This window comes from Candidatus Thermoplasmatota archaeon, assembly GCA_018814355.1.
GTDB lineage: Archaea > Thermoplasmatota > Thermoplasmata > UBA10834 > UBA10834 > COMBO-56-21.
Genome location: JAHIZT010000033.1, coordinates 1 through 57,671 on the forward strand (window position 1 = coordinate 1; position 57,671 = coordinate 57,671).

49 protein-coding genes and 1 pseudogene (1 of these 50 running past the window's edge) are annotated in these 57,671 nt (G+C 57.3%); 30 read left to right on the forward strand and 20 right to left on the reverse strand.

The features are described 5' to 3' along the window. From KJ653_01550 to KJ653_01585, 8 genes are all read left to right on the forward strand, one after another. Positions 1-1,128: anthranilate synthase component I family protein (locus KJ653_01550; protein MBU0684521.1), on the forward strand; the 1,128-nt coding region annotated here is incomplete at its 5' end. After that, a complete protein-coding gene (locus KJ653_01555) occupies positions 1,125-1,700 on the forward strand; it encodes an aminodeoxychorismate/anthranilate synthase component II (protein ID MBU0684522.1) in 576 nt (191 codons plus the stop codon). The genes KJ653_01550 and KJ653_01555, both read left to right, overlap by 4 nt. After that, positions 1,697-3,667, forward strand: coding sequence for an anthranilate phosphoribosyltransferase (trpD, locus tag KJ653_01560; protein ID MBU0684523.1), 1,971 nt, complete (start codon positions 1,697-1,699; stop codon positions 3,665-3,667). The genes KJ653_01555 and trpD overlap by 4 nt, the downstream gene beginning before the upstream one ends. Beyond that, entirely contained in the window at positions 3,664-4,251 is a 588-nt protein-coding gene (locus tag KJ653_01565) for a phosphoribosylanthranilate isomerase (protein MBU0684524.1), read from the forward strand. Before trpD ends, KJ653_01565 begins: the two co-directional genes overlap by 4 nt. Beyond that, on the forward strand, positions 4,248-5,426 hold the full coding sequence (gene trpB, locus KJ653_01570) for a tryptophan synthase subunit beta (GenBank protein MBU0684525.1): 1,179 nt from the start codon (positions 4,248-4,250) through the stop codon (positions 5,424-5,426). Before KJ653_01565 ends, trpB begins: the two co-directional genes overlap by 4 nt. Continuing rightward, positions 5,423-6,247: a tryptophan synthase subunit alpha gene (gene trpA / locus KJ653_01575; GenBank protein ID MBU0684526.1), complete on the forward strand. Its 825-nt coding sequence runs from the start codon at positions 5,423-5,425 to the stop codon at positions 6,245-6,247. The genes trpB and trpA overlap by 4 nt, the downstream gene beginning before the upstream one ends. 42 nt (positions 6,248-6,289) lie before the next feature. After that, positions 6,290-7,474, forward strand: a complete 1,185-nt coding sequence (locus KJ653_01580) for a 4Fe-4S dicluster domain-containing protein (GenBank protein MBU0684527.1) — start codon at positions 6,290-6,292, stop codon at positions 7,472-7,474. A gap of 72 nt (positions 7,475-7,546) precedes the next feature. Then, a complete protein-coding gene (locus KJ653_01585; protein ID MBU0684528.1) occupies positions 7,547-8,581 on the forward strand; it encodes an FtsX-like permease family protein in 1,035 nt (344 codons plus the stop codon). Here KJ653_01585 and KJ653_01590 read toward each other — a convergent pair. Further along, positions 8,556-8,747, reverse strand: coding sequence for a hypothetical protein (locus KJ653_01590; protein MBU0684529.1), 192 nt, complete (start codon positions 8,745-8,747; stop codon positions 8,556-8,558). The genes KJ653_01585 and KJ653_01590 overlap by 26 nt on opposite strands. Between KJ653_01590 and KJ653_01595 the strand changes: the two genes are divergently transcribed. Then, positions 8,746-10,593: an FtsX-like permease family protein gene (locus tag KJ653_01595; protein ID MBU0684530.1), complete on the forward strand. Its 1,848-nt coding sequence runs from the start codon at positions 8,746-8,748 to the stop codon at positions 10,591-10,593. The two genes, KJ653_01590 and KJ653_01595, sit on opposite strands and share 2 nt — an antisense overlap. Here the strand turns inward: KJ653_01595 and KJ653_01600 are convergent. Together KJ653_01600 and KJ653_01605 are read right to left on the reverse strand one after the other, a co-directional pair. After that, positions 10,579-11,001 carry a DUF1616 domain-containing protein gene (locus KJ653_01600; protein ID MBU0684531.1) on the reverse strand — a complete coding sequence of 141 codons (423 nt, stop codon included), beginning with the start codon at positions 10,999-11,001 and terminating at the stop codon, positions 10,579-10,581. The two genes, KJ653_01595 and KJ653_01600, sit on opposite strands and share 15 nt — an antisense overlap. A gap of 63 nt (positions 11,002-11,064) precedes the next feature. Continuing rightward, positions 11,065-11,469, reverse strand: a complete 405-nt coding sequence (locus tag KJ653_01605) for a DUF1616 domain-containing protein (GenBank protein MBU0684532.1) — start codon at positions 11,467-11,469, stop codon at positions 11,065-11,067. Between the two features lie 228 nt (positions 11,470-11,697). Between KJ653_01605 and KJ653_01610 the strand changes: the two genes are divergently transcribed. From KJ653_01610 to KJ653_01635, 6 genes are all read left to right on the forward strand, one after another. Further along, positions 11,698-12,549: a zinc ribbon domain-containing protein gene (locus KJ653_01610; protein ID MBU0684533.1), complete on the forward strand. Its 852-nt coding sequence runs from the start codon at positions 11,698-11,700 to the stop codon at positions 12,547-12,549. Positions 12,550-13,124: 575 nt separating this feature from the next. Then, positions 13,125-13,658 carry a hypothetical protein gene (locus KJ653_01615; GenBank protein ID MBU0684534.1) on the forward strand — a complete coding sequence of 178 codons (534 nt, stop codon included), beginning with the start codon at positions 13,125-13,127 and terminating at the stop codon, positions 13,656-13,658. Between the two features lie 764 nt (positions 13,659-14,422). Continuing rightward, a complete protein-coding gene (locus tag KJ653_01620; GenBank protein ID MBU0684535.1) occupies positions 14,423-16,666 on the forward strand; it encodes a lamin tail domain-containing protein in 2,244 nt (747 codons plus the stop codon). Between the two features lie 13 nt (positions 16,667-16,679). Beyond that, positions 16,680-18,926: a hypothetical protein gene (locus KJ653_01625; protein ID MBU0684536.1), complete on the forward strand. Its 2,247-nt coding sequence runs from the start codon at positions 16,680-16,682 to the stop codon at positions 18,924-18,926. A gap of 64 nt (positions 18,927-18,990) precedes the next feature. Next, entirely contained in the window at positions 18,991-21,912 is a 2,922-nt protein-coding gene (locus KJ653_01630) for an ABC transporter permease (protein MBU0684537.1), read from the forward strand. Position 21,913: 1 nt separating this feature from the next. Then, positions 21,914-22,645, forward strand: coding sequence for an ABC transporter ATP-binding protein (locus tag KJ653_01635; GenBank protein ID MBU0684538.1), 732 nt, complete (start codon positions 21,914-21,916; stop codon positions 22,643-22,645). Here KJ653_01635 and KJ653_01640 read toward each other — a convergent pair. Then, on the reverse strand, positions 22,617-23,480 hold the full coding sequence (locus tag KJ653_01640) for a hypothetical protein (protein ID MBU0684539.1): 864 nt from the start codon (positions 23,478-23,480) through the stop codon (positions 22,617-22,619). The genes KJ653_01635 and KJ653_01640 overlap by 29 nt on opposite strands. Before the next feature lie 131 nt (positions 23,481-23,611). Here KJ653_01640 and KJ653_01645 point away from each other — a divergent pair, with 131 nt between their 5' ends. Continuing rightward, positions 23,612-24,364 (forward strand): nucleoside phosphorylase, encoded by a 753-nt coding sequence (locus KJ653_01645; protein MBU0684540.1) that lies wholly within the window; start codon positions 23,612-23,614, stop codon positions 24,362-24,364. On the opposite strand, the gene KJ653_01650 is transcribed toward KJ653_01645, so the two are convergent. Both KJ653_01650 and KJ653_01655 read right to left on the reverse strand, forming a co-directional pair. Then, positions 24,361-25,419 carry a dipeptide epimerase gene (locus KJ653_01650; GenBank protein ID MBU0684541.1) on the reverse strand — a complete coding sequence of 353 codons (1,059 nt, stop codon included), beginning with the start codon at positions 25,417-25,419 and terminating at the stop codon, positions 24,361-24,363. The genes KJ653_01645 and KJ653_01650 overlap by 4 nt on opposite strands. Then, the gene (locus KJ653_01655; GenBank protein ID MBU0684542.1) at positions 25,416-26,297 is read right to left on the reverse strand and encodes a DUF89 family protein; all 882 of its coding nucleotides are present in this window, start codon (positions 26,295-26,297) and stop codon (positions 25,416-25,418) included. The genes KJ653_01650 and KJ653_01655 overlap by 4 nt, the downstream gene beginning before the upstream one ends. 169 nt (positions 26,298-26,466) lie before the next feature. On the opposite strand from KJ653_01655, the pseudogene KJ653_01660 reads away from it, so the two are divergent. Both KJ653_01660 and KJ653_01665 read left to right on the forward strand, forming a co-directional pair. Next, positions 26,467-27,597, forward strand: a pseudogene (locus KJ653_01660) (transposase). Positions 27,598-27,782: 185 nt separating this feature from the next. Next, on the forward strand, positions 27,783-28,742 hold the full coding sequence (locus KJ653_01665) for a GNAT family N-acetyltransferase (protein MBU0684543.1): 960 nt from the start codon (positions 27,783-27,785) through the stop codon (positions 28,740-28,742). Between the two features lie 2 nt (positions 28,743-28,744). On the opposite strand, the gene KJ653_01670 is transcribed toward KJ653_01665, so the two are convergent. The 3 genes from KJ653_01670 to KJ653_01680 all read right to left on the reverse strand — a co-directional run bounded on the left by KJ653_01670 (position 28,745) and on the right by KJ653_01680 (position 32,956). Further along, complete coding sequence (locus tag KJ653_01670; protein MBU0684544.1) at positions 28,745-29,845, reverse strand: DNA topoisomerase IV subunit A; 1,101 nt, start codon at positions 29,843-29,845, stop codon at positions 28,745-28,747. Continuing rightward, entirely contained in the window at positions 29,835-31,823 is a 1,989-nt protein-coding gene (locus KJ653_01675) for a DNA topoisomerase VI subunit B (protein MBU0684545.1), read from the reverse strand. Before KJ653_01675 ends, KJ653_01670 begins: the two co-directional genes overlap by 11 nt. A 143-nt stretch (positions 31,824-31,966) precedes the next feature. Continuing rightward, a complete protein-coding gene (locus KJ653_01680) occupies positions 31,967-32,956 on the reverse strand; it encodes a zinc ribbon domain-containing protein (protein ID MBU0684546.1) in 990 nt (329 codons plus the stop codon). 115 nt (positions 32,957-33,071) lie between these two features. On the opposite strand from KJ653_01680, the gene arcC reads away from it, so the two are divergent. Together arcC and KJ653_01690 are read left to right on the forward strand one after the other, a co-directional pair. Then, positions 33,072-34,037 carry a carbamate kinase gene (arcC, locus tag KJ653_01685; protein ID MBU0684547.1) on the forward strand — a complete coding sequence of 322 codons (966 nt, stop codon included), beginning with the start codon at positions 33,072-33,074 and terminating at the stop codon, positions 34,035-34,037. A 4-nt stretch (positions 34,038-34,041) separates the two neighbouring features. Continuing rightward, a complete protein-coding gene (locus KJ653_01690; protein MBU0684548.1) occupies positions 34,042-35,142 on the forward strand; it encodes a GTP-binding protein in 1,101 nt (366 codons plus the stop codon). A 51-nt stretch (positions 35,143-35,193) separates the two neighbouring features. On the opposite strand, the gene KJ653_01695 is transcribed toward KJ653_01690, so the two are convergent. Both KJ653_01695 and KJ653_01700 read right to left on the reverse strand, forming a co-directional pair. Further along, positions 35,194-35,409 (reverse strand): hypothetical protein, encoded by a 216-nt coding sequence (locus KJ653_01695; protein ID MBU0684549.1) that lies wholly within the window; start codon positions 35,407-35,409, stop codon positions 35,194-35,196. Between the two features lie 133 nt (positions 35,410-35,542). Next, positions 35,543-36,868 (reverse strand): anion transporter, encoded by a 1,326-nt coding sequence (locus tag KJ653_01700; GenBank protein ID MBU0684550.1) that lies wholly within the window; start codon positions 36,866-36,868, stop codon positions 35,543-35,545. Positions 36,869-36,959: 91 nt separating this feature from the next. Here KJ653_01700 and hisS point away from each other — a divergent pair, with 91 nt between their 5' ends. After that, complete coding sequence (gene hisS / locus KJ653_01705; GenBank protein ID MBU0684551.1) at positions 36,960-38,216, forward strand: histidine--tRNA ligase; 1,257 nt, start codon at positions 36,960-36,962, stop codon at positions 38,214-38,216. 39 nt (positions 38,217-38,255) lie between these two features. Here hisS and KJ653_01710 read toward each other — a convergent pair whose 3' ends face one another. The 6 genes from KJ653_01710 to tnpA form a co-directional block, all read right to left on the reverse strand. After that, on the reverse strand, positions 38,256-38,597 hold the full coding sequence (locus KJ653_01710) for a hypothetical protein (GenBank protein MBU0684552.1): 342 nt from the start codon (positions 38,595-38,597) through the stop codon (positions 38,256-38,258). A 245-nt stretch (positions 38,598-38,842) separates the two neighbouring features. Next, positions 38,843-40,096 carry a Glu/Leu/Phe/Val dehydrogenase gene (locus tag KJ653_01715; protein ID MBU0684553.1) on the reverse strand — a complete coding sequence of 418 codons (1,254 nt, stop codon included), beginning with the start codon at positions 40,094-40,096 and terminating at the stop codon, positions 38,843-38,845. Positions 40,097-40,375: 279 nt separating this feature from the next. Beyond that, on the reverse strand, positions 40,376-40,945 hold the full coding sequence (locus tag KJ653_01720) for a hypothetical protein (protein ID MBU0684554.1): 570 nt from the start codon (positions 40,943-40,945) through the stop codon (positions 40,376-40,378). 28 nt (positions 40,946-40,973) lie between these two features. Further along, positions 40,974-41,642, reverse strand: coding sequence for a thioredoxin family protein (locus KJ653_01725; GenBank protein MBU0684555.1), 669 nt, complete (start codon positions 41,640-41,642; stop codon positions 40,974-40,976). A gap of 21 nt (positions 41,643-41,663) precedes the next feature. Further along, positions 41,664-42,092, reverse strand: coding sequence for an OsmC family protein (locus KJ653_01730; GenBank protein MBU0684556.1), 429 nt, complete (start codon positions 42,090-42,092; stop codon positions 41,664-41,666). 58 nt (positions 42,093-42,150) lie between these two features. Next, positions 42,151-42,429 carry an IS200/IS605 family transposase gene (gene tnpA / locus KJ653_01735; GenBank protein MBU0684557.1) on the reverse strand — a complete coding sequence of 93 codons (279 nt, stop codon included), beginning with the start codon at positions 42,427-42,429 and terminating at the stop codon, positions 42,151-42,153. Between the two features lie 98 nt (positions 42,430-42,527). Between tnpA and lsrF the strand changes: the two genes are divergently transcribed. Both lsrF and KJ653_01745 read left to right on the forward strand, forming a co-directional pair. Further along, a complete protein-coding gene (gene lsrF, locus KJ653_01740) occupies positions 42,528-43,319 on the forward strand; it encodes a 3-hydroxy-5-phosphonooxypentane-2,4-dione thiolase (GenBank protein ID MBU0684558.1) in 792 nt (263 codons plus the stop codon). Positions 43,320-43,350: 31 nt separating this feature from the next. Beyond that, positions 43,351-44,376: an alcohol dehydrogenase catalytic domain-containing protein gene (locus KJ653_01745; GenBank protein MBU0684559.1), complete on the forward strand. Its 1,026-nt coding sequence runs from the start codon at positions 43,351-43,353 to the stop codon at positions 44,374-44,376. A 26-nt stretch (positions 44,377-44,402) separates the two neighbouring features. Here the strand turns inward: KJ653_01745 and KJ653_01750 are convergent, their stop codons facing one another. Next, complete coding sequence (locus KJ653_01750) at positions 44,403-45,026, reverse strand: hypothetical protein (GenBank protein ID MBU0684560.1); 624 nt, start codon at positions 45,024-45,026, stop codon at positions 44,403-44,405. A 273-nt stretch (positions 45,027-45,299) separates the two neighbouring features. On the opposite strand from KJ653_01750, the gene KJ653_01755 reads away from it, so the two are divergent. Both KJ653_01755 and KJ653_01760 read left to right on the forward strand, forming a co-directional pair. Beyond that, positions 45,300-46,649, forward strand: a complete 1,350-nt coding sequence (locus tag KJ653_01755) for a glutamate-1-semialdehyde 2,1-aminomutase (GenBank protein MBU0684561.1) — start codon at positions 45,300-45,302, stop codon at positions 46,647-46,649. 98 nt (positions 46,650-46,747) lie between these two features. Continuing rightward, entirely contained in the window at positions 46,748-47,230 is a 483-nt protein-coding gene (locus tag KJ653_01760) for a hypothetical protein (protein ID MBU0684562.1), read from the forward strand. Between the two features lie 18 nt (positions 47,231-47,248). Here the strand turns inward: KJ653_01760 and KJ653_01765 are convergent, their stop codons facing one another. After that, positions 47,249-48,685, reverse strand: coding sequence for a trimethylamine methyltransferase family protein (locus KJ653_01765; GenBank protein ID MBU0684563.1), 1,437 nt, complete (start codon positions 48,683-48,685; stop codon positions 47,249-47,251). Positions 48,686-48,804: 119 nt separating this feature from the next. Between KJ653_01765 and KJ653_01770 the strand changes: the two genes are divergently transcribed. Then, complete coding sequence (locus KJ653_01770) at positions 48,805-50,055, forward strand: MFS transporter (protein ID MBU0684564.1); 1,251 nt, start codon at positions 48,805-48,807, stop codon at positions 50,053-50,055. A 75-nt stretch (positions 50,056-50,130) separates the two neighbouring features. Here the strand turns inward: KJ653_01770 and KJ653_01775 are convergent, their stop codons facing one another. Further along, positions 50,131-50,700: a single-stranded DNA-binding protein gene (locus tag KJ653_01775; protein MBU0684565.1), complete on the reverse strand. Its 570-nt coding sequence runs from the start codon at positions 50,698-50,700 to the stop codon at positions 50,131-50,133. Between the two features lie 425 nt (positions 50,701-51,125). Here KJ653_01775 and KJ653_01780 point away from each other — a divergent pair, with 425 nt between their 5' ends. The 4 genes in view from KJ653_01780 to KJ653_01795 are tightly spaced (each overlapping or abutting the next) and all read left to right on the forward strand, a layout consistent with a single transcriptional unit that may run on beyond the window. Next, positions 51,126-53,120, forward strand: a complete 1,995-nt coding sequence (locus KJ653_01780) for an FAD-binding protein (protein MBU0684566.1) — start codon at positions 51,126-51,128, stop codon at positions 53,118-53,120. Next, on the forward strand, positions 53,113-54,501 hold the full coding sequence (locus KJ653_01785) for a hypothetical protein (GenBank protein MBU0684567.1): 1,389 nt from the start codon (positions 53,113-53,115) through the stop codon (positions 54,499-54,501). Before KJ653_01780 ends, KJ653_01785 begins: the two co-directional genes overlap by 8 nt. Beyond that, positions 54,494-56,005: an FMN-binding glutamate synthase family protein gene (locus KJ653_01790; GenBank protein ID MBU0684568.1), complete on the forward strand. Its 1,512-nt coding sequence runs from the start codon at positions 54,494-54,496 to the stop codon at positions 56,003-56,005. Before KJ653_01785 ends, KJ653_01790 begins: the two co-directional genes overlap by 8 nt. After that, positions 56,002-57,671, forward strand: partial view of a glutamate synthase gene (locus tag KJ653_01795; GenBank protein MBU0684569.1) — the 5' portion only. It continues 964 nt past the right edge of the window; 1,670 of the gene's 2,634 nt are visible here — the first part of the coding sequence; the start codon lies at positions 56,002-56,004; the stop codon falls past the right edge of the window. Before KJ653_01790 ends, KJ653_01795 begins: the two co-directional genes overlap by 4 nt.

The window sequence follows — 57,671 nt, forward strand, 5'->3', positions numbered from 1 at the left end:
GCTCTGAGGAACCATTTCAGGTCCTTCGGGTGCGGCGCGTCCGACCTTGCGCCTTTCTCGGGAGGCATCGTGGGCTATGTCGGCTACGGCATGGTCAGCCACTTCGACGGCGTGCGCGAGCCGGAGACAGTAGACGGTGGAGCACCAGACCTCTACTTCGTCCTCCCGAAGCACCTCGTGTGCGTGGACCATTTGAACTCCCGCACTTTCCTCATCTCCCACGGCCAGCTAAACGACATCAGAGAGGCCTTGGTCAAAGCTCGCCCGATCGGTCCTCCGACCCTCGAAGTCGGTGATGGCCGATCGAACACCTCTGAAGCGGCTTACTGCAGAATGGTCCTCGAGGCGAAGGAGCACATCCTGGATGGAGACATTTTTCAGGTGGTCCTCTCCCGCAAGACCGATTTCAAGGTCACCGGGGATCCACTAGGGATGTACTCGGTCCTCAGGTCGATAAACCCCTCCCCCTACATGTTCTTCCTTGACTTCGATCGCCTGCAGTTCCTGGGCTCCTCTCCCGAGATGCTCGTCCGCCTGGAGGGGACGAAGCTCACGACGCGGCCTCTTGCTGGTACAAGACCTCGTTCCCCTGACATCGAGGAGGACGAGAAGCTCAAGGTCGAGCTGCTATTGGACGAGAAGGAGAGGGCGGAGCATCTGATGCTCGTGGACCTTCACAGGAACGACATGGGCAGGGTGTCCAGGTTCGGCAGCGTCAAGGTCACCGAGCTGATGTCCGTTGAGAAGTATTCCCACGTCCAGCACATAGTGAGCAATATCGAGAGCGTCATCAAGCCCGACAGCGACTCTTTCGACGCCCTCAGGGCTTGTTTCCCTGCGGGCACCGTTACGGGGGCCCCGAAGATTCGCGCGATGGAGATCATCGGCGAGCTAGAGCAGGTTCCTAGAGGACCCTACGGCGGAGCCGTAGGCTACTTTGATTTCACGGGGAACATGGACTTTGCCATCGCCATCAGGTCGATTGTCGTCTCAGGCAGCAAGGCGAGCATCCAGGCAGGCGCGGGCATAGTTGCGGATTCCGTGCCAGAGAAGGAGTTCATGGAGACAGAGCACAAGATGGGGGCGATGCTCCGCGCGTTGTCTGGCGGCAGAGGAGGCAGCCGATGACCAAGATACTCGTCATAGACAACTACGACTCATTCGTGTACAATATCGCCCAGTACCTCGGCGAGCTCGGTTCCGAGGTCCACGTCGTGAGGAACGATTCGCCCGCGCTGGACCAGCACATCGGCAAGGTGGATGGCTATGTCGTATCGCCTGGTCCAGGGCACCCAAAGGACTCGAAGCGGAGCCTCGAGATTCTGTCGAACAACGGCTTCGGCAGGCCCGTGCTCGGGGTCTGCCTGGGACACCAGGCGATCGCCCTGGTCAATGGCGGCTCGGTGATCAGATCCGGCCAGGTCGTCCACGGCAAGGTCAGCAAGATATCGCACAACGGTGACCCTTTGTTCGAGGGAATCCCTTCGCCGTTCACGGCGACTCGCTATCATTCTCTCTTGGTGAGCCGAGAACGTCTTCCAGGTTCTATCGAAATCCTTGCCACGACCGAAGGTGGCGAGATCATGGCGCTCAAGGTGAGGGGCATGGAAGTGTACGGCGTCCAGTTCCATCCTGAGTCCGTCATGACGTCCCACGGCAAGGTCCTCCTGTCTAACTTCCTCAGGATGTGTGGGCGATGATCCAGGACGCCATAAGGAAGGCGGTTGACGGCGGCGACCTGACCGTCGAAGAATCAAGGTCCGTGATGACGGACTTGATATCCGGCGTTGCGACGCAGGCTCAGATAGCATCGTTTGCCACGGCTATGCGGATGAAGGGTGAGACAGAGCAGGAACTCTTGGGGTTCGCGCTCGCAATGCGTGAGAGGGCAGAGAGGATAGAGGCTCCTGAAGGAGCGGTGGACCTCTGCGGGACCGGAGGAGATGGCTTCAATACTTTCAATATCAGCACTGTCTCATCGTTCGTGGTGGCCGCGGCGGGGGTTCCCGTCGCAAAGCACGGGAACAGGGCTGTCTCAAGCAGATCGGGTTCGGCGGACGTCCTCTCGGCTCTCGGAGTGGTCGTGGACATGGAACCCGTGCATGTTCGGAGATGCCTCGACGAAGTGGGTCTGTGTTTCATGTTCGCTCCGATCTTCCACCCTTCTATGAAGCAAGTCTCCGCTGCAAGGAGGGAGATGGGCCTGAGGACTTTCTTCAACATTCTGGGTCCGATGACCAATCCCGCGGGTGTGCGGAACCAGTTGATTGGAGTGTACGATCCGGAGTTGGCTCCGACGATGGCGAAGGTCCTCCTCGACTTGGGGACATCTCACGCGATGCTCGTCAACGGATCGGGAATGGACGAGATCACCACTCTCGGAACTACGCGGGTGGTCGAAGCGACGGGCGGAGACAACCATACCATTGTGGAATACGAGCTTTCTCCGGAGATGTTCGGCTTGGATGTCGCATGTCCCGAGGACATCAAGGGTGGGGATCCTCAGGAGAATGCCAGGATGATGTTGTCAGTCCTCAAGGGAAAGCCGTCACCAAGGTCGGACATAGTCGCCCTCAACGCTGGTGCCGCGCTATACGTCTCGGGGAGAGCCCACACAATCCACGCAGGCCTGGACATCGCTCGCGATATCCTTCGGAACGGCAGGGCGATGACCAAGCTAGAGGACTTCGCCCGAACGATGCGCAACCTCGAGCTCGAAAGACAGATGAGCCAGAACGCTGACGGACTATGCGAGAGAAGGCTTCTCCCAGAGACCGTCGCTGGCAGGGCGGGCGAGATTGCTTCTGCTCTCACGAGGCGCATAATCAGCCAAGACGGCGGAGCGGGAGCGCTCGCCGTTCTCGACAAGGATGTCATCGAACGACCGAACATGCTCTCGGTGATACTGCTCAGGAGGACGCTGGCCCTCCTCACGAGCGGAGTGTCCGAGGTCCAGATAGTTCCCCACGAACCCAAGTCGTTGTCCCAGGCGATAACGTCATCTGAGGGCCTAGCATTGATTGCGGAATACAAACCATCTTCCCCGTCAGCTCCGCCATTGCTCATTCCACCGGACCCCGAGCGCATGTTGCACGTCTACGATGCGTCAGGAGTCCGCGGGCTATCAGTCCTGGTCGAGCCGGACTACTTCTCAGGCAGTCCGGAACTGTTCTCCTTCTTCAGAGCTAGGTCTTCCCTTCCGATGCTCTTCAAGGACTTCGTGGTGCGCCCTGAGCAGATCGAGTTGGCATCTCGGATAGGTGCGGACGCCGTGCTTCTGATCGCCAAAGCCTTGACGCCCGAAGCGCTCGGGGAGTTCGCAGATGCCTGCATATCCAGCAGCATTGAACCGTTGGTGGAGCTCCATGACGAGCAAGACCTCGCGAAGCTGGTCTCATCGGGATGCATGGATTCAGTCAAGATGGTGGGAGTCAACAGCAGAGACCTGAGATCTCTCAAGACTAATCTTGGTGCCTTGGAGGCTCTGAGGAGGGCAATACCCGACGACAAGGTGACGATAGCCGAGAGCGGGCTGCGGTCGCATGAAGACATTTCCCTGGTCCGTGGATTCGACGCCGTCCTTGTGGGTTCCGCGTTCATGCAGACGGAAGATCTGGAGCGCAAGGTCTCGGAGATCGCAGGAGCGTGCAGAGGGGTGACCAGGTGAAGGTCAAGATATGCGGCGTGACGAACCTCTCTGATGCGGTCATGTGCGAAGACATGGGAGCAGATGCGGTTGGGTTCGTTCACTTCCCAGGAAGGCTCCGGAGCATCCCTCTTGGGTTGATCTCTGAGATATGCTCGACCATGGGTCCTCTGACCACAAAGGTCCTGGTCTGTGCTCCTTCCGGGCAGGATCATGCCGTTGAGTTGGCAAGCAGTTGCGGGGTCGACGCCATCCAGCTTTACACCATGAGCCCCGAGCAGCTGAACGATATCCGGGAGACCGGTGTGAAGGTATTGCGCGTGATCAGGCCCGATAGATCTCTAGCACTTGAGTTCGTTGATTCCGTGGATGCGCTTGTGTTCGAGGGTGGAGAGCCTGGCATGGGGACACCCTACGACTACTCCAGTATTCCAGTGGACTGTTGTCCTAGGGCAATCATTGCGGGCGGCCTCAATCCAACGAACCTCAGTTTGGCAAAGGCCCTGCGCCCCTATGCCCTGGATGTGTCGAGCGGCGTCGAGCGCTCTCCTGGCAAGAAAGATCCCAATATGGTCTCCGAATTCGTGAGGAGGTGCAAGGAATGAGACGCAAAGGTTACTTCGGCCTCTACGGTGGATTCTACGTCCCTGAGATACTCGTGACCGCCTTGGACCAGCTGGCGAACGAATACACGCGTCTTCGAAGAGACGGGGCATTCAATGATGAACTCAGCCATCTTCTGAGGACATATGCCGGCCGCCCGACCCCTCTCTACGAGTGCAAGAGGTTGAGTGAGAGAGCGGGTGGAGCAAGGCTGTTCCTCAAGAGGGAGGATCTTGCGCACACGGGTTCCCACAAGATCAACAATGCGCTCGGCCAGGTCCTGCTGGCCAGGTCGATGGGCAAGAAAAGGGTGATCGCTGAGACCGGTGCGGGACAGCATGGCGTCGCGACTGCCACTGCATGCGCCCTTCTCGGAATCGAGTGCGAGATATTCATGGGAGAGGTCGACGTCGCCAGGCAGAAACTGAACTGCTATCGAATGGAACTCCTGGGCGCAAAGGTCAACCCTGTGAAGACCGGGTCGAGGACCCTGAAGGATGCGATAAACGAAGCGCTGAGAGACTACGCGGCGACCAGCGATCATACGCACTACGTCATTGGGAGCGTCGTGGGCCCTCACCCGTATCCAACGATCGTTAGGGACTTCCAGTCAATCATCGGGCGCGAGGCGAAATCACAGATACGCCGAGCAATCGGCAAGCTTCCGGACGCGTTGGTGGCCTGCGTCGGGGGAGGGAGCAACTCGATCGGCTTGTTCCATCCGTTCGTTAGGGACAAGCGGGTCGCGATGTACGGGGTCGAAGCTGGTGGGGAAGGCATCGATAGCGGCAAGCACTCGGCCAGCTTGGTTGCCGGCTCTGATGGTGTGCTGCACGGCTTCAGGACACTTGTTCTTCAGGATCCGGAGGGGCAGATCTCAGAGACTCATTCCATCGCTGCAGGGCTCGACTACCCGGCTGTGGGTCCAGAACACGCCTTCTTCAAGGACAAAGGCCGCATCAAGTACGCGGCAGTCAACGATCAGGCCGCTCTTTCGGCGTTCCATTTGCTCTCCGAAACAGAAGGAATCATACCAGCGCTAGAGAGCGCTCATGCAGTCGCCTACACCGTCCGCCTTGCCAAGACCATGGACAAGGACCAGACAATCATCGTCAATTTGTCGGGCAGGGGAGACAAGGACGTGAACCAGGTAGCCGAGCTGGAGGGGCGATTATGAGCAGGGTATCGGAGAGGTTCGAACGCCTTCGGCGGGAAGGTTCCGGAGCGTTCATACCGTATGTTTGCGCTGGAGATCCAGATTTCGATTTCACCCTTCGACAGATTGAGAGGCTCGCCAAGTCGGGTGCTGACATCTTCGAGATAGGGCTGCCGTTCTCGGATCCTATTGCCGACGGCCCAGTCATCCAAGGGGCGATGAACAGGTCTCTTTCATCGGGTTTCAGGACGAAGGATGTGTTCGACTTGATATCGTTCTCTAGGATGCGGGGGGTCGATCAGCCCATGATTGTTATGACTTACTACAATCCGTTGCTGCGATTCGGAGTCGCGTCATTCTGCGAGAAACTGGCGGAAGCCGGTGGCGACGGTCTGCTCGTCGTGGACCTGCCACCGGAGGAATCGAAGGAGCTGGATGGCGCTGCACGGACCAACGCCCTCGACGTTGTCAGACTGGTTGCGCCTTCGACTGCAGATTCCAGGCTCGACTTCATTCTGTCAAGAACCTCAGGGTTCGTTTACGCGGTGTCGGTCGCCGGGACCACGGGCGCAAGGATTCAGTTACCCGCATCGGCAGAAAGGCTCTTGGATAGGGTCACGGCCAGAAGCGGGATTCCCGTGGTTCTCGGATTCGGGGTATCGAGTCCAAGCCATGTCAGAGCTGCTCTATCCATGGGCGCTTCCGGGATCGTGGAGGGATCGAGATTGATATCGATCTATTCGGACAGTCTCAATGACAAGGACAAAGCCCTCGACCTGATCGAGAGCCATGCCAAGGAGATGAAGACCGCCACTCTGCTCACCGAACGGCACAACGGTTAAGTTTTCAGAGCGTGTGGAAGGTGCCAGGGTTGGAGAGGACTCATGCCAATCGAGCGCTTGCCCGCTGAGGTCGAGAAGGATGTGCACGCGTGCCTTCAGTGCGGGTACTGTAACTTCGTGTGCCCTATCCAGCTGAACCCAGACAGAGGCTGGGAGTCTTGGCGCGTGCGCGGGAAGATGTATCATCTGAAGAGATACGCTCACCCGGGCACGTTCGGCAGGCTCACGGGCGATCGTCCGAGGATGACTCCGGAGTTCGTCGAGAGGATCTACAACTGCACTGCCTGCGGCTATTGCCAGCACGTCTGTCATGCGGGCATCAAGTTCAACGACCGCTGGGAGCAGGTCAAGGAGTGGTTCGTCAAGACGGGCGTTGGTCCTATGGACAGGCACAAGGCCTTGAGGACGAGGGTGATCGCGAAGCACAACCCGTACGACGAACCGCACGAGAACAGGGAGAGCTGGATCCCGAAGACGGCGAAGCGGTCGAAGAACCCCGAGGTGCTGTATTTCACGGGCTGCACGGCGAGCTACAGGCAGCAGAAGATCGCTCAGGACGCCACGAGGGTACTAGACGCCGCCGGGATCGAGTACGATATGCTGGGCAAGGACGAATGGTGTTGCGGGTCCCCTTTGATTAGGACGGGACAGACGGACATAGTCACAGACGAGAAGGACGGCCTCGTGAAGCACAACCTGAGGGAGTTCGAGAAGAGGAACATCAGCACGGTCGTCACCGCGTGCGCCGGCTGCTTCATGACGCTCAAGCACAACTACCCCATCTATGCTGGCAAACTCGATTTCAAGCTGTTCCATCTTACGCAGTTCATAGACCAGCTCATCTCCGACAAGAAGCTCGCGCTCAAGAAACCACTGCCGAAGAAGGTGGCGTATCACGATCCTTGCCATATAGGCCGCCACCATGGAATATTCGAGGAGCCCAGGCGGATACTCAAGGCGTTCCCGAAGTCCAAGTACATGGAACTCCCGCACAACAGGAACGACTCGCAATGCTGCGGCGCGGGCGGAGGTTTCAAGATTCAGTTCAACGACCGCGCGGAGTACATCGCGTCCCTTAGGGTCAAGGAGGCCCACGATGTCGGTGCCGAGATGCTCGTCTCTGCGTGTCCGTTCTGCGTGACCAACCTTACGGGAGGGGCGAAGGTGTCCGGGCTCAAGATGGAGATCGCGGAGCTCGTCTCTCTCGTGGCAGATTCGGTGAGCTGAGGACCCCCCGCTGGGAACCTATATATCGTGCACCTGCCCTTTTTCCGACCGTTCCAAATGCGTTCTCTGCCGTTGTTCAAGTTCGGGTCCAGGGCGAGGTCCACTAGCTGGGGCATCGCCGTGTGCACCATGTTCATAGTCGCCAGCTTCTCTGTAGCGGGCGGTCTCAGAACCTCGATGGACACGCTGAAGGACAACTTCACTGAGGGCACCTTCCTGGCGACGAAGCCCGGAGCCTCGGGGCCTGAGTTCTTCAGCGAGATGTCGGTCTACGAGGTAGCACGGAATTCAGCAGTGGGCATACTCGCCGATGTCGTCGTCGCTCCATACGGGACGCAAGTCATGGCGTTCGCCGTATCCGGCAATCCGAACGCGCTGCCAGAGCAGTTCTACGTCACGGGGACAGACGCCATGAGGGGAGACGGGTTCCCGTTCGTGGGCAACATAACTTTGCAGGACCAGACCAGCATCGATGTCAGCATAGTCGGCGGATATTCTTCCACCGTGTTCCCGTCCAACTGGCTCCTTTGCAGTGTCGGGACGCTCCAGACGCTCACCGGCCACGCGGACATGTTCAACTTCATGGTGGTCAAGGAGCCATCTCCAGCCGACCGGGCCTATCTCGAGGACCGCGGTTTCTCGCTCCAGCCACTGACCAGCATCGTGGAATTCCTGGACTCAGGCGTCCGCGAGATCGAGTCCGATGCGTTCTGGGTCCTCATCCCTTCCTCGTTCGTGATAGCCGTCCTTGCGTACGCGTTCATCGGGATTGAGACCTCCGACAGAAGGCACGATATCGGGATCATCAAGACCGTTGGAGCCGGCAGGCGGCGAGTGCTGTCATACCTGCTTCTGAACGCTTTGGTGATCAGCGCCTGGGGAGGCCTTGTCGGGATCGCGCTCGGCGTCGTGCTGTCTTACGGCATCTCTACCGTCGCGTCGTCTCTCTTCACATCGGTCTTCGTGGTCAAGGCGAGCGGGTCCGTCATCCTGATCTCATTTGTTGCAACCGCGGGGGCAGGCCTCGTCGGCGCCCTCGGCCCTGCAGTCAAGATGACTCTGACATCGCCTGTAGACGACCTCAAGGAGGTGACACGATCATCCTGATACGACCGAGGGCGATGATCGTCGTTGCCCTTTCCATGCTGATCTTCACCTCGACGGCTTCCATCTTGGCGGGGCTGCAGTCTGCTCCGTCGTCCTTCGCCGCTGGTGATAGTGTGGTCATATCTGAGTCGTCGGCCCCGACCATCTTCTCAAGCCAAGTCGACATGGACATAATCTCGGCGCTCGATTCATGGTCCCATCCGGTCAATCTCAGCCCGGAGGTCTTTGCGTTCTCCTCATGGGACGGCAAATCGTTCGTCCTTAGGGGCGTCGATTTGGACCGGTTCAACTCGACGGGCCCGGCCTTCACACGATTCGAGGTCCTCGGAGACCAATCTCCGAAGGACGAATCCAACGCCATTATCGGGGCGCGTCTGCTCGAACGGCTTCGGATCACGCTGCCGTTCACGCTGTCCCTCGTGGGGAGTTACTCGGACAGGCTGGATTTCGTGCGTATAGTCGGCTCGTTCGAGACCCACACCTCGTTGGATGACGAGCTGCTCGTCTCCTTAGAAGTCGCAAGGCATTTGTCCGGCATGCCTGCGGACAAGGCGTCCATCATCAGAGCCAGCACAATCTATCAGAAGGAGCTCAGGGAGCTGCTGTCCCCGGGCCGTGCCAGGTTCGTCCTCTACGACCTCTGGCAGTCAAAGAGCATTGTCGCCTTGAACGATTCTATCCAGGTGACGGTTGGACTTCGCAACTGGGGCAGAGCCACAGGCAATGTCACAGTCACATTCAGTGACATCGACGGCGTCCGGGACCGGGCTGATGTATTTCTGGAAGGGCTCGCGTCGACCACTCTTCGCAGGGACTTCTCTTTCGATCAGCCCTCAGACGATCAACGCATCCAGGTTTCCCTGAGCGGCGACTTCTCCTTGGACTTGTATGCATTCTTCCGCGTCGTCGAGCCGTTCCTCGTCGTGTCAGCGCGGTCCGTCGCGGTCCTCGGCTCGGAGATCGAAGTCAAGGTGACCGATTTCAGGGGGGAACCCGTCCCGAACGCGACCGTCCGGTTCCAGGCGGAGAGTTCGTTCACGGACTCGAGCGGCCGCACGGCCGTCAACGCGACTCAGGCGGGGTCCTCAGAGCTCACAGCTTCGTACGCGGGGTACGCTCAGGGGTCGGTCGTCGTCCAGGTGCTTGACCCGGCCTCTGTGGTCCAGGCCTTCCTGCCAAGGGTGAGCTCGCTCAGGGTCAGCCCGTCAAGCATCCTTCAATCGGAGGATGCCAAGGGGACTGTTGTGGTCGTGAACGAAGGCAATCTGTCAGGGATCTTCGAGACGAACGTGTACGTGGACGGCAGGCCCTACAAGACCCTCAACGTCTCTCTCGGACCCCTTGAGAGCGTGATCGAGACGGTCTACTTGACGGGTCAACCGGTGGGCGGGCATGTGGTCCAGGTGGGCTCGTATGCCGAGTCCTTCTACGTGACCCCGTGGTACGCCGACAACAGCGGCCTGGTAAGGCTAATCCTGAGATATGGAGGATCGACCTCCGTGTCATCTGCAGGCTCGATCCCGATATATCAGGCCGCGAAGATTTCCGAGGGCAATGTCGCCGTGACCCTGTTCTCCGTCGGGGCGATATCGGCGTTGCTCGCGGGCCTCGCGATCACCGCCGTCTTCTCGAAGGAGGTGAGGGAGAGTAGGCGCAGGTTGGGGGTGCTGAAGACGATAGGGGCTCCGAGGGAAGCCATCAGGCGCATTGTCTTCCACCAGGCGCTCGAGGCGGGCCTCGGAGGTGCGGCCGTCGGTGTGGCGCTTGGGATCATCCTCGTCGACAGGCTCTCCTCATCAGGCACATTCATGCTGTTCGGACACGGGCTCAGGGTCGACATCGACACGACGCTCATGCTTCTGATCATGCTGAGCGCAGTCCTGATCAGCGTGTTCAGCGCCATGGCCTCGACGATGCAGGCCGTTCGCGAGACCACGATCAGCTCGATAAGGTCGCTAGCGGAGGAGCCGTCAGGACAGGTCGAGGTGGACGATCTGTTACGTGACGACTGATTCGGGCGGCCATACCTCGATCCACAAGTGCAGGTTGCCGTACAGGGTGGGCGGCTGAGCGTCCTCCTGGATGTATAGGTCAAAATCGAGCCTGAAATAGCCACTCTCTGTGAAATGCATCTCAACTGTCTGGTTCCAGGTTTCTCCCTTATTCATTATCTTCATGAACGTCTGAGTTCCAAAGGCCGGGGTGCCCATGCCGTAGGCGACGAGCGTGAAGTTCCTGTGGCCGTCCTCCCCGTTCTTCATGTGGAGGACAAAACTGACATTGGTCCCTTGGGTGAAGCTCGTGTTCTCGATTATCATGCCCTCGACGTCCGTTATCGCGAAGTACGTCCGGGAGGGGTATTCGGCCGTTATTATGAGGCCTAGCGAGATCGCCGAGACGGCTAGGGCCGTTACGAGCATCGCAGCCACAACGATATCCGGCTTCGCCTTCTCCGGCTCGCGCTTCGGGAGCTGCTGGGGTTTCTATACCCTGCCCCCTGTCAAAACGAAAGTCTCTAGGGTGACGGCGGCGAGGGTGAACAGTATCAACGAGGCCCGCGTGGAGTTGGATGTGAGACCGATTGGTGTGAGCACGAGCATCAAGCCAAGGAATATCACGACCAGTATGCTCAGACCCAGGCTCAGGACGAATTTCGCCTCTGGCGAAGTACCCTTCCAGAAGAACATCCTGACGACTGTGAACCCAGGCACGAAGAACATGAACGGGATGCCGAAAGCATAGGCGGCGATGGTGTTCGGGAAGGCGAGCAATGCGACGGTCGCGATCAGCGAGAAGACGATTATCGTCATCCTCTGGCCGTTGTCAGTCCTGACGAACTCGAGGGCTCTTTCATAGTAGCCAGAGGAGGCCTCGTCAGCCGGACTCATCCCTCGGTAGAAACGACTCCGGGCTATTAGCGTTTGCGTCGGTGCACTCCCACCGAGCCAGTACCAGGCAAGAGACTCCAGAAACGCAATTCAGATATAGCCTTTTCACTATGCGCCTTTCTCAAGTCAGTACTCATCGTAGGAATGTTTTTAAACGGTCAATCCAATGTTGAACTCTAATCCAGCTTAGCATGAGTACTCCCATAGTTGAAAGGGGTGTGCACTGAGATGCCCAAGAAGAAGGATGTTGTCAAGGAAGAGCCGGTAGAGCCGGAGGTCGCCTGCCCAGTCTGCGGTAAGCCCGTTAGCATGGATGTGAACTCCTGTCCTCACTGTGGTGCAGAGTTCGAGGAGGAGGTCGAAGAGGTCGAGGCAGCTCCTGCCGAGGCGGCCGCAGTGGAAGATGAGGAGACCGCAGAGTGCCCGGTCTGTGGCAAGTCTGTGAGCCTCAACGTGTCCTCGTGCCCGTATTGCGGTGCGGAATTCGAGGAGGACGAGGTCGAAGAGGTCATCGAGGTCGAGGAGAGAGAGGTCCCCGTCAAGGCTACCCCGATGGCATCTCAGAGGCCAAAGAGGGCCCCCGAGAAGATCCCAATTGCGGAAGAGGAATACGTCGAGGACGAGGCAGCGGTCGGGGAGACCCACGCAGGAGAGCCAGTCCCCGCAAGCATAACGGACTTCAGGGTCATCGGGGTCGCGCTCGTAATCCTGGGCATAATCGGATCTCAGATCGCGTTCATGATAGATTGGTACTGGTCGTGGGTCCCGCCAATCAAGTCGCACCTGGGAACGTTCGTGGCAATACCCGCAATCATCATCGTCGTCGGTCTCCTTGTATTCATGCTGATCAAGAAGATGAGCACGGAGGGCAAGAGCTTCCCCAAGATGATGCCGGGAATGTCCCTTTCCTTGTTCATGTTCGGCATCATGGCCCTCATACTCGTGATGCTCTGGAGCCCGATCAACAACGCGCTCCAGGACTCCACGGTCGGGGTCGGAGGCGCCTTCGTTGCCATACTGGTCGTCGGTGTGCTCGTGATGTTCATGGGTCAGAAGATGGCTGCGAAGAACGCCGCCTGATGTCGCCCGCAAACCGTTCCATGAAACTTACCCACCTATCCCATGAGGGATGGCGGCGTTCACTTCCTGCTTCATCGATCCGGCTCGCGGCGCTCTCGCGGGCGCCGTGGAGGTCAGGTCTCCACAGGCGTTTAGAGTCTCCGTGGAACTCACGGCGACTAGGATTAGCGATGTGGCCTCCAGAGCGGAAACGCCAATAGGCCGTCTTGTAGTCTATCCACGTCTCCCGGGCCCAATGCGCCAATCCCACAGCCACTCACGACCCTTCATGGTATTGAAATCGTCTACTGCATGTAGCCTTTGTGAAACCCATTCCTCCATTCTATCTCGTTGTGCATTCGATACTTTCTTTGACATTTTCAATTACTGTCGTGATTGGCTCCAAGTCTTACGGACTTGGAGACTAATGCTCTCGTTTTCTGGCCAGCGCGCGCGCGAGGTCCGGACCAAATAATTATATACTATTATCCCGATATATTGAAAGCGAAAGCCGAAGGGATGGGGCAGCTCAAGCAGTGCGTTCCACGCACAGCGCAATCCACCTCTTCTGCAAAGCAAAAAAGGAGTGAAGCAGGATGGAAAGGAAGATCATCGCGATAATGGCCACGCTTGTGGTCGTAGCAGTGCTAGTCGTTGCGTTCGTGATGGTGGCCGCAGGCGGCGGGATAAACCGCTCGGGCGGATTCACCGCGCTATTCGACAAGCTTGAGTACAATGGCAACGAGACATATGAGCAGGACCTACAGGCGCCGGAGAGCTGGCATGTGAACGACAAGAAGGTCGTCAGCGACACTATCGTGGACATGACCTACAGGAAGCAGACTATTGGCCAGACCAACGTGTACACAACTACACTTTGGTTCGTGTACCTCGGGACGAAGTGGTCCAACCCATACCAAGGGCACGGCGACACCTTCAATGTCCCTGACAAAAGCCAAGACGGGTGGCTTCAAGTCAATCACGGCATGTTCTCGATAGAGGTGTCCTCTGCAACCAACCTATCGGTGCATTACTCAATAGGCGACGTGATAACTCTGGAGAACGCGCTCGAGCGGAACAGGAACAACCAGATAGGGTTCGGTGATTGGTCAGTCAAGAACGTCATTTAGAGTGAGACGGCCTCGGCCCTTAATCAGAAACATCCAAACTCTTTCAATCCAAGTTTTTCAGTTTCCAATGCTCCCATTTCGATGTGCTGGCTAACCCAGGAGGACTATTCGAGCCCGCATTCGGACTATAAGTACCTTGCTCTCACTCTCATTTCGCGAAATGACAACGCAGGGAAAAGGGTATTATAAGCCAGGGCTAAATGTTTAACTTATATAATCCTGAGAGCATTCGCGGTTAGGGCTACCGGGCTTTTGTGGGCGGTCGTTGAGTCCAATGCCGTTGTGGCGCGAGGGGGGAAAACCTCCCTGAAAGAGCGGTGCCGAAGCGATGCTCTACCAGAGGAAGGATCGTGCCCAGAAGTAGCCATGACCAGCGAGACAGAGAGGACTCTGTACTCAGACCCAGAGGCTTCACTAGAGGCCTTCGCTTCTGGTCACATGATTCTCGGAGCGGCAAGGTCAATGGACTTGGAGGGCAGCAGATCTGCTCTGAAAAGGGCGCCACAAACGGTCGCACAAATGGCCGCACCAACGGCCGTACGAATGGGCGTACCAACGGACGTACAAACGGCCGGACAAACGGGCGCACCAATGGCCGTACAAATGGCCGGACGAACGGCCGTACGAATGGACGTACCAATGGACGTACAAACGGCCGGACGAACGGCCGCACGAATGGACGTACCAATGGACGTACAAACGGGAGGACGAACGGACGAACCAATGGGCGCACCAACGGTCGGACCAACGGAAGGACAAATGGCATGCTCTACGGTGCCATCAACGGCATCACTCGGGGCCTCACCAACGGCGACTCGAACGGCTCAACTGGCATCACAAACGGGTTCGTGAACGGTTCGGGAGCCGTCAACGGTTTCCGCCTGTCCTATGAGCAGAGACGGGTCGGGGCCGTCAGGGTGGATTTCCGAAAGCGGCTTCTGATCATCGCGGTCCTGGTGACAATCATAGTTGCGATTCCTTATGCCTTGGTTTACGCATTCCCTAAGCAGACAGTCGAGATCGACGGCTACTTCATGGACTGGGTGAAGGCCCAGATCTTCAGAGACACTCCAGATTCCACCAATCCGGACATATCTCTCACTGGCTACGGTGCGAAGTCGGACGTCCGCGGGAGTTACTTCTACATAAGGACTGAGGGTACGATCTTCAACGGCAGAGACAACGGAGTCGATGCGTTCTACATATTCATCGACAGGGACAACAAGCCATCGAGTGGGTACTCCGTCCGAGGGCTCGGAGCCGACATTCTCGTGATGGTAATGGGTTGGAACAGGACCATGACGATGGCCGATACATACGTGTTCGACCCGGACGCGAGCAGGCTGGACTTCTCAGGGTTCCAGATCGTATCCGGGGCCCAGGCTGCCAGCTCGAGAGGCGAGCTGGAAATCGCCAGCTCGATGCAGATAAGCGAGAAGTCAAGAATGGCCATCTGTGCCTCGCATACCAACCTGACGTCGGACTGGTCCGACGTGAACTTCCGCACGAGGGGCTCCGCTCTTCAGGTGACGGAGCTCCACAACGCCCCAGCCGTGCTCGCCACCTCTTCTGATCAGCACATCCTCACCTTGAAGATGTCGAGCAAGGGACCGGTCTCCTACATCGATGAGCTTCGCTTCGACATGCTGGGGAACGTCACCCCTCTGGAGATCGTCGCGAGCGAAGGACCCCAGATACTCGGCACAAGCCAGAGCGGAGTCTTGCCGTTCCAGCCATCGCTCAGGGTCGAGGGACAGGAGCGCAGCATTGACATAACCGCCATTCTGCCCGCAGGGCATCTGAGTGGCTCGTTCGGTCTTCAGCTCAACAGGACAATCGGGCTTGGTGTTGACAGCAACGTCACCTGGGTCCTCGACTCCGTTCAGGATGGGGCGAAGGTTGCATATGTTGGCGTTGCCCCAGCCAGGATTGTCATCGACGGCGCGTTCGGCGACTGGGCGCTTCGAGCATCTATACAGGACCTGATCGGGGACGCGTATTCAGAGAAGATGAAAGACAATCGGTCTGGTGACGTGGATATAACAACGGTGAAGCTCGCGTCCACGGATGATGTGGCATCCTTCTACATGGCCGTAAATGGAACAATGCTGGGAGGCTCCAGCGTTCCCTCCAGCCTCGTAAGATGGGTGCACCCTGGGGCGCCCGCAGAGAACGTCACGAACATATCGGAGTCGATGTATGGCGCTGACTTTGCATTCGTGTTCATCGACACCGACGGGAACCAGGATACGGGTTATGACATCGGCGGATCCGAGATCTCACTGGCGGTCGTCGGCAAGGGCAACAGCATCCTCTCGAGCAGGGTCTTCACGTATGTCTCCGGCGGTTGGAACGACTCTGGCCCCATCGATGCTGCCATAGACGAGTTCCAGTTGGAGATCAGCGGCCAGTACTCTTCGCTAGGCCTGATCTCCGGTAGGACTTACACTGTGACCTTCGTCGCTCAGGACTGGAGCGGTCGGAAAGACGACATCGGCGTCGCGCTCCCTGCCAGGACTTCGGCAGGGACAAGGGCGTATCCGGGCATAGTGATCAATGAGGTGTATAACAAGCCCCCGCCGAACACCCCCAACGATTGGATCGAGCTGTACAACACGGGCACCACGCCGGTCGACATAGGGGGGTGGCGGCTGTATGTCGACGGCGTGCTCGTGTTCACTTTCCCCTCTGTCACGATCCAGCCAGGGGCGTTCTACCTCTCCCCGGGCATCGATTTCGGCAAGGCGATCAACTTCATACTGACCGACGCTTCGAGTTCCACCGTGGACCAGGTCTCCATCCCTTTCTGGCAGGAGAAATCCCACGGCAGGATTGGCAGTCCACCGTATTCGACCTGGGCTGATATGACTCCCACTCCTGGCGCGATCAACCAGGGTCAGACGCCTATACCCGAGTTCAGCAGCGTCCTGATTCCGGCGGCGATAGTACCAATTATCCTTATGGTCATTCGCCGTTCAGGAAGAGCGAAGGGAGCGACAGAGGAGTAGAGAGGGAAGCTGCATGCCTGGTGAAGACAATTCGAAATCAGACTCCTCGCGTGGGAACGGATACTCTATCGCCACCATGCTCAGGACGTTCTCAGAACCTTCGGAGGCAGACAGCCCCTTCGTGCCGAAAGTGGGCGGGCAGAGGTTTTTCATCCTTCTATTGTACGCCTCTGTGCTCGTGGTGGTGTCGATCGAGTTCTTCGCTAGCCAGAGGATATGGTATGGGAGCTGGGATGTCTACAACAGCTACGTGTTCACCGTTACTGGTGTGTTCGTGTTCCTCGGAATGGTCATGCTCATATCCTCCAAGCGGAATGCGGTTGACGCGTACACTCTCCCCATACCGAGAGTCGTTCTTGTATCCCTCGGGTTGGTGATGTTCTCCCTGAGCGGTCTCGCGCTCATCTACTGGAACAAGTCCCTCGAGGGCTGGGCGGTCCCGCTCAGCATCGCCCTGATATACGGGTTCCTGGTGATGTTGATCGGCGGAAGGGGCTTCGATACCAAGGACACGCTCAGGCTAACGACTTACGCGACTGGCCTCATCATCATGATCCTCGTGCCGGTCCATGAGGCTTTCGGAGTGGCGAAGAGTCCATCGGGCGAGTACCCATTCACCCTCCTCAACCTCATACTCCTGACCGCGGGGATGTCCCTGGCCCTCATATCCGTCCAGTCGTTCCAGACAAGGGACGGTTTCGTCGGGGCATGGCTCCTAGGCGCCATGGCCATATTCCTGATCGCCTTCCACGAGCAGATAGGCATCGTGGAGTCTGGCAATTACTCACCTTACGATCGCGCGCTCGCGCTAATCGGCGTGACATTCTCGTTTCTTCCTCTGGTGATGTACGCCTGGCGCGAGCGCGTGTACTTCTTTCTATGGAAGAAGCTGAAAACCGCGAACACGCTCATCGAATCTGGTGATTACAGGGAGGCTCTGAAGCAGACCAACGATGCGATCAGACAATGTTCCAGAGTCGGCATAGAGGACAGGTTCGCCCTCCCGTGGAGCCTCAAGGCCGACGCGTTGTACCGCATGAAGGCGTATGAGAAGGCCAGGGTCCATTACGACACCGCGCTCACGATCGACCCAAAGGACAGCACTTCATGGTGCCACATGGGCAACATGTATGCCTTCGAGGGCAAGCAGGAGGCAGCCCTGAAAGCGTTCGACCAGGCGTTGAAGGTGGAGCCGGCGAACGGCTATGCATGGAACAACAAGGGCACGGTCTACCAATCCATCGGCATGTTCGAGGACGCGCTCATCTGCTTCGACAAGGCTGCGGGTTACATGCCCGATAGCTTCGATGCACATATCAACATGGCAAGGCTGTTCTCGAAGCTGGGGCACAGCAACGACGCCCTCTACAATTACCGCGAGGCGCTCGATGTCAGGCCCAATAGTGACGCGGCCCGTGACGGCATCAAGCGGGAGTTCTTCAGGAGCATGTGCCTGGACCAGATAAACGGCTGGGAGCAGCTCGGGATGGACACATCGTACCTCAGGAAGATGCTGGACGAGGACCCTGCACACTTCGTCAGCCGTTCCAAGGAGTTCTTGAAGAACATCGTGGAGCAGAGGACTCAGCTTGCCGTCCTCCCGTCCTCAGAGCACGTCGATGTCAACACGGCCATCCAGACTATCCTGAGGGTGACCGAAGAGCCCGGAGCTAATCTGGATAGGATAGAGGAGGCGACGAGCCTAAAGAGGCACGACTTGGTCCTGCCGCTCGCTCTCCTGATGGAGACGGATCACGTTCATTTCAAAACCGTGGGTAGGCAGCAGGTGTACGTGTCGAAAGGCAAAGCCCCGGAGAAGCCACCGGAGCCTGTGGCGAAGAAGTCTGCGTCGCCGCACGAGCATGAGAAGAAATCTGCCCATGCCAAACCTGTCAAAGCCCCGATTAAATGCCCGGGATGCGGCCAAGTATTGACAGGCGATGAGATCAAATGCCCCAGCTGCGACCTGCCGTTCGAGACCGCCAGTTTCGATTGCCCCATATGCCGCGAGGAAGTGCCGTTCTCAGCGAGCACCTGCCCGAAATGCGGCGCAGTTTTCAGGGGAGAGGTCGAGGGTGCGGTTGCCGGTTCAGTCGCCGAACCTCCTTCTGGAAAGGCGCCCAAGGACAAGAAGAAGCGCAGGGGGTGGCCCAGGAGAAAGAAGGCGAAAGCGCCCCCTGCGAAGAAGGAGCATAGGAGGCGTGAGGTCGTCACCATCGAGCCAACCGCGTCCGTACTCATCTTCAAGCGCAGGAAGTGACGCCAGTACTCGTCGCTGGCATCAGTCTCCCTCTCAAAAGGTATCTATAGCGACTCTCCCATCCGTGGCTGGGGGAAGGGGCCAGATGAGAGTGCTTTCATTTGTTCGCTATTCCTTCGAATCTGTTATTAGGAACAGGCGCAGGTCCCTCTTCGCCATCATAGGCATTGTGCTAGCTCTCTCCCTGATGGCCGGTTCGTGGATCGCGGTCGACTCCTCGGGATATGGACTGCTCAGAGCTGCAATCGACGAAGTGAAGATCGACTTCGTCGCGACTTCTACTGATCAAGAATTCGCCCTGACCCCATCATATCTGACGTCTCGGATTGAAGCGATCGAGTCCGTGGAAGATGTCGAGCAGGCCGTGCCTGTCGCTAGGTCCACCGGCTGGGTGGTTTCCAACGGGACGGCCGACTACTATGGTCCTTACTCGTCCGGCACCATCCTGTTCTTGACGTCCGAGGGCTCGAGGATACTATCTCTGTACTCCATCAATGACTCTCTGCCATCTCCCGGAACGGTTGCTATCCCCAAGTCCGTTTCTGATGACCTCAAGATCGGGATCGGGGGAAACATAACTGTCTCGATGTCCAAGAGCGATTACTTCTGGGACAGCGTGAACAACACATACGTTTACAACAATACCTATCTCAACGTGACATTCCCGGTCTCCAAGATATGGTATCAGCCAGGAGGCGGCGACGAGTACGGCGGGAGGTACGGTGGTGGCTACAACTACATCTACAAACAGGACAAGGATGACGTCGTCATCAGGGGAGACTACAACCCGATAGTCCTAAACATGAACGACTCTGATTTGGTGGTCCCGGCACAGCGAGCTTTTGGAGGTTATTGGCCGCCTCAGCTGGATTTCTACATCTGGGTGGACCGAGGCAATGTCATCTCGATCGCGGATATACCCGGGACTCTGGATCGGCTGGAATTCATCCAGCACAGGCTGGACGCTCAGGGACGGGTGTACGGGTTCACGACTGGGAGCAGTGAACTTGCCCCAGCGCTAGAGCAAATGGCTCCGCAGCTGGAGGGGATGAAGCTGCTGTTCATCGGGCTATCCCTGCCTGTGGTCGCGCTCGGCACATACCTTTCGCTGGTCGGCGTAGACCTTGGTGTGACGGCAAGAAGGCGAGAGGTCGGCATTCTGAAATCCCGAGGGGCCAGCAACAGGCAGGTCTTTGGCTCTCTCATTCTGGAGTCCGCGCTGTTGGGGACGCTAGCTGGGATCATGGGGCTGTTGCTGGGCATAGGCATCAGCAGGTTCCTGCTAGACTCAGCTGTCGGCCTGACGTCCGGTGCGGGCTCGGAATCCGCGATCGGCGATCTCAGGATTGGTTCGTCCACTGTCTTCCTGGCAATCCTATTCGGGATCTTCTTGATGCTGGTGTCCTCGTACAGACCGTTCAAGAAGATATCGAAGATAGAGGTCGCTGAAGCGCTTCATCACTACTCTGCCGTTCTGACGCATTTGGAGTACAAGCCTACCAAGGACATTGTGATGCTTACATTGTCAATATGGAGCATCATCTGCGTTTCCGTTGGATTGAACTGGACGCTGGAGGGTGGTTCATGGATAGTCCAGCTGATCTTGATAGTGCTACTGTTTCTTGGCGTTCTGTTATTTCCGATCATGCCGTTCTTCCTTTCCCTCAGCATTGTCCGTTTGACGACCAGGAGCTCGCACCGACTGTACGCGAAACTGACGCTCCTTGTGAAACCGTGGACCAAGGAGCTGCACTATCTAGTGGACAGGAACATCGTCAGAAACCCCAAGCGTGCATCCAACCTTGCGGTCATCATCTCCCTCGCGCTCACCTTCGGCCTATTCATATCCGTCACCATGGAATCCACTCTGTCCTATCAGAGGGACCTGGTGAAGTACACAGTCGGCGCAGACGTCAAAGTGACCGGGTTCTGGTGGGATCCGGTTGATTCAAAGAACATGAGCCTGAGCAATCTGTCCTCCATCGGGTCCTTGCCGGGAGTCGATGAGTACGTGATGTACCAGACCATGTTTCTCACGATGGACACGTCGGGCTACTACGGTCAGTCTATTCAGGCCGTGTTCATGGACACGGCCAACTACACTGAGGTCGTCCATCCGTCTGATTTCTACTTCCCAGGCTCGGGCAACGAGGTGCTGGAGAAGCTGAATACGAACGGCACGGCGCTCTTGTCCAAAGAATACGCGGACCAGCAGGACATCTTGGTTGGGGATGTGATGAGAGTGAGCATCTCATTGCCGGACGACACGGACGGCACAGGTAACTACACTCTCCGCTCCTTCATCATCACCATCATCGGGTTCTTCAAGGGACTGCCAGGTCTTTCCCTGAACATGATAATGGACCAGCGATCCATCGGTTTCATCCCCGAATTGAACATCACTAGGGCGGGGCATGAGATAGGTTTCCTGGTCAACACCGAGCACGGCGCGGACCCCCATGATGTTGCGGACGATGTCGAGCGGAGTCTGGTCTCCAGTGGCGGCGTCTGGTACGGGTCAACGGTGATGGTCGACGAGCTCGAGCGCTTGAACAGTGACCTCTCCTTCGGCGCGCTCTCGGATTTCCTATACATGGAGTACGCTTTGTCAATGGTCATAATGAGCGTAGGCGTCGGACTGATCATATTCGTCGCCGTGTCCGATCGGGAACAAGAGCTGGCATGCATCATGGCCAGGGGATCCTCAGGGTCTCAGATGAGGAAGATACTAATGGGAGAATCCGTTTCACTTATGTCGCTCGGACTCATCGTCGGAACCGCTGTCGGACTGGTCACAGCCTACCTGTTCAACACGCTCATGGATGGAGGTTCGTCCGGCGTCGTGGAGAGGACGATGGTGTTCACGTTCGTAAGCTGGGCGGTAATCGGAATTGCAGTTGCTTCTCTTCTAATCGCATCGCTGATGGCGACTTCCCGCGCTGGGAAGCTCAAGCTCGCTGAGGTGCTCAGGATAAGAGGTGGTTGACATGGGAGACATCATCGTGAAGGATCTGATAAAGGTCTACAAGACAGGCAAATCGGAAGTGATCGCCCTAAGGGGTCTGGACTGCACGATAAAAGGCAGCGAGGTCCTCGCGATAATGGGGCCATCAGGCTGCGGCAAGACCACACTCCTCAACATCGTCGGCGGACTTGACCGGCCGACTGCAGGGTCTATCATGGTTGACGGGACAAACCTGGTCAACATGTCGGATGCGGAGCTGGTGAGGCACAGGCGTGAGAGGGTCGGCATAGTCTTCCAGTTCTTTAACCTGGTCCCGACCCTGACGGCGAGGGAGAACATCGAACTACCCATGAGGCTGGCGGGCAAGAGCTCAGACTTGATGGCTAAGCGTTCCGGAGAACTTCTGAAGATCGTCGACATGGAGCCGCGGGCGGATCACAAGCCGGACGAGCTGTCAGGCGGGGAGCAGCAGCGGATAGGTCTCGCAACGGCCCTCGCGAACGACCCTCCGATCATCCTCGCAGACGAACCAACGGGCGAACTGGACACTGTGACGGGCCATCAGATACTCTTGCTCTTGAAGAGGCTCAGGGACGAATACAAGAAGACGATCGTGATAGTCACACATGATCAGAGGATAGGTCAGATAGCTGATACTGTGATGACGATTGTGGATGGCAAGATAACAGGCTCGGTGACGGGGCAGGAGTTCTTGGCCAGTCTTTCTACTGGATCTTCACTTTCCCCTTCTTGAGCAGCATCTGGAGCGCTTCATCGGCGGCTTTGTCCTTCTTCGACTGGTCGTCGAGCGCTCTCCTTACTGCGGTGTTCACATCGCGGAGGGCGTTCTTCTCTTCTATCCATTCCATCCGCTTCTCTTTTCTGAACTCCATGATCTTGTCGCGCATCTCGGAGGCTTTCTGGTGGGCAGCATCAGCCTCCTCCCTGAGCTTGATGAAATCCGTATGTTTCTTGTTCGCGGTCGCTGCGAGCGAGGCGACTTCCTTGTAGAGGCTCGACGCCTCCTCGTGCGCTTTGTGCTGCTCGTCTGAGAGTCTCACGACTTCATCGTGCTCCTTGTCCGCCTGTTTGAAGAGCACGTCTATGCTCCGGTCCATGTCGTGGATCTCCTTCGCTATCGTGTTCTGCTCCGCGAGGACTTTCTTCATGCGCTCGATCTCGGCCATCTTCTTCTTCAATTCGTCCAGCAGCTCTCTCTCTTTCGTGATGGACAGCGGAACGGTCTGCTGCCGTAGCTCCATCATCTTTGTGTCGAACTCCCTCGCGCGTATCTCGTCCTTGAGGCTGCCCATGGGCGGACCCTTCGTCTTCTTCTTGAACTCGATCAGCTCCTTGGCCTTCGCCTGCAGTTCGTCCCTCTTCTTCTTGTGGATGCGCATCTCAGCGACGAACGCGTCCCTCTTGTCCCTCGCAGCGTTCATCTGCCCCTGGAGCACCTGCTTCTGCTCGTGCAGGCTGTCCCTCTCGGATCTCAAAACAGCAGCCTGCTCGTTTATCTCATCGCGCTTGTTCAGCAGTGCTCTGAACTTCAGTTCGGCGCTCTGGATCTCGCTGATCTTCTTAGGCATTATTGACCGCTGGCACGGGATAATGGGCCTGCCCTATAAGTTTATTGTTCTGAGGACGTAGTGCGATCCACAGTAGCATACAGGAAGGCTTATCTCCAACTCGGGGAATCTGCAGCAGGGGGTAGTGAGCGGTGAGCTCTAGGGGAGACGGGCAGGGCCCCGTCTGGTTCACGAAGGAGCAGGAGCTAATTCCCACAGACTTCCAAGCTGCGGATCTCAGGGCGGAGAATGCCGTTATCGCCTTAACAAGACACTTTTACCCGCGGATTGTGAGGACCGCTGGGTTCCGAGACAAGGGCAAGGCCCCGCCAATGAATGGTGCGATAGATGGAAGGCTGGGGCGCAAAATGGTCGTCTACGAATCGTCTGTCGGAGCTCCGGCGGCCGCGATGCTCATGGAGACTCTCGTAGCATCTGGCATCAAGCGCGTGCTCCTTGTGGGTGTTGCTGGTTCAATATCCTCCGAGTGCAAGATCGGCGATGTGGTGGTGCCGACCTGGGGCGTGCGGGAGGAAGGCACATCATATCACTACGTCCCTGGCAATGTGAAGGTCAAGGCTTCGGAATCGCTGGTGACTGCGATCGGAGGCCACCTTGGGCGGGGGCGGTTCAAAGAGGGTGGAGTCTGGACAGTGGATGCGCCATACCGTGAGACGAAGGGCAAGATCAAGAAGTATTCGAAGCAAGGAGTGGTCGCCGTCGACATGGAGTCAACGGCCCTAATGGCCGTTGCGATGTGCAGGAAGATCGAGTTCGCGCCTGTGCTGGTAATCTCTGACGAGGCCTTCGGGGAGAAATGGGTCCCTGAGTTCCACGGGCCGAAAGTGAGAAGGGCCAGCGAGGCCGTGTGCAGATCCGTTGTCGAGTTGATGTCGCGGTCCTAATCGTCGAGAGGAGTCTTGACTCCAAGCCCATAGCCTTTGGGCGCGATAAGACAACCATCCTCGAACTCGATCCCGGATGAAGGATCATCGATGATGTTGAAATGAGAGTCCAGGTCCGCATACTTCACGTTTTCAGAGCTCAAGGCGAAGTGCAATCCCGCAACGATGGATACCTGGATCTCCCCCATGCATCCGACCATTGTGGACATGTTCGCTGCGTTCGCCATCCGGTTAATCATTACGGCGTCGTTTATTCCAGCGCTCTTCATCAGTTTGATATTGATCATATCTGCTGCGCACGCCCTAGCCACTTTCCGAGCGTCCATGACTGACTTCACGCACTCATCGGCCATGATCCGCACATCGCTCGCTTCCGTGACCCTCTTCAAGCCGTCCAGGTCCTCCGCCTTGACGGGTTGTTCTACCACGACGACCTCGAGCGATCCCATAGCCTCACAGAACATGATCGCCTGCTCGACTGTGTATCCTTGGTTTGCGTCCACACGGATCTCGATCGACGGGCCAATTGCGTCCCTCACTGCGGCAACTCTCTTGATGTCTTCATAGAGCTCCAGGCCAACCTTGATCTTGAGCGCCTTGAAGCCGGATTCTGTGTGCTTCAGCGCCTCTTGCACGGTCGTCTCCTTGGATTCTATGCCAATCGTCATGTCCGTGATCATCCGGTCCCTCGAGCCTCCGAGGAACTCGTAAAGTGGTTTCTTCTCTCGTTTGCTCAGCAGGTCGAACAATGCGATGTCGACTGCTGCCTTCGCTGCAGTGTTGCCAGGAGCTATCGAGTCCAGACGTTGGTGGATCTTGTCGAGATCATTCTCGTCCGTCCCAACGCTCTTCTTCTGGACCTTCGAGAGGAACGACTCGATCGACTGAAGCGTCTCATGGGTGACATTTGTCGGGTTCGCGCTCCCTACCCCATAGTCGTCGCCAGAGACGACCTTGACAATGACGTTCTCCTCGACGTCGGATGAGCCGGTAGCGATCTTGAAAGTGCTCGTCCTTCTGTTGGTGAAGCTCCTGAACTCGATTGAGTCAATCATCTCCTCTGACCTCCTTGGAACAGCTTGACCGCGTTGATGTCCTTTCTTAGCCCCATTGCGTTCGCGACAGGAGAGCACTTCGTCCTGAGCATGTACGCTATCGGGCTCAGGTCCGTCTCAGAAAGCGATTCGAAGTTCGCCATCCCTTTAGCGATGATGAGATCGGCGTTGCGCAACATTTTTCCGAACGGACCGCTGAGCGAATCGAGATTCAATCCGACAGCAAAGCCAGGAGCCTCTACAATCCGATCGACTAGTTTCTCCATCCCAAGCCCCGAAATGTCCTTTTTCGTTGCATCGGTGAGAATCGGTTCCCCCTTGACGACGAGGGTCAAGTCGATATCGAACTTCTTCAGCTCCTTGAGCGCGAGCCTGTCAAGAACGATCTCTCCGCAGTTGTCCCCGAGATAGATGATGCGCTCGGCTTTCTTCAGGATGGATCGGATTTTCGGAGTGTCATCATGTCCGAGACCCTCCGATAGCAGGTTCCTGAATTCCTTCTTCAACTTGGACGGATCATCATATCCAGTCCCTATCCCGAAATCGAGCACGTTCCCCACGATAGAGCAAAGGAACGCGTCTCTGAGAGGATTCTTAGAAGCCTTGACGAATCTCTCGGCGGCAGGATACAGTTCCAGACCGACCTTGTTGCTCCTTCTCTTGAGGGCATGATACGGGTCCCTTGTGCCCAATATCCTGTATGTCTCCTTATGGACCTGCGTAGCGACCGTCGCGGAGCAGACTCTCTCTGCGAACAGCTCACCAAGCATCTCAGATGCGTTCCTGACGGCCTCGACAGCATCCGAACCGTCGACCTCTTCGGCCTCGAACAGGACTCTTCTGATAAGGCACGGTATGCACTCGGGTGTCATCCGCATGGCAGCGCAGGAATCCTAGTACCTGGATATAATCTGTAGGGTTACATGCAGTTGACGGTTTCAATACCATGTGGGGCCATGAACAGACGTGAGTCTAGTAGATGGTGTTCGGAGACAGGAGTAGACTGCAGGACTACATAATGGTGGTTCCGCTCTGGAGGAACGACTCATGAGAATCAGTCGTGCGCATCGATTCGAGTTGAAGCCCAACGATGTCCAGCGGACTCACTTCGCCAAGTGCGCGGGCGTTGCACGGTTCGCGTGGAACTGGGCGCTAGACGAGCGCCAGCGGCTCTTTCGTGAAAGGAAAGGTGACGAGCGGTTCACCAATGCCATCGAGCAGCACCGCCGGCTCAATGTTCTCAAGAAGACGGACTTCCCGTGGATGTACGAAGTTTCGAAGTGCATCCCTCAGGAAGCCCTCCGCAACCTCGACAACGCCTACGGGCTCTGCCGGATGGCAAAGAAAGCTGGCCGGAAGGCTCGGCTTCCGAAGTTCAAGAAGAAGGGCAGGGCGCGTGATGCCTTTGCCTTCACAACAGGCGCCATACGTGCAGAAGGCACCCACGTTGTCCTTCCCCGCATGGGACGCGTTCGGATCAAGGAGCCCACAGTCCTTGACGGACGAATCCTACGGGCGACTGTCACACGCGATGCCGACCGGTGGTTCGTCTCATTCACGGTCGAGCAGGAGGTTCCAGACCCCCAGCCGCCAGCGGGTTCTGCGGTGGGTGTGGACCTCGGCGTGTCCCGCTTGGCCACGCTCTCCGACGGATGCGTTTTCGAGAACCCCAAGCCTCTGCAGTCCCGCCTGCGGAAGCTCCGCGGGCTCGCGAAGGAACTTCACAGGAGGAACAAAGGAAGCAACAATCGAAAGAAATCAGCAGACAGACTGGCGAAGGCATACTGGCGCATCGGGAACATCCGCAGGGACGCCCTGCACAAGGCGACGACTCATCTCGCCAAGAACCACGGCGAGATCATCATCGAAGGCCTCAACGTGCAGGGCATGGCAGGGAGCCGCTACCTGGCGCGCGCCATCTCGGATGTTGGCTTTGGAGAGTTCCGCCGGCAGCTCGAGTACAAGTGTCGCTGGTACGGGAGCCGTTTGACTGTGGCACCAAGGTTCTACCCGTCAACAAAGCGATGCTCCTTGTGTGGCCACATCAAGAAAGAGATGCCCTTGTCTGAGAGGACTTACAAGTGCGAGAGCTGCGGGCTGGTCCTCGATAGAGACCTGAACGCAGCGCTCAATCTGGTCGCCGTGAGTTCCACGGAGACCTTAAACGCCTGTGGAGACCTGGCCTCCACGGTGCCCGCAAGGGTGCTGCGAGCCGGGCCGTTGAAGCAGGAAATGAACGCCGCTATCCTGCATGGGATAGGTGGGTAAGTTTCGTGGAACGGATGTACAATGACGACTCCTAGATTGATATGCTACCAACCCTTATTCGTCTTCCAGAGCGCGCAGCTCAGTGGTGGAACTGAATGGGCGTGGTCATCAGGAAGATGAGGGTCGAAGACCTGGTCGACGCGAAGGGAATCGACCTCCTATGCTGGAACGACCTCATGGAGAAGTCGTACGGCATCAAGTGTAAGCTCTCCGCTAGGACCGATGAGAGCATCCTTTCCTTCCTCCATTCGGACCCTGAAGGGGCTTTCGTCGCATCCGACGAGTTCGCCGGTGTGATCGGCTCCTGCTTCTCCCATGTCTGGGGTACGACCGGCTGGGTCGGACCCTTGTCCGTCTTACCATCTTGCCAGGCGCGGGGGCTTGGCAAGGAACTGCTCAGGTCGTCCCTCAGATATCTCGAGGACGAGCGATGCGTGGACATCGGCCTCGAGACAATGCCCGAGAGCTCCACGAACCTGGGCATGTACCTGAAGGTCGGCCTCCGACCGGAGGGAATGGTGTTCGTGCTGGGCAAGAAGATCGAACCTCACGAGCTGCAGGACGAAACCTTCGAGAGGGTGTCCATAGAGCGTTACTCTGAGTCCCAAGCCCAGGAGGATCTCAAGGCGCGATTCAAGAACATCTCGAATGCGCTCAGGATGGGTCTGGACTACTCCAAGGAGGTCGACCTGACGATGAAATACTCCCTGGGTGACACCCTGGTTGCGACTCTGAAAGAGAAAGTCGCTGGGTTCGCCGTCGTGCACACCGTCCCCAAGAGGATGAACATAAGCGCAACGTCCGTTCGCATGCTAGCAGTCGATCCAGGAGCCAAGCTCGATGTGTTCGAAACCCTCATCGCATCCGCGGAGCTGATGGCTGCGGATGCAGGAACGAAGGAGATATCGATTGCCGTCCCGGCTTCGTGCAGGCGTGCCCTCGATTCTGTGTTCTCCCGGGGCTATTCGATCGTCCAATCGTTCGAGCGCTTCATGTGGATGGGCAGCTCGGGCATGAGCGATAATAGCTTCAACCTGTGCACCTGGTCAGGGTGAGGTCACTTGATTATGCCAATCTCCGACAGCTTCTCAGGAAGGTAGGTGTCCGTCACATAGTCAAGACCGTACTTCGCCAGGGCCTGCTGCTCAGCCTTCTCCCCTATCTCGAGCATCAGGTCGATCTCGTGCTTCCAGAACTGGTCTTTGAACCTAGGGTCCGTCTTCTCGGCGTTGAGTGCTTGGATGTCCTTGTCGTTCAGCTTGTCCGTTGGCAGTTCGTAGTTGAGTATGTCTGAGGCCGTGATCCCGATGAACTCGGCCGTCGGAGTGGCAAGATACTCGGATAGGTGGGCGGTCTTGATCGCACCGTATGCCAGCGACGCGTGTATCCTGAAGCTCCAAGGATCGCCGTCCACGAATGTGCAGACGGGCAGCTTCATCTCCTCGTTAAGTCTCTTGATGAACCTCCTCGTGCTCCTGGCTGGCTGGCCCTTCAGGTGCACAAGGACAGCGTTCGCGTCCTCGTCGAACTTGTTCTCGACGAGCCTGTCGAACATACCGCCGGTCTCGATGGCGATGATGAAGTCAGCGTCGCAGTCTATGAACTCTATCTTGTCCTTCTCGACATTGTACGGTATGCCATATCCAGAATCGCCGACATCGTCCCTGCAGTTGATCTTCTTCTTCTTGCCCTTCCTGTCCAGCTCCTGCAGGGTGATGTTTCCGATGACCCTCGCGCCGTCCTCCTCGGGCCTGAGCTTGAAGTCCTCTCTCATGCAGGACGTGATGATCTCCAGGTCCTCGGCCAGCATGTTCGACTCATCCTGGGCGGAGAATTTGGCCTTGTCCCAGCCCTCCGATATGTAGTACATCTCTCTGAGCGTCGAGCTCTTCTCCTGCTTTATCATGTCCTCGATGAACTCGAGCATGTACATCGTCCGCAGGAGCATCTGGGCGCCCGTGAGTTTCTTGGCGGACCTCGCGCCCATCGCCTTGCCGTACTTCCAGACTGCGGATTTCGGGTCGAACCTGATGTTGGTCTTGGTCCTGAGAGGGATGACCATCTTCGGTATCTTCCCTCCGTCGATCTGGTCGTAGACGCTCCCTGCGAGCTCTGTGAGCTTGTCGACTGCCCTTTGATGGCGCTCTTCATTCTTCATTGTTGATCACCTCGGCGCCCTCATCGTAGTCCACCTCGCCCTCTTCCCCCTCCTCCGGCTCCTCCAATCCTCCCTCCTCGGTGATCTTCAGGTGTTCAAGGTCCCAATCGCCTGGCAGGACCTCCGCTCCTATGACAGATGCCGCATCAATGCCGCTCACATACAGCTCGTTCTCGTCGTACTGCTCCTGCGGCAACCCGTGCAGGTCAAAGGTCAGTTCGTAGATTCCGGTGGATGCGATCCTCTTGATGTCCCAGGTCAGCTTGTTGTTCTCTCGGATCTCGATCGGCTTCTCCTTGAGCGTCTTCTGATCGATCTTGTCGTACGGCGCGAGTATGTGTAGATGGAAGCTCTGGGACTTGGGCGTGTAGTTGTAGATCTTGACCGATATGTGGTGCCTCCCCTTCTCGAACTTGACCCCATCCTCTATCCAGACGACATTCATTATCTTCGTGATAGTGCCCGCTAGATCGGGCATCGGCTTCCCGACGATCTTCGCGCTCTTCTGCGCTATCATCGGTATGATCTCCTGGACGATCTCGAACTTCACCTTGGTCTTGCCCTTCTTCGCGGCTTTGTTCAGGTGTGTCTTGAGCCTTCGGGCGCAGGCCTTGAGGGCCAGCTCGATCTCTTCCTTGATCTCCGGGATGTTCGCGACGGCCTCTTTCGATTCGGAAGTGAACGGTATCTTGGTCGATGCGACGTGGACGAGGACTATAGCGGGGCCATATGGGATCCCTTGCCCGCCGCGCTGTTCCAGCCCGTACCTCCTCCAGTCCACTGCCTCGACTGCTTGTGTGATCGCACATGCTCCCTGCTGGTACATGAGCGGGACGCGGTTGGCGAATCTCAGTATCTGGACGGAATCCTCCCGGTTGAGTCCGCCGCCGTAAACGATGCCCACCTCGACAATGAACGGGTTTCCTCCGAAGACCTTGGGCTCTCTCGTGACCGGGGGCGCGTAGAAGTCTGCCTTCAGACCTCCCAAGACGTTCTTGAGTCCTTTCCTTATGAGCGTCTCGCCGATGGGGGACAGGCAGTCCGTCTCCGGGGACATGATCTTGACCTTCTTGATTGCCTCCAGGATGGCCCCAGCCCCCTCTAGGGTCAAGCGGCCGGGTCTCAGGTCCGGAGGGACTCCTGCCAATTCGCAGATCTCCCTCGCGACCCTGTAGGATATCCTCGAGAACTCGGTGTTGAGGAAGCTGGTCATCTTGAGGGATTCGGTGTACTTGGCCATGCTGAGTAGCTCCCCCAGCTCGACGCCCTCTGGATGCGGCTTGACTTCTTTGGTGGGCTTGGGCACGAGTTCTGAGGCCCTCTCGAACACGATCGTGTTCCCTTCTGGCGGAATGAATGTGATCTTTGCATGCGGGTTGACGATCGCAACACCTTTGAGGTATTCGAAGATGGACTGCCTCCCGCCGATGTACTTCCCCTTAACATGCACCTGGAAGCTGGTGCCGTGCGACCTGTCCCAGATGACGAAGTCCTCCTTGATGACGTCAGGCCTGTTCTTCTTCGTGTCCAGGATGAGATCGCACTCATATGCGACATCCTCATCGGATATCTTTGATCGGACCTTCGTCGCCTTGCCCGTTGTGAGCTGGCTGTACATCACGACAGCGGAGACTCCGATTCCCTGCTGCCCTCTTCTCTGGGCCCTCGTGTGGAACCTTGAGCCGTACAGCAGTCGTGCGAACACATTGGGAACTTGTTTCTTCACGATGCCAGGACCGTTGTCCTCGACCGTCACCCTGTACTCGGTGTTGTCTATTTTCTCGATGCGCACAAGTATCTCAGGCAGCACGCCGGCGTCCTCACACGCATCGAGGCTGTTGTCAACTGGTTCCTTGACGGACGTGATGAGCGCCCTCGTGAGCGAATCGAACCCGAGGATCTGCTTGTTCTTCTCGAAGAACTCGGAGACGGAGATCTCCTTCTGTTTCTTCGCGAGTTCATGAGCTATGGAAGACAATCGAGTGCGCCTCCACTAAGACGATAGAAGCTCTGCTTTATCGGGTGCATCCCAGTTGGTCGAAATGACTTACCTAGATAAATACGTGTTGTGGCAGTTGTGACATGCTGGCTCACGGCATGATTGGGCCTAGGCAATTCTAATCAATCAAATCTCTCGCCGCACTTCGGGCAGCGCTTGGCTTCTGCAGGCACGTCCGCTCCGCATTCAGAGCAGACGAACCCCTCTCCCGAGGTCTCCTTCCCCATCGCCTCGGCGAGGCTGGGGACCTTGGCCCTCCCCTGGGGGATGCCCTCCTTCTCCTTCGCGCGCTCCTCAACGGCCTTCTCGTAGGCATCCACTCTCATCTTCCGCGCTCGCCTGGTCCACCAGATCATGAGCAGCATGAGCGCGTACATTGGGTATACTCCTATGAACGACTGAACGAACGATATCGGGACCAACGGTGCCATGACAGCGGGTGTGCTCGTGTATATCGGTCCGTTGATTGCGAGCTCTGTCCCGTCCGCCAACCTCTCATCTGCGATGAGCCATGTGCCGTTCACCTTCGCCCAGAAAATGAATTGGTTGATCGGCCTGGTCACAGTCGTGTTGTAGTAGTAGTGCCAAACCGTGGCATTGCTCCTAGCACCATCCTTCAACATCGTGTAATTGGTCGCCTTGGCGCTCGGGAACGCCACGCTGGCAGTGTCGATACTTACCTCCTCCACAGTCGTGTTCGCGCTTGGTAGGTGGACAGTGAGAGTGTAGTTGAACATCGTGGACGAGTCACCGAACAGAGGGGTGACCATGCCGTCTGCGAGAGTGGCATTTTCGCTCGTTGCGATCTGGGGCTCAACGTGCTGGTAGAAATCAGTGAAATACACGACCCACACGCCTGCAAATGCGATGCACGCCACGAGGCCGACTATCAGTAGCTTCTTGACCCCCTTGACTCCAAGCTGCCACATGATGCCCAGCATGAACAGCGGGGTGATGAGACCGCTCAGGCAGAACGTCCCTGCGTAGAGCAACACTAGCGCATACACGCCAGCCGAAAGCGCGATTCCGACAGGAATCGGCAGGGGCGTCTTCCTGAACTCCTGGAACGAACTCTTCAGATACATTTCCAGTCTCTTGGCCGGGGTATCCATCTCGTGAGGCAACTTGCTCTTCGCATAAATAGATTGGTTCTCGCGGGCTGGTGTCGTAATAGCAGTTAAATATGTGGTTTCGCAATCGAAGGCATTCCTCTAGGAGGTCCCAGCGTTGAAGACCGCGGTCATAGCCATCGGAGGGAACGCCATACTGCGCTCCGGGGAGAAACCCACACAGGAGAACCAGATGCGCAACGTGGCGGTCACGGCCAAGGGCATGGCGGACCTGATAGAGAAGGGCTACGACATCGTAATAACGCACGGGAACGGGCCGCAGGTCGGGGACATACTTCTCAGGAACGAGATCGCCAAGAACGAGCTGCCACCGATGGGCATGGACGTGTGCGACGCCGAGAGCCAGGGGCAGATAGGGTACATGCTCCAACAGGCGCTCTCATCGGAGTTCGTAGAGAGAGGGATGAACAAGGTGGCCGTGTCGCTTATCACGCAGGTCATCGTCTCTGAGGATGACCCAGCGTTCAAGAACCCGACCAAGCCGATAGGCAAGTATTACAGCGCTCATGAGGCAAAGGAACTCCACAAGGAGAAGGGTTGGGTCATGGTCCTGGACAAGAAGAGGGGTGGTTGGAGGCGCGTCGTCCCCTCGCCTGCTCCACTCGGTATCGTCGAGAGCAAGCCAGTCCAGAGGCTCGTGTTCGGCGGAGAGCATCAGGCAGAGGTGGTCATCGCCTGCGGCGGAGGCGGGATTCCAGTCGTCCGCAGAGGGCACCGGTATGTCGGCGTCGAGGCCGTCGTGGACAAGGATCTCGCAGCGGCGATGCTTGCGAGAGATATCAAGGAAAGGTTGTTCGTCATCGCTACCGATGTCGAGCATGTCTTCCTCGATTTCGGGAAGGTGACTCAGAGGCCCTTCATGAAATCCAACCTCAAGGAGATCAAGAGACTATACGAGGAGGGGCAGTTCCCGCCGGGCACCATGGGGCCGAAGATACTCGCAGCCATCAGGTTCCTGGAAGGTGGAGGGGATGAGGTCGTGATCTGCTCCACCGAGAAGCTCGTTGCCGCCCTGGGAGAGGGCGCTGGAACGCATATCTACAGGGACGACATTAAGGCTTGAGCCCATGCCTTCTGCAGAGGAGCGGATCAAAGAGATAGATGAAGAGCTGGCAAAGACCCATTACAACAAGAACACCCAGCACCACATCGGCAGGCTCAAGGCACAGCTCGCGAGGCTTAGGGACGCCGTCGAGCTCAGACGTTCAAAGGGGCCTAAGACCGCCGGCTATGCCGTCCGCAAGTCCGGCCATGCAACTGTGGCTCTGGTCGGTTTTCCGAGCGTCGGCAAGTCGACTCTTCTCAACAAGATCACGAACGCGCAGAGCGCAGTGGCGGAATACAAGTTCACGACTCTCACGGTCGTACCCGGTGTGATGGAGTACCGGGGCGCGAAGATCCAAATCCTCGATCTGCCAGGGCTGATCAAAGACGCCTCCAAGGGCAAGGGCCGAGGCCGAGAGGTGCTGTCGGTCGTTCGTTCTGCGGACATGATCCTCCTCATGATCGACGTCTTCGAGACGAACATTCAAGTGCTGGTAGAGGAGCTGAAGACTGCGAATCTCAGGCTCAACCAGCGGCCGCCGGACATTGTGGTTGCGAAGAAGAACAGGGGCGGCATCATTGTCAACTTCACCACCAAGCAATCGGTCATGGACGAGGACCTCGTCAAGGACATGATGAACGAGTACGGACACACCAACGCGGATGTCGTGATCAGGGACGACATCGATGAGGACCAGCTCATCGACTCTATCTCCGGCAACAGGCTCTACGTACCGGCGATAGCGGTCATCAACAAGACCGACCTCGTGAACGAGACGTATCTGAAGCTGATTCAGAAGCGGCTCAAGGAGTGGAAGATCGTCCCGATTGCAGCGGAGAAGGACATCGGACTGGAGAAGCTCAGAGAAGATATCTACAACGCCCTCAAGTTCATACGCATCTACATGAAGCCGCAGGGGAAGGATGCTGACATGGTCGAGCCCCTCGTGATCAAGGACGGCTCGGACATAGGCATGATCTGCGACTCGATACACAGGGAGTTCAGGAAGAACTTCAGGTACGCGCAGATCTGGGGAAAGAGCGCGAGGTTCCCTGGCCAGATAGTCGGCCTAGACCACAGGGTGGTCGATCAGGACATTGTCACCATAATCGTGAAGCGCTGAAAAACTAAAGATTAAAGGGTTTTGAGCGGTGAAGAAGAGAACTGAGTTCGCTCAGACCTTCTTCATCAGCTTCATGAATCCGCCGCCTTCATGAATCTCCAGATTCTTTGAGGCGACGATCTGCTCGAACTCGGGCCAGTCGATTATATCGACCCTCGGGCTTCCGCCCCGAGTGAATTCGACCTCGGTTGTCCCTCTTACCTTGCCGGGTTTGAGGCTCTTCTCAGCTGCGATCTCCTTTGCCCTGTCGAGAGATATTGGCTTCATTGGCATGTGCATCCCTCCGTGTTGCCGGATTCACTTCCGACACTGACTGAATACTCGTCGGACATATAAAGCCCTTTCGCCAGTATGGCTATTTTGTATGCTGGACAGCTGTCAGACATCAGCAAAAACGTGCTCAGAACAACAGCAAGAGCATCAGGGTAGATATGAACAATGTCGCCATCGCGATTGGGAAACCGACCAGGGTGAACTTCCAGAAATTGATCTCGACGCCTTTCGCCTCGGCCTTCTCCGCGACTATCACGTTCGCTGCAGCTCCGAGTATGGTCGCGTTCCCTGCGAGGGTGGAGCTGGATGCGAGGGCTATCCAAAGCTGATGGTCCGTGATGGGTATCAGCTCGCCCAGCAGGAGCACCGCAGGCACGTTGCTCACGAGGTTGGACAAAAGGGCGGACAATGCTGTAAGCCATTCCATGGTCGGCACTCCAGAATCCCTGAAGCCAGGGAAGAAGTTCTTTATCTCGTTCAGCAGCTGGGAGTCCTTGACCCCTTGGAGCACGACGAACAGGCCTACGAAGAAGAGGATGATCGACCAGTCGACTCCCGCGAGCATCTCTCTTGCCTTGACGTCTGTCACGAGCGGCACGACGAAGAGTGAGACAACGCCAGCCACGAACGCGATCACGGCGATCGGGGTTCCAAGGAACTGGTTCAGGACGAAAGCCACGAAGGTCAGGGCGGTTATTACCAGCAGGCTGTAGAGCCCGAGCCTCCTCTCCTTCATCTTCCTGATGCCAGAGGTCGTGGACTCGTCGCCCTTCACCAGCTCCTCCTCGAAGGCCTTCCATCCATCCTTGAGGATCTTCCTCCTGAAAGCCTGCGCGCTCCCCTGTTCAATGTCCTTCCTGTAGACAAGGTAGAGGATGGCGATCGCCACGAGCATGCAGACGACGGAGACTGGAAACAGTCTCGCTGAGAAGTCTATGAAGGACATGCCCGTCTTCGTCGCGATGTACGCGTTCTGGGGATTGCCAACGGCCGTCGCCACGCTCCCGATGTTTGCTGCGATGGCCTCCGCCACGAGGAACGGCACGGGGTTTGACTTCAGCAGTCTGCAGGTCCTGATTATGATGGGCGTGAAGAGCAGCACGACAGTATCGTTGAGCACGAGCGCCGACAACGCGCCCGTGACCACCATCGTGAGCACCAGGAACGTGAACTGGTCCTTCGAGTACTTGATCATCCTGAGCGAGACCCACTCGAAGAAGCCGCAGAGCTCAAGCCCAGCTACGAGGATCATCATCCCGACGAGCAGTATCAGTATGTCCATGTTGATGGCGCCGATGGCCACATCGGGTTTGACCACGCCGAAAACGATCATCAGGGCAGCGCCGATCAGCGCCGCGGCCGGCCTGTCCACCTTGACCTTTGGGAACCGGCGGATCGAGATAAGCGCATATGTGACCAAGAAGATCGCGAGCGCAATCCAAAGGGCTCCCATCTGAGGTTAGGAAAACGTAACGCCGGATATGAATGTGAGCATTCGTCCCCATCCAAAAGGATTAAGAAATGGGTGGCCGTTCAAGCGAACGATGATTCAGAGGCCAAGAGGGACTAGGGACTTCGGCCCGACAGAGATGGCCAAGCGCAGGAAGGCGGAAATGTCCATGCGCGAGTCGTGCGCTCGGTTCGGATTCGGCGAGGTCGTTACTCCCACATTCGAGCACTCGGAACTGTTCACGCTCAGGTCTGGCCAGGGCATCATAGACGAGATGTACGTCTTCAAGGACAAGGGCGACAGGGAGATGGCCCTCAGGCCGGAGATCACCGCGTCAGTCATTCGGTTCTATGTCAACGAGCTGTCCACACTCCCCAAACCGTTGAAGCTCTACTATGTCGGCAACTGTTTCAGGTACGAGAACCCCCAGAGCGGCAGGTTCAGGGAGTTCTTCCAGCTCGGTGCAGAGCTCATAGGCACCAAGAGCCCTGAGACGGATGCCGAGGTGATCGCGCTCGCAATCAACTGCATCAGGGCCACGGGCTTGGAGGAGTTCATCGTCCGCATAGGTCACATCGGCATCCTGAAGTCGATGGTCCACAGCGAGATCAAGGACCCGAAGGTCGCGTCCGATGTCCTGAGGATGATAGACAAGGAGGACTTCGACGCCATGGGCGACATGTTCGATGCAAAGGCGCTGCCCAGGCAGCTGTTCGATAAGATCACATCTCTCGCGGAGGTCGAGGGCGAGGTGGAGCTGCTGAACAACCTCGAACCGTCCGAGGCGACGGAGTACTTGAAGGAGATATTCTCGGTGCTGAAGCTGTACGGGATCGAGGACTGCCAGGTGGACCTGGGAATCGTCCGCGGCCTCGACTACTACACGGGCATGGTGTTCGAGATAGATGCGCCCAGGCTGGGCGCTGAGAAGCAGATTCTCGGTGGCGGATCATATACGCTGTCCGAGCTGTTCGGTGGCGAGCCGGTGTTCAGCACGGGCTTTGCGATCGGGATCGACAGGGTCCTGCTCGCCCTGGAAGCTGAGAGACCTATCGAGCTCGCGCTCCCGCTAGATGCGTTCGTGATTCCAACCAAGGACGACATGAGAAAGTACGCGTTCGGGATCGTCTCGAGGCTGAGATCGCAGGGCCTGAAGGCGGATGTCGATCTCATGCGCAGGACCATGAGTAAGAACCTGAAGTACGCCGCGGCGGTAGGCTCGAGATATGCGGTCATCGTGGGCAAGGAAGAGATGGCGAAGCGGTCAGTGATGCTCAGGGACATGAAGTCCGGGGAGCAGAAAGTGGTTCTTGCTGACGAGGTCGGTTCTGAGATCGCGAAGTCGCTCTGAAGTTTCTCGGTTCGGTAGTTCGCTAAAGTGGCAGATGATTCAGATCTCGGGTTTTCTTGGCTCCGTGGTCACCCAGTCGTCCGCCTCTCGGAGCACAACCGACTTGTTGCTTCCAGGCAAGATGAAGTGCATCAGCTCCGCAGTCAGTCGCTCATCTACCGGGTCCTTGAACTCCCTCATCTTGTCAAGGTCAGCGAACTTCTCATACTCGTAGATCATAGCCAGGTCATGATCCCCTAGGCCCATGGCCGCGCCATACAACCCTACGAACTTCCAGCCCTCAGGGACATGCTTCTCAAGAAGTGGCTTGTTCTTCTTGTACCAATTCTTCAGCTCCGTATCCCTGCCCTCCTTCACATTCCCATACCATATTTGCAGCATGCTTTTCCTCCTTTTGCCGGCGCACGAGGAGGTCACGTGAGCCGTGGATGAACCACGCCACTTCCTCCTCGTCACGTACCATGCCCTACGGCTCCTATTTGAAATCTTCGCGTCGCTCCGGCCAAAAGAATCGTCACTCACCATAGGCACGGGCGAATCCGGATTGCTCTAGTTCGGGAACCTGTGAAAAATGGTGAGTTGTCCATCCGGAGCATCGCCCCGGATGGGTTGGAGTTTGAGTTCGTCTACGGGAAGAAGCCTCTCAGCTTCGTTGCGTCCGCGACTCTCTTCACTGCGACGAGGTAGGCTGCGTCTCTCATGTTGCACTTGTGCTTCTCGTGCATGTCCCACACCTCGTGGAACGCCGCGGTGATCTTCTTGTCGAGGCGTTGATTGACCTCTTCCTCGGTCCAGTAGAAGTTGTAGTTGTTCTGGACCCATTCGAAGTAGCTCACCGTGACACCGCCTGCGTTCGCAAGGATGTCGGGCAGGACGAGTACGCCGTTCTTCCACATGACGTCGTCTGCCTCGAAGGTGGTCGGGCCGTTCGCGCCCTCACCGGATATCTTGGCTTTGATCTTCGCAGCGTTGTCCTTCGTGATGACGTTCTCGAGAGCGCAGGGCAGGAGCACATCGACCTTGAGCTCGAGGATCTCCTCGTTGCTGATCGGCTTCGAACCGGGGAATCCGATGACGCTGCTGGTCTTGACCTTGTGCGCCCAGACTTCCTCGTACTTCAGGCCCATCTCATTGATGATGCCGCCCTTCGAATCGGTCACGGCGATGACTTTCGCACCGAAGTCGCGCTCGATGAGCTTGTGGGCGAACGCGCCGACATTGCCGTATCCCTGGATGGCTACGCTTGCGCCCTTCAGGTTCATGCCGATCTTCTTCGCCGCTTCTCTCACGCAGAACACGAGACCCCTCGCTGTCGCCTCAGGCCTGCCGAGTGAACCGCCGAGCTCTCTTGGCTTGCCGGTGATGACGCCTGGGACAGAGTAGCCCTTCTGCATGCTGAAGGTGTCCATGATCCAGGCCATCTCTCTGCCGCCTGTGTTCACGTCTGGAGCAGGAATGTCCTTCTCCGGGCCGATGATGATCGAGATTTCAGACGCGTACCTCCGCGTCAACCTCTCGATTTCGTTCACGGACATCTTCTTCGGGTCGCAGATGACGCCTCCCTTCGCACCACCGTAGGGTATGTCGACTGTGGCGGTCTTCCATGTCATCCAGGACGAAAGGGCTCTTACCTCATCAATGTCCACCTGTGGGTGGTATCTGATGCCTCCCTTGTACGGACCGCGGGCTTCGTTGTGCTGGACTCTGTATCCAGTGAAGACCTTGACCGCTCCGTTGTCCATCTTGACAGGAAAATTCACTGAGAGCTCCCTCTTCGGACTCTTCAGGACTTCGATCATGCCCTGGTCGAGACCCAGAGTCTTCCCCGCCTTGTCGACCATCTTCTTCATTTCTTCAAACGGATTCGCTTTGCCTGCCATTCTAACACCATTGGCCTAATCCACCACCGCGCAAATACTCTGCGCGAGATGATTGTGGTAGCGCATGCCAAGACTGAATTTAAAGGTTCCCTCTCAACCCCGTTTCCTCCCGGAAGAACTGCATTTTCAACCGGATGTTTTTAAAGGTTCTTCGAATGCGTGGCCCATCTGTCGTAATTGATGGCCAATTCATGACGGAAGTTCGAACGGCTGTCTTCTTGAAAAATCCCCTTTCGACACGTCTTTCCGAAAAGCATCCGCCTTTCAAGATTAACGCCGCTATGGCCCGCAGAGGTCGAATCCGATCAGTATCGACGCCAGCTTCGGGTCGTCATCGAGCCCGGCTTTCTTCCGGAGGAACAAGTCTCCGGTGGTGGACGGGCTGGAGGAGACTACGCAAGCCGTCCCTCGGACATCTTCGACCTCTTTGAACTCCACGGGCGGGAGCACGAACCTGGAGCCTTTGCCGCTTTCCTTGCCCACGAACAGCACAAAATCCTTCCCGAGGAACAGAGTCTTGCTGCCCTCCCCTGGCCCCACCTTCTCTCCCAACAAGAGTTCGCGGCCGATGACAGCTCCGTTCTCGTTCATGAGAACGACAGTCGGATGGGGCGGTCCTCTGAATGTGTTGTCCTTGACGATGCATGCTACATGTCGTCTCTTGAGGCATTCGAGCACACCGTCGTTCTGGACTGTAAGCGGTCCGATTGGCGGGTACCGTATCTCCAGTTCCTCAAGACCATTTCTCATCTCACCCGTCAGGTAGAATGTGTGCTTTACGCCTCTAAGGCTGGCTAGCACCTTTTCGATCTCGTCGAGCTTCTTGTTCGTCTCAGCGTTGGGATTCATGGTGCCCCTCATTCGACCATGCAAAGACCTATCTTGGCTGCAGAGGCTCCACATGCGACAGCGAGTGCATCACGTGCTGCACGAACAGATCCTCTGGCAGGGAACCCGCGATTTCGAACTTCTCGTTGATGATGGTCTTGGGGACGCCTGTGACCGAGTACTTCTGCGCGAGCGGGACGAACTCCGTCGACTCGACCATGTCCGCCCATATCATGTCGCTCTCGATTGCGAACCTGTGCGCCAGCCTCACGGTCGCTGGACAGAACGGGCAGGTGGGCGTCACGAACACCTGGATGTGGACCGAGCTGTCCACCAGCTTCAATATGTCCTTCGTCTTCTGCGACAGGCCGCTCTCGCCTCGAGAGATGTCCAGAATCGCCCCAACGAGAGACGTGAACTCGTAGCCTGACGGTATCCCGTAGAATCTGATGCCATAGTCTTTGGCTCCTATCACTGCGATAGCTGGTATCTTGTCGATTCTGAACTCATTCGCCTTCATCTGGTCCTTGACGAAGTCGTACTTTTCCACCTTGATCTTCGGAGAGATCTCCGCAAGCTCATTGGCTACAAGCTCGGTCTCCTTGCAGAACATGCAGGGCATCTCCTGCGTGAACACGACGAGCCTGACGTCGTTGACCAACTTCTCACCGAACTCCTTGGCTAGGATGTCTCTATCCTTCTGCGGTATCAAACCCATTTCAATCACCTCGGGAATCATTCACTTCTCGGACAAGTCGACACTGATCTCGATGCCCTCGCGCACGCTCGCGCTGACAATGCAGAAGTCCTCGAATATACCCTTGCATCGTTCGAGCTTATCTTTGTCAACATCGTCCACATCTATCCTCATGGTGACCTTAATTCCAGAAACACGCCATCGGCCCTTCTCGTTCCGGGCGAGCGTGGTCTCCACGTCGGTCTCGAGGCCATTCGGCTTGGCCCTTGACTTCTCCAGGCTGAACAGGAGGCTTGAGCTCAGGCAGTGCCCAACGGCCGACGAGAGCATCATCCCGGCGCTCGGTCCCTTGGACTTCCCGATGGGTATGGGTTCATCCGTGTAGAGCTTGGCGCCGGGCAGTTCGTCGAAGGTGATGCTGAACTTGTAACCATCTTCACGCTTCATGTGCGTGTGTATCTTCTCGTTCATCCGTTCCTGCCTCTGGCTTTCAGAATACAGGTGCTGGGTTAAGACTTTTCGGCGTCATTCATGGAATCCGTCCTGCGGAGACACCCAATTCATTGGGGGAGGAAGCAGGTCGCCCGACCCTCCGCAACTTCTGATCCCTGATATACCTCGCTATCGCTTCCGCAGACACATGCCCCACCGTCCCAATGTAACAGCTCGGGCTCCATAGATGCCGCTGCCGGATCATTGTCTGCAGGATCGGATGCTCGTCGAACAACACCCTCGCGCTGATCCCTTTCAGAGCCTTCACGATTCCGACGGGAGATTCCGTCCGGTGCGCTCCGATGAAGAGATGCACATGGTCGGCCGCCCACTTCCAGGCAACCTATAAATATCGAACCCCCTCTTCCAACCGACACACGATCAGAATTGGTTCCAACTTGGAGGTCTGAATGAATGGATTGGGGTCTGAAGAACAGGATATCTCGAATCATAAAGCCCGACACCGGGCGCTCTGTAATGCTTGCCGTCGACCACGGATACTTCCTCGGCCCGACCAGCAGACTCGAGGTCCCAAGGAAGACGATTATGCCCTTGGCGCCCTACGCGGACGCGATCATGCTCACAAGGGGCGTGTTGCGGTCCTCCATCGATGCGACTATACTCAACTCCGTCGTGCTGAGAGTCTCTGGTGGGACTAGCATCGTCGGCGAGGATCTCTCCAACGAAGGCATCATCACTTCGGTAGAGGACGCATTGAGATTGAACGCGTCCGGTATCGCCCTGTCTATCTTCGTCGGGAGCAAGCACGAGCGGCAGACGCTCCTCGCGCTCTCCGAACTGGTGAACGAGGGACAGAAACATGGCATGCCAGTGCTCGCAGTGACAGCCGTCGGTAAGGAGCTGGGCAAAAGGGACTCAAGATACCTGGCTCTCGCAAGCAGAATCGCCGCCGAGATTGGCGCGCACATCGTCAAAACCTACTACTGCGACGATTTCGAGAAGGTGGTCGAGAGCTGTCCGGTTCCGATTGTCGTCGCGGGCGGACCGAAGCTTTCTGAGAAGGATGCGCTCGAACTGACATTCAAATCGATCAAGGCTGGGGCTGCGGGCGTCGACATGGGGAGGAACATCTGGCAATCGGACAACCCGATACCCATGATCAAGGCCGTGAGGAAGATAGTCCACGAGGACGCGACCGTCAAGGAAGCTTACGATATCTACAGGAAGCTCTCGAAACAGACGTGAGCCTGTCATGGTGAACAGGAGCCACGAACAGATGCGCGTTGCGATGTACTACAGGAACAGCGATGTCCGTCTCCAGGAGATGCCCAAGCCGGAGATCGACCGTTCGGAGATGCTCGTGAAGGTCATCGCCAGCGGGATATGCGGCAGCGATGTGATGGAGTGGTACAGGATCAAGCGCGCGCCCCTTGTGCTCGGGCACGAGATAGCAGGCGACATCGTCGAGGTCGGCAGGGACGTGGATCAATACAAGGTCGGCCAGCGCGTCTTTGTCTCTCATCATGTGCCCTGCATGAAGTGTAGGTACTGCCTCGCGGGCCACACATCCACATGCGACACCCTGAGGACGACCAACTTCTATCCTGGAGGGTTCGCCGAGTTCGTGCGCGTCCCTGAGATCAACCTGGAGCATGGAGTGTATGTCTTGCCAAAGGAACTCACATACGACGACGGCTCATTCATAGAACCGCTTGCATGCTGCGTGCGCGGGTTCAGGCAGAGCAGGTACGTCGCTGGCATGACTGTGCTAGTGCTGGGGAGCGGTATCGCGGGCCTGCTGAACGTCAAGCTGGCCAAAGCCTACGGAGCGGGCAGGGTGCTCGCGACGGACATATCCAAGTTCAGACTTGACACTGCGAAACGGTCCGGCGCAGATGCAGCGTTCGATGCGCGCGGTGATGTTCCGAAGTTGGTACGAGATGCGAACGCTGGGCGGCCCGCCGACTTCGTCATAGTCTGTGTAGGCTCCGTATCTGCTATCGACCAAGCGTTCAAGTCCGTAGACAGGGGTGGTACTGTCCTCATCTTCGCCCCTCCGATGCCGGGTACGCAGGTTCTTGTGCCATTCGGAGACCTGTGGAAGGACGAGATCACAATCACATTTACGTACGCCGGAGGTCCGAGGGACTTAGAGGAGGCGATCGAGCTCCTACGCACGAAGAAGGTCGTCGTGAGCGATATGATTACTCACCGGTTCGGACTTGCGGACGCCCAGAAGGGCTTCGAGCTGGTTGCCCGAGCGGGTGATTCGATGAAGGTCATCATCGATCCGCAGAAGTAGAAGGACGCAACCCGGGTCCAATGGACTCACACAACGAGTCCGATTCCGAAGACGGTCAATATGCCCAGCGTGTTCAGAACGAAGCATATCACAGCGAATGTCCTCTCCCTCATGGTCGTCAGACCCGCCAGCATCGCGACGCCGAACTCGTCGGGGAGCGGGGATGCGATCACTATTCCGGCGATGCCTGCAGAGATGTAGAACGACGCTTTCGGCGGTATCCTTCTCACGCGCAACACATGGAAATGGCCGAACATCTTTGAGTTCTTGAACCGCTCGATCTCGTCGTTGAATGTCATCCTGATGAATTTGAACAGGAGGTAGTCCGACGCGAGAGCACCCAGCCCTCCTATGACGGCCGCGATGAAGATGTTCACATCGTCGGCAATCGTGGCTAGAATCGCCACTCCGAAGGGAGCCCCAAACCCGAATGCGAACAACATCCCACCGAAGAGGGCGGACAGGTATCCAAGGTCTCCGAGCGAGTGGAAGAACGACTGCACGTCATCGTTGGTGAAGAGTCCACCTGCGAGGAACGAGGTGGAGGCCAGCAGAACCAGCTTCGGGTACTTGAGGAATACGAATAGATCCCAGAGGCCGTCGACTATCCTCTTCGACATCTTGTACTTCGGCATGCCCTTCCGGTCCATCTCAGTGACTGATAGCATTGCTTGTAGAATTCTTTTTTGCAGCCGCCCTTGTCATGCGAATCTCGTGACCGTCCAACTCTTCGTTGCAGAAGAGCGTCATGCCAGCCGTCGAAGGTTCGGAAGCCTTTTCTACCGGGCCTGAGATTCCGGTCCAGCGGAAAGGACTGCCCGAGGCTATGGCATTGTCTGTGTGGGTCAGTTTTCTCTGATACTGCCGAAAGTGGTGCTGGGCTTTTCCAAGTGGTCCTTCGAGAACACGCGAGGTAGTGCGATATGGTACCACACGCTAGTTACGAGAAGGAATATGTGTCTAAGACGAAGAAATCGCGAGCGCATTGGGAGAAGGTACGAAAGCTCATACCCTCAGGCGTTGAAAGCAACGTGCGGTTCTTCGAGCCATACCCATTCTACGTGAAGAGTGCCAAGGGCCCCTACATCTTCGACATCGACGGCAACAAGATCATCGACTTCGCGCTCGGCTACGGCCCTATGATACTCGGCCACAATAATCCTGCAGTCATCAAGGCCGTCAAGGCCCAGGCGGACAAGGGGACCATGTTCGGTGCTTCCGCCGAGATGGCCTACGATTACGTCAACATGGTCAAGAAGGCCATGCCATCGATAGAGATGTTCAGGTTCGCGAACTCCGGGACCGAGGCGACGATGCATCCGCTCAGGGTCGCGAGGGCCTATACTGGCAAGGAGAAGGTCGCCAAGGCCGAGGGCTCCTATCATGGGGGACACGACTATGTCCTGCAGTCCCTGGACATCCCTCCTGACAAGTTGAAGGACAAGAGATGCCAGCCAGCGGTTCCATTCGGCAAAGGCATCCCAAAGTGCATTTCAGACTTGCTCGTGATCTACCCGTTCAACGACTGGCCCGCCACCGAGGAAGTACTCACGAAGAACGCAGACGAACTCGCTGCGGTGATCATCGAGCCCGTCCAGGCCGGTGGCGGATGCTTCGCGCCGAGAGACAACTACCTGAAGAAGCTGAGGAAGCTCACCAAAGACCTCGGCATCGTGCTCATCTTCGACGAGGTGCTCACGGGATTCAGGGTGGCCTTTGGGGGCGCCCAGGAAAGGTATGATGTAAAGCCGGACATCACCTCGATCGCGAAGATCGCAGGCGGTGGATACCAGCTCGCAGGCTTCGGAGGGAAGAAGGAGATCATGGAGGAGATAATCCCAAAGGAGGGCGGAAACGTCTATCACGGCGGAACATACAATGCCCATCCAGTCTCCGTGACTGCAGGACTCACGACCCTGAAGATCCTCTCGAAGCCTGGGACATATGCGAGGATCGACAGGATCGGCGATTCGCTGTTCCACGGGCTCAGGGACTCGGCGGAGGACCGAGGAGTGGATGTCTGGGTAGAATCAGTCGGATCCCTCGGACAGATGTACTTCACGGACAAGGAGATACGCACATGGCGAGATGCCTTCGATGTCGACGGAGAGAAGTGGAGGCATTGGTTCATGCATTCCCTGGGCAAGGGCGTGTTCTTCGGAGTTCCCCACTCAGACGAGCACTTCTTCACCTCTCTGGTCCATTCGAAGGAGGACATCCAGACGTCCATCGAGATATCGGACCAGGCTTTCAAGGGAATTGCTGAAAGCTGATTGTCTCGTGAAACCCTTTCGCCAATTCATTTCTCGAGGGTTGACTGAGTTCCAGGAACAACCCTCAAAGCCAGGAAACGGCATAACCTTCGGCGAGCATGAGCGAGTCATCCGAGCCGAGAATCCACACGGAGGATATGATCGACGGCGCAAGCCTCCTTTCTGATGAAGACAGAGCAAAGATGCTCGCTAGGATCCATTCCCTGGTATACTGGGTCGGCATGTTGGTCCCTGAGCACATACTTGCAGGCGACTCCGAGATCGACCTTCGCGAAGTTGCGTACAACTTGACGACCAAGGAGAAGCTGACTCCTGAGGACATCGCGAAGGTCAATGAGCTCATCCACATGCTGAAGGCGAAGGAGCATTACCTCGAGAAGAAGCTGGCTCACGACCCCATGTCGCTGGAGACTGCGAAGGCGTTGCTCGAGGAGACGTGCGGCCTGCTCAGGGCGATTGACGAGCTCCGGTCCGTCGAATCCCTCGAGAAAGCGGAGTTCAGGAAGAGAGAGATCATGAGCAGGATCGAGGACGCCAAGCGATGGCAGAGGTTCCTAGAGGCGATCAAACCGCCGAAGTGAGTGCCCGAGACGGATTGTTCAGCCCTGGTACTTCTTCACGACCTCGTCTATCCTCATCTTCGTGTCCTTGTCGACTTGTTCAGGCACATGAGTTGCGAGTATCTGCTTGGCCTTCTTCCTCGCAGCGCGAACCATCTCTCTCTGGTCCTTGTCCAGCCCGTATGTCCGATACAACCGCGCTTTTTCCTGAGTCGGCATGAACAGCTCCTTTCTCATGTTCCTGGCAGTATGCGCCTCCTTCAGGAAATTGCCACCAGGCCCGACCGATCTGATGAGGTCCAATGCGAATCCCGAGTCGTCCAGCAAGACCTCCTTTCTCATCTCCCTGATCTGCTCCCAGATGTCGCAGTCGATCACTATCTGCTCGAGCGACGCGCCCTTGGCTTGGTCAAGGCCTCCGATTCCGGAGCCGAAGTCAGTCTGGGCCATCGTGGTCATGCTGGTGAACATAAGCTCTGCAGGGTCGAGGCATATGCCTGGTGCCTCCCCTCCAATGCCCACACCGAAACCGCCGACCATCGTCGATGCTCCGTAACGCTTTGCCATCTGAGCGACAGCAGCGGCGATGAGTATCTCCTCAAGGGAACCGTAGTGTATCTCCCCAGTCATCATGTTCGGTGAAGTCGATTCAGAGCTGTACACGACAGGCGCGCCCTTCTTCGTCATCTGGGAGATGGCGAAGCTGGCAAGGTTCTCCGCGTTGACTATCGCTATCGTCGATGCGAGTGTGACCGGCGATGTGAGTCCAGTAAGAGCCATAGACATCGAGACTACGGGTACGCCGGCTTTGGCGAACTCCACCACTGCCTCGACCGAACCCTTCTCGAATTCGAGCGGGCATATGGGGCACTGGATGACTGAGAACAGCGGTCGTTTGGCGAGAGCGTCCACGCCTCCAGCAATGGCTGCTGCAACCTCTATCTCCCCCTTCGCCTCCTCAGCGGACATCGCCTCTCCTTGCACGTGCTTGGTTGTATTCAAGAGCGAGATCGTCAGCTCGCTGAGCGCGTGAGTTTCACTAGGGGCGTCGTGGGCGGTCACGATCGGCCACACATAGTCAAGCGGGTCCATTGCATCGCATAGGACCATGAAATCTTTGAGGTCCTTGCCCAGTGTCGTGCGTTTCGCCCCCGAATCCAGCTCGGTCATGTATACTGCAGTACCGTTCGTCGCCATGTACGGAGGACCGTCTCTCGGGGCGACCATGTCCTGTCTCGGGTTCCTGGCGCAGAGCCTGATCTCCTTCGGCAATCTCCTGATTGTCTCCTTCACGAGGCTCTCGGGCAGGCTGGCCACCTGTCTCTTTCTGTCGATTCTCGCCCCGCCATCTTCGAGAATGTCCAGGGTTCTATCGCTCCTGACCATTATGCCAGGGTTTTCCAGGATCATCAGAGTCTTTTCGTGTACCAACTCGATTTCGTCTTTGGACAGAATGCTTATCTGGGCCACTGCCATTATTCCGCTCCGAGACCCGAGATTGAGAGTGAGGTAATTAATCCATTGGCCTCAGCCCGGATCGTACACACGGCTATGTCCGGAATGATATGGTTGGGCTCCTCAGACAAGGTGGACAGATGGCTTTCGAGTCACTCAAAGCTTCCCCAAGAGCGTTCAAGGTTCTGATAGCGAGCGCTCTCATAGAGAATGTGGCCTTCGGGCTCATTATACCCTACCTAGTCTTGTACATGGTCGACGACCTGGGAATCTCGAAACCGCTTGCAGGACTCGCGTTGGCCGGATACACATTGTCCGGAATACCAGGGACCATCCTGGGTGGCATGCTTGCGGACAAAATCGGGAGGCGATTCGTCCTTCTGGCGAGCCTGGGGTTGATGTCCATAACCATGCTCATGTACTTCTTCGCGGTCAACTTCGTGACGCTGTTCATCATAGTACTTGCGGATTCGTTCGTCGGCTCTCTCTACATGCCGGCCGCGAACGCGATGATAGCCGATGTCATTCAGCCAAGCGGTCGGCCAAAAGCGTACAGCACGATCAGGATCTCGTGGAACGTAGGTATGTTCATCGGACCTGCTATCGGCGTCTTCATTGTGGCTGCGTTCTCGATCAGAGAACTGTTCATATTCGGCGCGGCCATCCTCGCTGGCGCGTTCGTGATGAACTTGGTCTATGTTCCAGAAACCAAGCCGGAATCGGCGGTCGATCAGGAGGTCACGTTGATGAAGGTTTTCAGGGTCGGGAACAACCGCCCCTTCCTGATGCTCTGTTCGATGACCGCCTTGATGTGGTTCTCGTTCTCACAATGGATGTCCGTGCTGCAGATCTATGCGACCTCCGACCTGAACCTCAGCTATACCGTACCCGGACTGCTGTTTGCCGTGAATGCCGTCATGGTCGTCACGCTCCAGCTCTGGGTCACATCAAAAATGGTGATGTTCAGGAGCTCGCTAGTGCTCATGGTCGGTCAGCTCATCGTTGCCGGAGGGTTCTCGCTCATATTCTTCGCCAACGACCTGCCGTCCCTGGTCGCGTGCATCGTTATCATAACGATCGGCGAACTCGTCTACATGTCGATCGTCTCTGCGATAATCGCGGACATGTCTCCTGAGGCGGAACGAGGGCAATACATGGGTTTCTCGGGTTTCATTCAGAGTCTGGGCATGGGCCTAGGGTTCTTCGTCGGCATGTGGCTCCTGGACATCCTTCCTGAGACCAGGGTACTCTGGTTGATCTTTGGAGTCTTCGGCGCAGTCGCGAGTCTCGGATACCTAGTCCTCTCGAAGATGCTCGGACCCGAAAGGGACCGCCCGTCAAAGCAGCCGGAGATAATCCCAATGAAACCGCTGTCGCTCGAGAAATCGTAACGAGGAAAAGTGGTAAATGAAAATGGTTTGTCGGCCCATCCGTATCGGACGGGCAGGATGAACTGATCCGCCGGCTTAGAATCGCCTGCGGCCCTTGTTCATGTAGCTGGGTCTGTCCCCGCCGCTGCTATCCCGGTCTCCGCCTCTGTCGCCGTAGCCGCCGCGGCTTCCGCCTCTGCTGCCGCCACCGCCGTATCCGCCACGGCTTCCGCCTCTGCTGCCGCCACCGCCGCCGAAGCTCCTGCGCTCCTGTTCGTACTCCTTGTCGCTCATGTTCAAGGCCGTGCTCGCACCGTCAAGTGGCTTCTCGCTCTTCGCGAGCTGGCCGTACTTGCCGACGTTCAGGCGCATGTGGCCCCTGACCAGTGAGACATATCCGTTCTTGATCCCGAGCACGTCATCCTTGATGATGCTGCCGATCTGGTTGTCCCACAGTGACAGGATGATTGCTCCTGTCTCATCTGCGACTGTCGCCTCAGCGACCTTGCGCGAGTTCCCGAACTTGCCGGGGATGTCTTTCGCTTCGCTGACATCCAGGCACTTGGCCAGTACGTCAACCCTCTTCGACTGTGGCGTGAGGTCCTTTATCTTCGTCTCTACGCTTGCTTGCTGCTCTTCCGAGCTTTGTCCAACGCTCTCTTCCATGTCTATTCTTCCTTTTGTGTTGCGCACAATTGCATCCGGCTATCACGCGAGTCAAACTATCGGCTTCAAAACATCAGCGATGTTCGGCTTGTCGTATCACTCGGCACAACTAGTGCTGGGATAACCACTATCCTCGACACTATTAATAATCTTGCCCGCAACATCCGCCAGCTCGCCGGCCCTCTGCTGATTGGTATCTATCCAGCGCCCATCATTCCGCCCAAATTGCCGGGCCTGGAGCTAGCAAAGGATATATATGCACCTTTGCGTACGCCGTTACCTGTTTGAGGAGCACAGATCCGTTGAAATCCGCAAGGATTCTCCGCATGGAGGTCTGCTCCCCGCCGGGGCAGTGGGTTCATGGTGCTCGCGCTCGATATCCGGAAGGAACTGTGAGGGACCCGAGTTCCTGAAGGGGGATGCACATGGTTGACGCAGGTTTAGGCCAGCCTATTAATGCGAACTCGGCCACTCCTCCGCCACCGCCAACCGAATTCCACGCAAAGGAGGAACCTCTGCAGGGAGGGCTCGCGGGCGATATCACTAAGCTGGGGATCAAGGACCTTCGAGTAGTGTCCTCTCATGGCGAAAGGCTGCTCTATTCTCGGGATCAATCGGAGATTCCGCGTTTTCTCAAGGAAATCATGTTCGCCACGTCGCCCGAGGTCGTGGTCCAGCCAGAGACCCGCGAGGGCGTGGCATCGATCCTGAAGTTCGCCTCTTCGCGGGGTATCACGGTCATACCGCGCGGCTCGGGCTCATCCCCGTTCGGGGGCTCAGTGCCCGTTCGGGGAGGCATCGTCGTCGACGTATCCAGCATGGATGGGATACTCGGACTTGATTCGGAAATGAAGATCGCCAAGGTCCAGGCGGGTGTGAGATGGGCTGACCTCGACAACGAGCTCGAGAAGATCGGCCTCAGCCTGAACACCACACCCTCCAGCAAGTTCTCAACTGTCGCTGGCTGGGTCGCCACTGGTGGCATGGGCCTGAACAGCTTCTCGAAAGGACATCTGAGCAGCAGCGTGTTGTCCGTCGAGCTCGTCACTCCGGACGGAAGCATCAGGAACATCGCGAGCAGCGACCCGTTTTTCAAGAGCATCTTCGGGAGCGAGGGCCAGCTGGGCGTGATCACCGCCGTCACGCTGTCCGTCCGAATCAGGCCCATTATGTCGAAGCCGCACTTGTTGGTGTTCGATGACTCGAGGAGCGCGTTCGGTTTCGCGCGGACCCTCGCGGAGAGCTCGGCCCACCCGACCCACATCGTATACGAGAGTCCAGCGAAGTTCTCACTCACAAACCGTATGTTGGGCGAGAACCGCTTCAAGGTCGGCGACGCCATCATCGTGAACATCGAGGGGGACGAGGCGGAGAGGGAGTTCCAGTCCCTGTTGAAGAGCACGGGCCTCAAGGATGAGAAGGAATACCTGGCGCGGTACATGTGGAACGAGCGCTACTTCCCGATGAAGATTCGAAAATTCGGACCTGGGCTCCTGGGCTCCGAGGTCGTTGTTCCGCTCGACAAGCTCCCTGACGCGATATCCAAAGCCACTGAGGTGTGCTCCGAGCTCGGCCTCGAACCTCTCTTCGAGACACATTTTCTGAACGACGGCCGCGGGCTCCTGCTCTGCTACTATGTCACGGACCAGGGCAATACCATCGGCTACACACTGGACGCCATGAAATCGATGATACTCACGGGCGCACTTGTCGACCTAGGAGCGAAGCCATATTCGATCGGTGTGTGGAACCACGCGTTCTCAAACGCTGAGGACAAGGCTCGGGTCGAGCAACTGCGGAAGGCCAAAGCGGCCTTGGATCCGGACGGCGTGATGAATGCAGGGAAGTACTTCTCATTATCCGGAAGGTTCGGCGGCGCAGCTGGCTTAGCGTTCAGCCCGAGGCTCATGAGGCCCGCCTTGAAGGCCCTGCTCGTATTCTCTCCATTGACCTCACGTCTCATGCGGACGGCTTACAGGTTCGCTGACAAACGTCTCGTGCCAAAGGCGCGGTCGGAGCTGCAGCGGATAGCGGATGAGTGCGCGATGTGCGGGGCTTGCGTTACCGTGTGCCCCGCGTATCTGGTCGTTGGAGACGAGCGAGTTACCGCGAGGGGAAAGCTCCTCACAGTAAAAGCCATGGCCCGGGGTGCCAAGGTCTCCAAGGAGCACTCGGACAGGATATTCCTGTGCATGAGATGCAAGGCGTGCGAGCAGGTATGCCAATCCAAGCTCGAGCTGATCTCCGCATACGAAGCCCTGGAGAAGGAACTGGAAAAGCTGCACGGGAAGGATGCGAAGGAGATCGAGACATTCACGAGATACGCGGAGAGCACGCCCGAGTATGACGCGCTCGTCCAGCGTGGTCTCGTGCTCGGCGCTCCAAAGCACGGTATGGGAGGTGGACAGAGAGATGTTTGAGCGGTACCACATCCCCCTCAAGACGGTTCAGAGCAGAGCGGCTCCGGTCCCGAAGTTCGTGATAGTCCGGGCGGACAACTGCATGAACTGCGGAAAGTGCGAGAAGGCCTGCATATACGGCGTGCACAAGAGGAGCGAACAGGACCCGCGGAAGATGGCGGACCCGATCAACCAGCTATGCAAGAACTGTTTCAGATGCATCCAGGACTGCCCGCAGAGGTCGCTAGTCATGATGCCAGGACCCGAATTCAGGTCGCTCGGCCGCGGCACTTGGACTCCTCTGAGGATAACGACGATCTGGGGCGAGGCTGAGACCGGCAAGATCCCGGTGTTCGGTGCTGGATACCGCGGGATGTTCACGGGGCCTGGCTATGACGGCATGTGGACAGACATGTCCGAGATCGTGAGGCCTACGAGGGACGGCATCCATGGAAGAGAATTCATTTCCACCAGCGTAGACATCGGCAGGAAGCCCGCTTATCTCGATTTCGGAAAGGATGGGAGCGTCGAGACCAAGTTCCCACCCATCATCGAGTTGCCCATTCCTGTCGTTATGGATGTCACAAGGCTACGGACATCCAGTGAAGGGATGCTCACCGGCTTCGCGCAAGCGGCAGGGCACCTCGACACGCTGCTAATTGCGCCTCCAGGCTTGCTCCCATCCGGTGCTTCGGCTGAGCTCAACAGCCACTACGTCCCCGCCTATCCGGAAGGAACGGATGTCGACTCCATCGAGCTGCAGGATGGCGTTCGGATGGTCGAACTCCAGCTGGGACCTTCATGGAAGGATGATCTGAAGCAGTTCAGATATAGGTTCCCTGGGACAGTCCTCTCCTTCAGGCTCAACGCAGCCAAGGACTCCGAGAGCACGGTCCTCGACCTCGTCAAGTCGAAGGTGGAAGTTGTCCATGTCCTGTATGACGAAGAGAGCGTTGAGCTGGACTCGTTGGACGGACGCCACGCGAAAGAGAGCTTGAGGGCGATCCACAAAGCGATGGTTTCCAAGGCGGTGCGGGACCAGATCACCCTGATTGCAGGTGGCGGCATTGCGGCAGCGGAGCACGTGCCGAAGAGCATAATCTGCGGTGCGGACGTCGTGGCTCTCGAGAAGGCACTGGTCATCGCACTCGAGTGCAGAGACTGCTTCACATGCTCTAAGGGTTCTTGCCCGATCAATCTCCATAACGCTCCTGCGGATTGGGTCGGGGGACGCGTGACCAACATCGTCGGGGCGTGGAGGGACCAGCTCCTCGAAGTCTTGGGAGCGATGGGACTCAGAGAGGTTCGCAGGCTGAGAGGCGAACTCGGCAGGGCGATATTCTACGAGGATGTTGAGAGAGAGGCGTTCTCCGATGTCTTGGGAGGTTCGGGAGATGGCTGAAAAAGACAAGGCCTGTGACAAGGACCTTCCAGAGGCGGCCCTGGTCCCATCGGAGCAACTCAAGTTCATCAATAGATTCACGGTCACGAGAGCTGACGCGTGCATCTCGTGCGGCATGTGCGCCAGCCTGTGCCCTTACGGAGTGCACAAGCGCATCGAGGGACACGCGAGAATACTGCCTCCGGACGACAGGAGGTGCATCGGCCCATCCTGCGAAGTGAACTACTTCTTCTGCGTGGCCAACTGCCCCACGAATTCCCTATCAGTGGGGACCAGCGAGACCTTCATCAGTATGGGGGACCCGCGCTGGACTTCGGAGATGATCCTTGCCACCTGGGCTCAGTCCGAGACCGGCAGGCCCCTCCCGCTCGATCACCCGGGCAACATCGGGGCATCAGGAGGAGGATTCGACAGGCTCCACTTCAGATTGCCAGAGCCCAAGGCCAAGTTCGACCCCGACGAGATATGCACGGCCATAGACCTCAACAGGCGCGGTTCGGGCCCGATGATCAGGATCCCCATACCTATCTACGGCGGCGGCATGTCCTTCGGCTCCGTGAGCTTGTACACGATGCTCGCTCGCGCAAAGGCAGCGAAGAAGTGGAAGACGTTCACATGCACCGGCGAGGGTGGTTACCCCGAGGCCCTGGTGCCATACAAGGACAATGTCATAACTCAGGTAGCGACTGGCTTGTTCGGCGTCCGCGAAGAGACCATCCAAAGAACGAAGATAGTCGAGTTCAAGTACGCTCAGGGTGCCAAGCCGGGCCTGGGAGGCCACCTCCTCCACGACAAGAACACACCCGAGGTCGCGAGGATGAGGGAGGCGGTGCCATATACCAGTCTCTTCTCACCGTTCCCGTTCCACAGCGTCTACTCGGTGGAGGACCACAAGAAGCACCTCGACTGGGCGAGCGCAATCAACCCAACAGCGCTCATGTCTGTGAAGGTGTCCACGCCGAACGATGTCGAGATGGTTTCGGTCGGGAGCTACTATGCGGGAGCGCACATCGTGCATCTTGATGGCGGTTATGGTGGTACAGGAGCTGCTCCCGAGATCGCGAAGAAGAACATCGCGATGCCTATCGAGTACGCCATACCGAAGGTTCACAAGTTCCTATTGAACGAGGGCATCAGGGATCAAGTCACTCTTCTAGCCAGTGGCGGACTCAGGACCGCGATGGATGTCGCCAAGACCATTGCTCTAGGAGCTGACGGCGCGGTAACAGGAACGGCCGACCTCGTCGCCCTCGGCTGTGTGAGGTGTGGGAACTGCGAGAGCGGACGCGGCTGTCCAAGAGGCATCGCTACCACGGACCCGATCCTAGACAAACTCATCGATGCGGACTGGGGAGCCGAGAGGATCTCCAACCTGTACAATTCGTGGAGGCTCCAATGGTGCGACTTGCTCTCGAGGTTCGGCATGACCGACATCGCCGAGCTCCGGGGAAGAACCGACCTTCTGAGACATGCGGACAAGCCCGCAAAGGGAGGGGGCAAATGAGCGAGGATGCAAGATCGTTGCTCAGATCCAGGGAGTGGATGACCGCCTTCCGGCACGACGAGCCCGCCCGTGCTCAGGAGGCCGAAGGAGGCTGCGGAGTCGTGGGGATCGCGAGCTCGGTCCCTCTTGCGGGCAAGCACATACTCGGTCCGCTCATCCAGATGCACAACAGGGGGAACGGCAAGGGTGGGGGGATCGCAGCCGTGGGCCTCTCTCCCGATCAGATGAGCGTCTCGAAGCGGGTGCTGGAGGCGGACTACCTCATCCAGGTGGCCTATCTGAAACCGAAGGTTCGGGATATGCTCGAGGACGAGTTCATCAAGCCGAACTACAAGGTCGAGAAGAAGTACAAGGTCGAGCCGAGCACGGACAAGCGCGTCATCGCATCGTTGGAGATCACCCCGCCTGAGGTCTGGAGATATTTCTGCCGGGCCAAGAATGAGGCTCTGGACGAGTTCGTGAGGAAGAACAAGCTCGACAAGCTCGACCCGCGAAAGGCTGAAGATGAGTTCGTCTACCAGACCAGCTTCAAGATCAACCGGAAGTACTACGCGACATCGGACATGTCCGCATTCGTCATGTCCCACGGCAGGAACATGATCGTCATGAAGGTCGTAGGCTACGCTGAGGACGTGATCAGGTACTACAAGCTCGAGGACCTCAAGGCGTACGTCTGGATCGGCCATCAGAGGTACCCAACCAAGGGAAGGGTGTGGCACCCAGGTGGGGCGCACCCGTTCGTGGGTCTCGATGAGGCGCTCGTACACAACGGCGACTTCGCGAACTACCACTCAGTCTCCGAGTACCTCGCCCAGCGGAACGTGGTCCCGCTCTTTCTAACGGACACGGAAGTATCCGTGCTGCTCTTCGATGTGCTCAACAGAACCTACGGCTACCCGCTCGAGTACATTATCGAGGCGCTCGCGCCCACGACGGAGCGCGACTTCACGCTGCTCCCGGAGGAGAAACAGAAGATCTACAGAGCCATCCAGGCGACGCACATCCACGGCTCCCCGGACGGCCCATGGTTCTTCATCATAGGCAGGAACTGCTTCTACGACAACAAGTTCCAGCTGATGGGCATAACGGACACGTCCATGCTCAGACCTCAGGTGTTCGCGCTCGTGGACGGCGATGTCCAGCTCGGGCTGATCGCCTCGGAGAAGCAAGCCGTAGATTCAGCTCTGAAGAGCATCTCGGCCGAACTTCCGTCGGTGCCGGGATACGCGGACATGTATTGGAACGCGAGAGGCGGCAGCTACACGGACGGGGGCGCGTTCATATTCAGTCTGTTCCCTGAGAAGGGCGCCCCAGACGGGATGAGACTCATCTGCACGAACAAGTTCGGAACACCCGTCACGACACCTTCATCGGACTGGGACAAGAAAGAGGATATCTCGCTCTCAGAACCGTTGCCCAGCAGGCCAAAGACGAGCGCCATCGTCGAGGAGCTGTTCGAGAAGAAGAACCCGAGAGCCGGATTCAGGTTGCTGGTCGATAGCTTGGGGAGGCTCTCTGGGATGGAGCTGAACCAGATCCTCTCCTACCTCGCGCAGCAGGCCTCGAAGAACGACGCCAGGATGGATGAGTGCGTCGAGCTTCTCACCCTGATGGTCGACAGCAGATATTCGGCAGGCAAGTTCAGACGGAGCAGGATCAACAAGAA

Excerpts from the sequence above, each read along its gene's own strand:
- KJ653_01590 (MBU0684529.1), bottom strand. The coding sequence starts at position 8,747 with ATGTCGACTTGGCTTGAGAAGATGGTCGGGGCCGACGACTCAGATATG.
- trpB (MBU0684525.1), top strand. The coding sequence starts at position 4,248 with ATGAGACGCAAAGGTTACTTCGGCCTCTACGGTGGATTCTACGTCCCT.
- KJ653_01775 (MBU0684565.1), bottom strand. The coding sequence starts at position 50,700 with ATGGAAGAGAGCGTTGGACAAAGCTCGGAAGAGCAGCAAGCAAGCGTA.
- lsrF (MBU0684558.1), top strand. The coding sequence starts at position 42,528 with ATGGATTGGGGTCTGAAGAACAGGATATCTCGAATCATAAAGCCCGAC.
- KJ653_01605 (MBU0684532.1), bottom strand. The coding sequence starts at position 11,469 with ATGAGTCCGGCTGACGAGGCCTCCTCTGGCTACTATGAAAGAGCCCTC.
- KJ653_01610 (MBU0684533.1), top strand. The coding sequence starts at position 11,698 with ATGCCCAAGAAGAAGGATGTTGTCAAGGAAGAGCCGGTAGAGCCGGAG.
- KJ653_01715 (MBU0684553.1), bottom strand. The coding sequence starts at position 40,096 with ATGGCAGGCAAAGCGAATCCGTTTGAAGAAATGAAGAAGATGGTCGAC.
- KJ653_01780 (MBU0684566.1), top strand. The coding sequence starts at position 51,126 with ATGGTTGACGCAGGTTTAGGCCAGCCTATTAATGCGAACTCGGCCACT.
- KJ653_01600 (MBU0684531.1), bottom strand. The coding sequence starts at position 11,001 with ATGCTCGTAACGGCCCTAGCCGTCTCGGCGATCTCGCTAGGCCTCATA.
- KJ653_01640 (MBU0684539.1), bottom strand. The coding sequence starts at position 23,480 with ATGCCTAAGAAGATCAGCGAGATCCAGAGCGCCGAACTGAAGTTCAGA.
- KJ653_01790 (MBU0684568.1), top strand. The coding sequence starts at position 54,494 with ATGGCTGAAAAAGACAAGGCCTGTGACAAGGACCTTCCAGAGGCGGCC.
- KJ653_01655 (MBU0684542.1), bottom strand. The coding sequence starts at position 26,297 with ATGCGGATGACACCCGAGTGCATACCGTGCCTTATCAGAAGAGTCCTG.
- trpD (MBU0684523.1), top strand. The coding sequence starts at position 1,697 with ATGATCCAGGACGCCATAAGGAAGGCGGTTGACGGCGGCGACCTGACC.
- KJ653_01730 (MBU0684556.1), bottom strand. The coding sequence starts at position 42,092 with ATGAACGAGAAGATACACACGCACATGAAGCGTGAAGATGGTTACAAG.
- KJ653_01615 (MBU0684534.1), top strand. The coding sequence starts at position 13,125 with ATGGAAAGGAAGATCATCGCGATAATGGCCACGCTTGTGGTCGTAGCA.
- KJ653_01580 (MBU0684527.1), top strand. The coding sequence starts at position 6,290 with ATGCCAATCGAGCGCTTGCCCGCTGAGGTCGAGAAGGATGTGCACGCG.
- KJ653_01620 (MBU0684535.1), top strand. The coding sequence starts at position 14,423 with ATGCTCTACGGTGCCATCAACGGCATCACTCGGGGCCTCACCAACGGC.
- KJ653_01625 (MBU0684536.1), top strand. The coding sequence starts at position 16,680 with ATGCCTGGTGAAGACAATTCGAAATCAGACTCCTCGCGTGGGAACGGA.
- KJ653_01725 (MBU0684555.1), bottom strand. The coding sequence starts at position 41,642 with ATGGGTTTGATACCGCAGAAGGATAGAGACATCCTAGCCAAGGAGTTC.
- KJ653_01755 (MBU0684561.1), top strand. The coding sequence starts at position 45,300 with ATGGTACCACACGCTAGTTACGAGAAGGAATATGTGTCTAAGACGAAG.
- KJ653_01750 (MBU0684560.1), bottom strand. The coding sequence starts at position 45,026 with ATGGACCGGAAGGGCATGCCGAAGTACAAGATGTCGAAGAGGATAGTC.
- KJ653_01690 (MBU0684548.1), top strand. The coding sequence starts at position 34,042 with ATGCCTTCTGCAGAGGAGCGGATCAAAGAGATAGATGAAGAGCTGGCA.
- KJ653_01555 (MBU0684522.1), top strand. The coding sequence starts at position 1,125 with ATGACCAAGATACTCGTCATAGACAACTACGACTCATTCGTGTACAAT.
- KJ653_01745 (MBU0684559.1), top strand. The coding sequence starts at position 43,351 with ATGCGCGTTGCGATGTACTACAGGAACAGCGATGTCCGTCTCCAGGAG.
- KJ653_01720 (MBU0684554.1), bottom strand. The coding sequence starts at position 40,945 with ATGAATCCCAACGCTGAGACGAACAAGAAGCTCGACGAGATCGAAAAG.
- KJ653_01770 (MBU0684564.1), top strand. The coding sequence starts at position 48,805 with ATGGCTTTCGAGTCACTCAAAGCTTCCCCAAGAGCGTTCAAGGTTCTG.
- KJ653_01595 (MBU0684530.1), top strand. The coding sequence starts at position 8,746 with ATGGACATAATCTCGGCGCTCGATTCATGGTCCCATCCGGTCAATCTC.
- KJ653_01650 (MBU0684541.1), bottom strand. The coding sequence starts at position 25,419 with ATGATTGACTCAATCGAGTTCAGGAGCTTCACCAACAGAAGGACGAGC.
- KJ653_01765 (MBU0684563.1), bottom strand. The coding sequence starts at position 48,685 with ATGGCAGTGGCCCAGATAAGCATTCTGTCCAAAGACGAAATCGAGTTG.
- KJ653_01670 (MBU0684544.1), bottom strand. The coding sequence starts at position 29,845 with ATGAAGAATGAAGAGCGCCATCAAAGGGCAGTCGACAAGCTCACAGAG.
- KJ653_01680 (MBU0684546.1), bottom strand. The coding sequence starts at position 32,956 with ATGGATACCCCGGCCAAGAGACTGGAAATGTATCTGAAGAGTTCGTTC.
- KJ653_01695 (MBU0684549.1), bottom strand. The coding sequence starts at position 35,409 with ATGAAGCCAATATCTCTCGACAGGGCAAAGGAGATCGCAGCTGAGAAG.
- KJ653_01710 (MBU0684552.1), bottom strand. The coding sequence starts at position 38,597 with ATGCTGCAAATATGGTATGGGAATGTGAAGGAGGGCAGGGATACGGAG.
- KJ653_01665 (MBU0684543.1), top strand. The coding sequence starts at position 27,783 with ATGGGCGTGGTCATCAGGAAGATGAGGGTCGAAGACCTGGTCGACGCG.
- trpA (MBU0684526.1), top strand. The coding sequence starts at position 5,423 with ATGAGCAGGGTATCGGAGAGGTTCGAACGCCTTCGGCGGGAAGGTTCC.
- KJ653_01700 (MBU0684550.1), bottom strand. The coding sequence starts at position 36,868 with ATGGGAGCCCTTTGGATTGCGCTCGCGATCTTCTTGGTCACATATGCG.
- KJ653_01785 (MBU0684567.1), top strand. The coding sequence starts at position 53,113 with ATGTTTGAGCGGTACCACATCCCCCTCAAGACGGTTCAGAGCAGAGCG.
- KJ653_01635 (MBU0684538.1), top strand. The coding sequence starts at position 21,914 with ATGGGAGACATCATCGTGAAGGATCTGATAAAGGTCTACAAGACAGGC.
- hisS (MBU0684551.1), top strand. The coding sequence starts at position 36,960 with ATGATTCAGAGGCCAAGAGGGACTAGGGACTTCGGCCCGACAGAGATG.
- KJ653_01760 (MBU0684562.1), top strand. The coding sequence starts at position 46,748 with ATGAGCGAGTCATCCGAGCCGAGAATCCACACGGAGGATATGATCGAC.